The 55,597-nt window shown below is 63.9% G+C and carries 53 protein-coding genes and 1 pseudogene (1 of these 54 cut by a window edge); 29 read left to right on the forward strand and 25 right to left on the reverse strand.

Translation table 11 applies throughout. The features are described from left to right. Nucleotides 1–331: 331 nt before the first annotated feature. The gene (locus FHS82_RS18355; protein WP_166955640.1) at nucleotides 332–586 is read left to right on the forward strand and encodes a type II toxin-antitoxin system Phd/YefM family antitoxin; all 255 of its coding nucleotides are present in this window, start codon (nucleotides 332–334) and stop codon (nucleotides 584–586) included. Nucleotides 587–1,002: 416 nt separating this feature from the next. On the opposite strand, the gene FHS82_RS18360 is transcribed toward FHS82_RS18355, so the two are convergent. Then, nucleotides 1,003–1,614 carry a TetR/AcrR family transcriptional regulator gene (locus FHS82_RS18360; protein WP_208394332.1) on the reverse strand — a complete coding sequence of 204 codons (612 nt, stop codon included), beginning with the start codon at nucleotides 1,612–1,614 and terminating at the stop codon, nucleotides 1,003–1,005. 82 nt (nucleotides 1,615–1,696) lie between these two features. Between FHS82_RS18360 and FHS82_RS18365 the strand changes: the two genes are divergently transcribed. The 6 genes and pseudogenes from FHS82_RS18365 to FHS82_RS18390 all read left to right on the forward strand — a co-directional run bounded on the left by FHS82_RS18365 (nucleotide 1,697) and on the right by FHS82_RS18390 (nucleotide 6,422). Continuing rightward, the gene (locus FHS82_RS18365) at nucleotides 1,697–2,167 is read left to right on the forward strand and encodes a cupin domain-containing protein (RefSeq protein ID WP_208394333.1); all 471 of its coding nucleotides are present in this window, start codon (nucleotides 1,697–1,699) and stop codon (nucleotides 2,165–2,167) included. 86 nt (nucleotides 2,168–2,253) lie between these two features. Then, nucleotides 2,254–2,415 (forward strand): hypothetical protein, encoded by a 162-nt coding sequence (locus FHS82_RS18370; RefSeq protein ID WP_166955644.1) that lies wholly within the window; start codon nucleotides 2,254–2,256, stop codon nucleotides 2,413–2,415. A 35-nt stretch (nucleotides 2,416–2,450) separates the two neighbouring features. After that, nucleotides 2,451–3,115, forward strand: a pseudogene (locus FHS82_RS18375) (zinc-binding dehydrogenase); the annotation flags it as partial. A 500-nt stretch (nucleotides 3,116–3,615) separates the two neighbouring features. Next, entirely contained in the window at nucleotides 3,616–4,242 is a 627-nt protein-coding gene (locus tag FHS82_RS18380; RefSeq protein ID WP_377700252.1) for an ankyrin repeat domain-containing protein, read from the forward strand. Nucleotides 4,243–4,463: 221 nt separating this feature from the next. After that, on the forward strand, nucleotides 4,464–5,120 hold the full coding sequence (locus FHS82_RS18385; protein ID WP_166955650.1) for a response regulator: 657 nt from the start codon (nucleotides 4,464–4,466) through the stop codon (nucleotides 5,118–5,120). 3 nt (nucleotides 5,121–5,123) lie between these two features. After that, a complete protein-coding gene (locus tag FHS82_RS18390) occupies nucleotides 5,124–6,422 on the forward strand; it encodes an ATP-binding protein (protein ID WP_166955652.1) in 1,299 nt (432 codons plus the stop codon). A 137-nt stretch (nucleotides 6,423–6,559) separates the two neighbouring features. Here FHS82_RS18390 and FHS82_RS18395 read toward each other — a convergent pair whose 3' ends face one another. Genes FHS82_RS18395 through FHS82_RS18405 form a run of 3 tightly spaced genes read right to left on the reverse strand, consistent with a single transcriptional unit; the run spans nucleotide 6,560 to nucleotide 8,889 of the window. Continuing rightward, nucleotides 6,560–7,930, reverse strand: coding sequence for a sensor histidine kinase (locus tag FHS82_RS18395; RefSeq protein WP_166955654.1), 1,371 nt, complete (start codon nucleotides 7,928–7,930; stop codon nucleotides 6,560–6,562). Between the two features lie 9 nt (nucleotides 7,931–7,939). Beyond that, the gene (locus FHS82_RS18400) at nucleotides 7,940–8,596 is read right to left on the reverse strand and encodes a response regulator transcription factor (RefSeq protein WP_166955656.1); all 657 of its coding nucleotides are present in this window, start codon (nucleotides 8,594–8,596) and stop codon (nucleotides 7,940–7,942) included. A 2-nt stretch (nucleotides 8,597–8,598) separates the two neighbouring features. Beyond that, the gene (locus FHS82_RS18405; RefSeq protein ID WP_166955658.1) at nucleotides 8,599–8,889 is read right to left on the reverse strand and encodes a PepSY domain-containing protein; all 291 of its coding nucleotides are present in this window, start codon (nucleotides 8,887–8,889) and stop codon (nucleotides 8,599–8,601) included. 122 nt (nucleotides 8,890–9,011) lie between these two features. On the opposite strand from FHS82_RS18405, the gene FHS82_RS18410 reads away from it, so the two are divergent. From FHS82_RS18410 to FHS82_RS18420, 3 genes are all read left to right on the forward strand, one after another. After that, nucleotides 9,012–9,359, forward strand: coding sequence for a PepSY domain-containing protein (locus FHS82_RS18410; RefSeq protein ID WP_166955660.1), 348 nt, complete (start codon nucleotides 9,012–9,014; stop codon nucleotides 9,357–9,359). A 357-nt stretch (nucleotides 9,360–9,716) separates the two neighbouring features. Further along, on the forward strand, nucleotides 9,717–9,980 hold the full coding sequence (locus tag FHS82_RS18415; protein ID WP_166955662.1) for a hypothetical protein: 264 nt from the start codon (nucleotides 9,717–9,719) through the stop codon (nucleotides 9,978–9,980). 10 nt (nucleotides 9,981–9,990) lie between these two features. Next, nucleotides 9,991–10,800, forward strand: a complete 810-nt coding sequence (locus tag FHS82_RS18420) for a COG4705 family protein (RefSeq protein WP_343042622.1) — start codon at nucleotides 9,991–9,993, stop codon at nucleotides 10,798–10,800. A 321-nt stretch (nucleotides 10,801–11,121) separates the two neighbouring features. Here FHS82_RS18420 and FHS82_RS20950 read toward each other — a convergent pair whose 3' ends face one another. Continuing rightward, entirely contained in the window at nucleotides 11,122–11,448 is a 327-nt protein-coding gene (locus FHS82_RS20950) for a hypothetical protein (protein WP_208394334.1), read from the reverse strand. 87 nt (nucleotides 11,449–11,535) lie between these two features. On the opposite strand from FHS82_RS20950, the gene FHS82_RS18425 reads away from it, so the two are divergent. Beyond that, the gene (locus FHS82_RS18425) at nucleotides 11,536–14,511 is read left to right on the forward strand and encodes an HAD-IC family P-type ATPase (protein WP_208394336.1); all 2,976 of its coding nucleotides are present in this window, start codon (nucleotides 11,536–11,538) and stop codon (nucleotides 14,509–14,511) included. Between the two features lie 99 nt (nucleotides 14,512–14,610). On the opposite strand, the gene FHS82_RS18430 is transcribed toward FHS82_RS18425, so the two are convergent. Then, nucleotides 14,611–15,186: a hypothetical protein gene (locus tag FHS82_RS18430; RefSeq protein ID WP_166955684.1), complete on the reverse strand. Its 576-nt coding sequence runs from the start codon at nucleotides 15,184–15,186 to the stop codon at nucleotides 14,611–14,613. A 530-nt stretch (nucleotides 15,187–15,716) separates the two neighbouring features. Here FHS82_RS18430 and FHS82_RS18435 point away from each other — a divergent pair. The 4 genes from FHS82_RS18435 to FHS82_RS18450 all read left to right on the forward strand — a co-directional run bounded on the left by FHS82_RS18435 (nucleotide 15,717) and on the right by FHS82_RS18450 (nucleotide 19,069). Continuing rightward, entirely contained in the window at nucleotides 15,717–16,367 is a 651-nt protein-coding gene (locus tag FHS82_RS18435) for an ATP-binding cassette domain-containing protein (RefSeq protein ID WP_208394338.1), read from the forward strand. Next, nucleotides 16,364–17,164 (forward strand): ABC transporter permease, encoded by an 801-nt coding sequence (locus FHS82_RS18440; RefSeq protein ID WP_166955688.1) that lies wholly within the window; start codon nucleotides 16,364–16,366, stop codon nucleotides 17,162–17,164. The genes FHS82_RS18435 and FHS82_RS18440 overlap by 4 nt, the downstream gene beginning before the upstream one ends. A 91-nt stretch (nucleotides 17,165–17,255) precedes the next feature. Continuing rightward, nucleotides 17,256–18,137, forward strand: coding sequence for a phosphatase PAP2 family protein (locus FHS82_RS18445; protein ID WP_166955690.1), 882 nt, complete (start codon nucleotides 17,256–17,258; stop codon nucleotides 18,135–18,137). 29 nt (nucleotides 18,138–18,166) lie between these two features. Beyond that, the gene (locus tag FHS82_RS18450) at nucleotides 18,167–19,069 is read left to right on the forward strand and encodes a diacylglycerol/lipid kinase family protein (protein WP_166955692.1); all 903 of its coding nucleotides are present in this window, start codon (nucleotides 18,167–18,169) and stop codon (nucleotides 19,067–19,069) included. Nucleotides 19,070–19,427: 358 nt separating this feature from the next. On the opposite strand, the gene aldA is transcribed toward FHS82_RS18450, so the two are convergent. From aldA to FHS82_RS18495, 8 genes are all read right to left on the reverse strand, one after another. After that, nucleotides 19,428–20,912 carry an aldehyde dehydrogenase gene (gene aldA / locus FHS82_RS18460; protein ID WP_166955695.1) on the reverse strand — a complete coding sequence of 495 codons (1,485 nt, stop codon included), beginning with the start codon at nucleotides 20,910–20,912 and terminating at the stop codon, nucleotides 19,428–19,430. Between the two features lie 109 nt (nucleotides 20,913–21,021). Then, a complete protein-coding gene (locus FHS82_RS18465) occupies nucleotides 21,022–21,450 on the reverse strand; it encodes a Rid family hydrolase (protein WP_166955697.1) in 429 nt (142 codons plus the stop codon). Between the two features lie 71 nt (nucleotides 21,451–21,521). Beyond that, nucleotides 21,522–22,226 carry an SDR family NAD(P)-dependent oxidoreductase gene (locus FHS82_RS18470; RefSeq protein ID WP_166955698.1) on the reverse strand — a complete coding sequence of 235 codons (705 nt, stop codon included), beginning with the start codon at nucleotides 22,224–22,226 and terminating at the stop codon, nucleotides 21,522–21,524. Between the two features lie 15 nt (nucleotides 22,227–22,241). Continuing rightward, nucleotides 22,242–23,549 carry an NAD(P)/FAD-dependent oxidoreductase gene (locus FHS82_RS18475; protein WP_166955914.1) on the reverse strand — a complete coding sequence of 436 codons (1,308 nt, stop codon included), beginning with the start codon at nucleotides 23,547–23,549 and terminating at the stop codon, nucleotides 22,242–22,244. A gap of 8 nt (nucleotides 23,550–23,557) precedes the next feature. After that, nucleotides 23,558–25,444 carry an ABC transporter ATP-binding protein gene (locus tag FHS82_RS18480; RefSeq protein WP_166955700.1) on the reverse strand — a complete coding sequence of 629 codons (1,887 nt, stop codon included), beginning with the start codon at nucleotides 25,442–25,444 and terminating at the stop codon, nucleotides 23,558–23,560. A gap of 13 nt (nucleotides 25,445–25,457) precedes the next feature. Then, nucleotides 25,458–26,273 carry an ABC transporter permease gene (locus tag FHS82_RS18485; protein WP_166955701.1) on the reverse strand — a complete coding sequence of 272 codons (816 nt, stop codon included), beginning with the start codon at nucleotides 26,271–26,273 and terminating at the stop codon, nucleotides 25,458–25,460. Beyond that, nucleotides 26,270–27,217 carry an ABC transporter permease gene (locus tag FHS82_RS18490; protein WP_166955703.1) on the reverse strand — a complete coding sequence of 316 codons (948 nt, stop codon included), beginning with the start codon at nucleotides 27,215–27,217 and terminating at the stop codon, nucleotides 26,270–26,272. Before FHS82_RS18490 ends, FHS82_RS18485 begins: the two co-directional genes overlap by 4 nt. A gap of 198 nt (nucleotides 27,218–27,415) precedes the next feature. After that, nucleotides 27,416–28,945 carry an ABC transporter substrate-binding protein gene (locus tag FHS82_RS18495; protein WP_246225434.1) on the reverse strand — a complete coding sequence of 510 codons (1,530 nt, stop codon included), beginning with the start codon at nucleotides 28,943–28,945 and terminating at the stop codon, nucleotides 27,416–27,418. 410 nt (nucleotides 28,946–29,355) lie between these two features. Here FHS82_RS18495 and FHS82_RS18500 point away from each other — a divergent pair, with 410 nt between their 5' ends. The 3 genes from FHS82_RS18500 to FHS82_RS18510 all read left to right on the forward strand — a co-directional run bounded on the left by FHS82_RS18500 (nucleotide 29,356) and on the right by FHS82_RS18510 (nucleotide 33,932). Beyond that, entirely contained in the window at nucleotides 29,356–31,407 is a 2,052-nt protein-coding gene (locus FHS82_RS18500) for a hydantoinase/oxoprolinase family protein (RefSeq protein WP_166955706.1), read from the forward strand. Continuing rightward, a complete protein-coding gene (locus tag FHS82_RS18505; RefSeq protein ID WP_166955707.1) occupies nucleotides 31,407–33,035 on the forward strand; it encodes a hydantoinase B/oxoprolinase family protein in 1,629 nt (542 codons plus the stop codon). Before FHS82_RS18500 ends, FHS82_RS18505 begins: the two co-directional genes overlap by 1 nt. Nucleotides 33,036–33,164: 129 nt before the next feature. Continuing rightward, nucleotides 33,165–33,932, forward strand: coding sequence for an IclR family transcriptional regulator (locus FHS82_RS18510; RefSeq protein WP_166955708.1), 768 nt, complete (start codon nucleotides 33,165–33,167; stop codon nucleotides 33,930–33,932). Between the two features lie 80 nt (nucleotides 33,933–34,012). Here FHS82_RS18510 and FHS82_RS18515 read toward each other — a convergent pair whose 3' ends face one another. Both FHS82_RS18515 and FHS82_RS18520 read right to left on the reverse strand, forming a co-directional pair. Next, nucleotides 34,013–34,480 (reverse strand): hypothetical protein, encoded by a 468-nt coding sequence (locus FHS82_RS18515; protein WP_166955709.1) that lies wholly within the window; start codon nucleotides 34,478–34,480, stop codon nucleotides 34,013–34,015. Next, nucleotides 34,477–34,812 carry an efflux RND transporter permease subunit gene (locus FHS82_RS18520; protein ID WP_246225435.1) on the reverse strand — a complete coding sequence of 112 codons (336 nt, stop codon included), beginning with the start codon at nucleotides 34,810–34,812 and terminating at the stop codon, nucleotides 34,477–34,479. The genes FHS82_RS18515 and FHS82_RS18520 overlap by 4 nt, the downstream gene beginning before the upstream one ends. A gap of 252 nt (nucleotides 34,813–35,064) precedes the next feature. Here FHS82_RS18520 and FHS82_RS18525 point away from each other — a divergent pair, with 252 nt between their 5' ends. Next, nucleotides 35,065–35,679, forward strand: coding sequence for an acetate uptake transporter (locus tag FHS82_RS18525; protein WP_166955711.1), 615 nt, complete (start codon nucleotides 35,065–35,067; stop codon nucleotides 35,677–35,679). A 146-nt stretch (nucleotides 35,680–35,825) separates the two neighbouring features. On the opposite strand, the gene FHS82_RS18530 is transcribed toward FHS82_RS18525, so the two are convergent. Then, nucleotides 35,826–36,221 carry a barstar family protein gene (locus FHS82_RS18530; protein ID WP_166955712.1) on the reverse strand — a complete coding sequence of 132 codons (396 nt, stop codon included), beginning with the start codon at nucleotides 36,219–36,221 and terminating at the stop codon, nucleotides 35,826–35,828. A gap of 155 nt (nucleotides 36,222–36,376) precedes the next feature. Between FHS82_RS18530 and FHS82_RS18535 the strand changes: the two genes are divergently transcribed. Then, nucleotides 36,377–36,778 (forward strand): lysozyme inhibitor LprI family protein, encoded by a 402-nt coding sequence (locus FHS82_RS18535; protein WP_343042624.1) that lies wholly within the window; start codon nucleotides 36,377–36,379, stop codon nucleotides 36,776–36,778. 19 nt (nucleotides 36,779–36,797) lie between these two features. Here the strand turns inward: FHS82_RS18535 and FHS82_RS18540 are convergent, their stop codons facing one another. Next, on the reverse strand, nucleotides 36,798–37,466 hold the full coding sequence (locus FHS82_RS18540; protein ID WP_166955713.1) for a DUF1345 domain-containing protein: 669 nt from the start codon (nucleotides 37,464–37,466) through the stop codon (nucleotides 36,798–36,800). A 217-nt stretch (nucleotides 37,467–37,683) separates the two neighbouring features. On the opposite strand from FHS82_RS18540, the gene FHS82_RS18545 reads away from it, so the two are divergent. The 3 genes from FHS82_RS18545 (at nucleotide 37,684) to FHS82_RS18555 (ending at nucleotide 40,364) form a co-directional block, all read left to right on the forward strand. Then, nucleotides 37,684–38,634, forward strand: coding sequence for a DMT family transporter (locus tag FHS82_RS18545; protein WP_166955715.1), 951 nt, complete (start codon nucleotides 37,684–37,686; stop codon nucleotides 38,632–38,634). Nucleotides 38,635–38,853: 219 nt separating this feature from the next. After that, nucleotides 38,854–39,291 (forward strand): universal stress protein, encoded by a 438-nt coding sequence (locus FHS82_RS18550; RefSeq protein WP_166955716.1) that lies wholly within the window; start codon nucleotides 38,854–38,856, stop codon nucleotides 39,289–39,291. 38 nt (nucleotides 39,292–39,329) lie between these two features. Next, nucleotides 39,330–40,364: a ribose-phosphate diphosphokinase gene (locus FHS82_RS18555; RefSeq protein WP_166955718.1), complete on the forward strand. Its 1,035-nt coding sequence runs from the start codon at nucleotides 39,330–39,332 to the stop codon at nucleotides 40,362–40,364. A 235-nt stretch (nucleotides 40,365–40,599) separates the two neighbouring features. On the opposite strand, the gene FHS82_RS18560 is transcribed toward FHS82_RS18555, so the two are convergent. From FHS82_RS18560 to FHS82_RS18570, 3 genes are all read right to left on the reverse strand, one after another. Beyond that, a complete protein-coding gene (locus FHS82_RS18560) occupies nucleotides 40,600–41,349 on the reverse strand; it encodes an SDR family oxidoreductase (RefSeq protein WP_166955719.1) in 750 nt (249 codons plus the stop codon). A gap of 123 nt (nucleotides 41,350–41,472) precedes the next feature. Further along, complete coding sequence (locus tag FHS82_RS18565; protein WP_166955721.1) at nucleotides 41,473–42,576, reverse strand: hypothetical protein; 1,104 nt, start codon at nucleotides 42,574–42,576, stop codon at nucleotides 41,473–41,475. Nucleotides 42,577–42,612: 36 nt separating this feature from the next. Continuing rightward, on the reverse strand, nucleotides 42,613–43,074 hold the full coding sequence (locus FHS82_RS18570; protein ID WP_166955723.1) for a DUF3775 domain-containing protein: 462 nt from the start codon (nucleotides 43,072–43,074) through the stop codon (nucleotides 42,613–42,615). 253 nt (nucleotides 43,075–43,327) lie between these two features. Between FHS82_RS18570 and FHS82_RS18575 the strand changes: the two genes are divergently transcribed. From FHS82_RS18575 to FHS82_RS18600, 6 genes are all read left to right on the forward strand, one after another. Then, complete coding sequence (locus tag FHS82_RS18575; protein ID WP_166955724.1) at nucleotides 43,328–44,410, forward strand: MerR family transcriptional regulator; 1,083 nt, start codon at nucleotides 43,328–43,330, stop codon at nucleotides 44,408–44,410. A 252-nt stretch (nucleotides 44,411–44,662) separates the two neighbouring features. After that, on the forward strand, nucleotides 44,663–47,392 hold the full coding sequence (gyrA, locus tag FHS82_RS18580; RefSeq protein WP_246225443.1) for a DNA gyrase subunit A: 2,730 nt from the start codon (nucleotides 44,663–44,665) through the stop codon (nucleotides 47,390–47,392). Then, complete coding sequence (gene coaD / locus FHS82_RS18585) at nucleotides 47,393–47,893, forward strand: pantetheine-phosphate adenylyltransferase (protein ID WP_166955726.1); 501 nt, start codon at nucleotides 47,393–47,395, stop codon at nucleotides 47,891–47,893. It begins immediately after the preceding gene. Nucleotides 47,894–48,001: 108 nt separating this feature from the next. Beyond that, nucleotides 48,002–49,072, forward strand: a complete 1,071-nt coding sequence (locus tag FHS82_RS18590; RefSeq protein WP_166955728.1) for an HlyD family secretion protein — start codon at nucleotides 48,002–48,004, stop codon at nucleotides 49,070–49,072. Next, nucleotides 49,072–51,888, forward strand: coding sequence for a ribosome-associated ATPase/putative transporter RbbA (rbbA, locus tag FHS82_RS18595; RefSeq protein WP_166955920.1), 2,817 nt, complete (start codon nucleotides 49,072–49,074; stop codon nucleotides 51,886–51,888). The genes FHS82_RS18590 and rbbA overlap by 1 nt, the downstream gene beginning before the upstream one ends. After that, complete coding sequence (locus FHS82_RS18600) at nucleotides 51,888–53,000, forward strand: ABC transporter permease (protein ID WP_166955730.1); 1,113 nt, start codon at nucleotides 51,888–51,890, stop codon at nucleotides 52,998–53,000. Before rbbA ends, FHS82_RS18600 begins: the two co-directional genes overlap by 1 nt. Before the next feature lie 50 nt (nucleotides 53,001–53,050). Here the strand turns inward: FHS82_RS18600 and FHS82_RS18605 are convergent, their stop codons facing one another. From FHS82_RS18605 to cysE, 4 genes are all read right to left on the reverse strand, one after another. Then, entirely contained in the window at nucleotides 53,051–53,578 is a 528-nt protein-coding gene (locus FHS82_RS18605; RefSeq protein ID WP_166955732.1) for a gamma carbonic anhydrase family protein, read from the reverse strand. Between the two features lie 157 nt (nucleotides 53,579–53,735). Continuing rightward, entirely contained in the window at nucleotides 53,736–54,041 is a 306-nt protein-coding gene (locus FHS82_RS21505; RefSeq protein ID WP_377594282.1) for a DUF6949 family protein, read from the reverse strand. 206 nt (nucleotides 54,042–54,247) lie between these two features. Then, the gene (locus FHS82_RS18610; RefSeq protein WP_166955734.1) at nucleotides 54,248–54,466 is read right to left on the reverse strand and encodes a DUF3126 family protein; all 219 of its coding nucleotides are present in this window, start codon (nucleotides 54,464–54,466) and stop codon (nucleotides 54,248–54,250) included. A gap of 330 nt (nucleotides 54,467–54,796) precedes the next feature. Continuing rightward, nucleotides 54,797–55,597, reverse strand: the 3' portion of a protein-coding gene (cysE, locus tag FHS82_RS18615; RefSeq protein ID WP_166955736.1) for a serine O-acetyltransferase. The gene runs 36 nt beyond the window's last position; only the last 801 of its 837 coding nucleotides appear in the window; its start codon lies off the right edge, out of view; its stop codon occupies nucleotides 54,797–54,799.

Genomic DNA, 55,597 nt, shown 5'->3' on the forward strand with positions numbered 1-55,597 from the left:
CGGCATCGCAAACCTCCTGCCTTCCCACAACTGAATCAGACCCAAGCTGATTTGGGAAGACACAGAGAGTCGCGATCTCCGAGACTTGGTATTAGCTATCGGTCGAGAAACACCTATTTTCCGCACAGTGCGCCCCCTGGCCGCTCTCAGTCGGCCGCAGGTGGCGAAGAAATATGCGGAGATGTACGTTGGATTGATTTATTGCGCGGCAATACGCGATTCGGGTTTTCCGTAGTAGCTTGGCCGGCATGAGTTCTCGCCGCTGCACTGTCTAGTCCGGTGTTGACTATTGAATTTTTGCGTAAATTGCGCAAAATGATAGGGGGCGTTCATGCCACAGGCCCGGGCTGTTCCGGAGAGCGATTTTTCGCGGAATTTCGGAAAGTATCAAGACGAGGCAATCAAGGCCGGCGTCATCAACATCACCAGCCACGGCCGCGTCGTCGGGGCCTATCTCTCGGTCGTGGAGCTGGAGCACTTCGAGCGTCTCAAGCGTCGGGAGCGCGAGGTTTTGAAGCTCGGCGAGCTCGATCACGAAACGCTCGCAGCAATCGAGGCTGCCGAGTATGGCGCCGAGCCCAGGTGAGTATCCCGACACCAAAGCCTGGTCTCGTCATTCGTTACAGCTTCCTCTAGAGCTCGGAGCACGATCAGGGTGTTGTCGAAGGGGTGAAGGACCGCCCTTGTGCAATTGTCATTGTCGAAGCGCAGAAAGCTCGGCGCGGGCGCGTCGTTCAACGAGACGACTGACAAGGGGGAAAGATAGATTAATCAATTAAATCAAATCGTTAAATTCCACAAGATGCCTTGAGAGACTCGACATATGGCAGGTGGTCATCCTTCCCGGCAATCACGATGTAGCTTACAAGAAGGTGCTGGCAAGCACCTCTATCCACGCGACACCCGTAAGATGGCGTTCGACGCTCACGATCGGGTTTGCCTCCTTCAAGAGCCCCCTCACTCGCGGCATCTACGGCGACATGAACCGTAGACATGGGCTGGTTATTCCGCCGAGATGATGGCGCATCGGAGGAGCCTCGTGGCAAGGAGTCGTCGCTCCGAGTCATCGCACTTTATTCGTTGCATCGAACCCCAAACCGGGAAATCCGTCAGCGCAAGCACAAGCTGAAGCGCAGTGCCCGACATGGCCTCGTCCTTCAACGCCTCGCGGACCAGGGCCGCAACGCCCGCTTCCACGGCTCGCAGAAATTGGTCCAGTTCCGGGATGAGATGCCGATCGGCATACGCCTTTTTGAGGCGGAGCGCACCGCGCCGATAAAACCCGTCCAGTTCATCGACAAGGCGTTGCAGGCGATCCTCCAAACGATCGAGACCCTCGAATATCACCGGCGCCCGTTCGGGTATCGGCGGTGCCATCTCCTGCCAGACATGGGCGCCGCAGGCCGCGACCAATGACCCCAAATTGGGAAAATGCCTATAGACCGTTGCCGCACCGATGCCAGCCCGCTTGGCGACGTCGACGAAAGACGTTGCGGCAACGCCTTGTTCGTCGTGCAGCAGCATCGTCGCGGCAATGATGCGCTCGCGGGTTTCATCCTGGGTCTTTGCGCGCTCCTTCATGCGATAAGCGCGGCGGTTTGTTCGATCTTCCATATTGACGATAACACTATTCCGTGGAATTTATATTCCGGTAAATTGCCTCATATCGAGGCAATTGTCCATCGAGGATCGCGCCATGAACCTGACTGCACCCATTGCCACGAACATGCCATCGCGTGTCGAGGAACGCCGGTTTCTCGGCCTGCCGACCTGGATCAAGGCTGGCCGGGAACTGACCGGCGGTCAATTCAGCCTGATCGAGCAGATCATCCCGGCTGGCTTCGAGTCACCGTGGCATATGCATCATTCCGAAGACGAGTCGTTCTACGTCATCGAGGGACAGATGTCGGTGATCATGGAGGGTGGCAGAACCTTGCTTCAGGCCGGGGACTTCGCCTTCGGTCCGCGCGGTATTCCGCACGGATTTCGTATAGAAGGAGAGGGCCCGGCGAGAATCCTGCTGATGACGACGGGAAGCGATTTTGCTGACTTCATCGCCGAGACGAGCGTGCCTAGCGACACTCCGCCGGCCGCCCCCGATATGGCGTTCCTGGTGGCGGCGGCCGAACGGCACAACCTGGCTATCCTTGGGCCACTACCGAAATAGGGCGGCGGATTTGGTGTTGGCAGCAGAACGCCGCCAACACAACAGCGCGGGATCACTGGTCTGATGTGCTGCACACGGAGGCTGAAATGCGCGACATTTTGGAAAGATCGGTTCTGCCCGCTGATCGTCTTCGCATCGGCTCAACTCTGGTGGCGTTGAGCCGCGAGGCTGGGTTGACCAATGCCGATTTCGAGGCGCTGGAGCAGATCAGTGACCAGCAATCCACCACGCCCATGGACTTTGAATGAAAATAGCCAGCCAGCAGGAGGACAGCCCTCAGACTTCCCGCAAGCCGCAAAACATCAACCACCTGGAGGCCGCCAGCCTGACGCTGGTTGGGGGGACGGTCTGGGAAGCTTTGGTGAGCCGCGCCCAGCTTGCCGTTCACGAGACCATTCTGATCCATGGTGGTGCCGGCGGTGTGGGCACGGTGGCGATCCAGCTTGCCAAGGCGATAGGTGCGCGGGTCATCACGACGGCGCGCCGTAGCAATCATGAAGTCGTGCGTTCGCTCGGAGCGGACGAGGTAATCGACCACACCTCCGAAGACTACGTCTCAGCCGTGGCGGAACTGACGCATGGGCAAGTGGTGAACGTCGTATTCGACACCATTGGCGGCGACACTCTGACGAAAAGCGCGCTCGCCCTCGCAGATGCCGGACGGCTGGTCAGCATCGTCGACATCGCGCAGCCGCAGAACCTGATCGAGGCTTGGGGAAAGAACGCCGCCTACCATTTCGTGTTCACCCGTCAGAACCGAGGCAAGCTCAACGCGCTGACAAACCTTGTCGAACGTGGCCTGATCAAGCCTGTCATCGGCGCAGTGCTTCCTCTGGTTCGCACAGGCAAAGCGCATGAACTGCTCGAAGGCGGAAGCTCCGTGGGCTTCGGGCTAAGGTGGCGATCGATGTCGTGGGCCAGACTGTCGAGCTTCCCGCGCTGCGATAGATACATCGATAAGACAGCAATATATTCCCACAATACCATCCTTTTTGAGAACCCCCGCACGCACTGCGCGACAGCGGCTATCGCCTCGCGCTTTCCGAAAGCGGCCAGTCGCCTAGAATCTGTCCTGTTTCAACGTAAACAGGACAGATTCTAGTTTCTTTATTTTGAGCGAACTCTGATCGGAACGCGCTCTAACAGCCCCCACTCGGTCATTCGCTCGCATAGCAGCGAAAGGCCGCTCTCCGTCCTGCGCGTCGCGCCGATGGTCAGGCAACTCCGTGCATTTTCTGCTCGTCGGTGGTTTCTGCGCCGGTGCGGCATCGGCGTGATGTCGGCTTTGCAATCAGGTCGTCTGATCGGTACTCTTCCGGGAGAGGTGCCGTCGGCGCCCGTCAGCATGCGTTGCCGGCCAGATGCGCGATATGAGGAGGAACAAGACCATGCTTCGCCGTGCGTTCGTCCTTGGCGCTGCGCTGTTGGCGCTGACGTCCGCTCCTTTCATGGCTGCGGGGGAAACGATGAGCGAGACGCCCTTGCACGCGACACCATTGCACACGGCGGCGAAACGAAACGATGTCGCGCGGATCGAAGCACTTCTGGCTGATGGCGCGGATATCGAGGCGCGCGACGACAGCGGCGCCACCGCCCTGCTGGTAGCAACCCATGAAAACAACGTCGCCGCCGCACGGTTGCTGATAGCAGCCGGCGCGGACGTCAATGCGAAGGATAAGATCAGCGACAGCCCGTATCTCTATGCCGGCGCGCGGGGCCACCTGGACATTCTGAAGCTGACGCTGACGCATGGCGCCGACCTGAAAAGCACCAACCGCTTCGGCGGCACGGCCCTCATCCCCGCGTCGGAACGCGGTCATGTCGAGACCGTGCGTACGCTGATCGCGGCCGGAGTCGACGTCGATCATGTGAACAACCTCGGTTGGACGGCGCTCCTGGAGGCCGTCATCCTCGGCAACGGCGGCGAACGCCACCGACAGATCGTCGACGTGCTCATCAAGGCAGGCGCGGACATCAACCTTGCTGACCGCGAGGGCGTCTCGCCGCTTCAACACGCACGCGGCCATGGTTACGACGAGATCGAACAACTGCTCGTTGCCGCAGGGGCGCGATGAAGATGGATCTTGTTCGATTGCGGGCTCGTCCATGCCGCTGCCGCGCTTCAGCACCTGACAGACAAGCCGGCGCTGGCGGGGTTCGGGGAAGCGCTTGTCGCTCGTCGCTTGAAGGTGATAGGTTGGCGGGTGAGGGCAGCATCCACGCGGGACCTCCTTAACTTTAATCCAGGCAGAATGCATGTGATGTTGGCGCTGTCGGGCGTCGGGGAAGTCTTTCTATGCGCATCCTACTCGTCGAGGACGACGACATGATCGCCAGAGCGCTTACGACGGCTCTTGGCAGCGAGGGCTTTTCCGTTGATCATGTTGCCTCAGGCGAACTTGCTCTCGAAGCGCTGCAGAGTGGCGGCCATGGTGTGGCGCTGCTTGACCTCGGCTTGCCAGAGATTGACGGGCTCGATGTGCTCGCGCGGGCTCGCCGCAGCGGGGTCGAAACGCCGATCATCGTCGTGACCGCCAGAGATGCTCTCGAAAGCCGCATTCACGGCCTTGACATCGGGGCGGACGATTACATCGTGAAGCCCTTCGAGGTTTCGGAGCTTTCCGCGCGAATCCGCGCTGTTTTGCGCCGCCACGCCGGCAAGGCAGTTTCCCGGCTGGATGCCGGGGAGGTCTCGCTCGATCTTGCCAGCCACACAGTTTTCTACCGGGGTTTGGAAGCGATGCTGCCGAGCCGCGAGTTCGCGCTCGTTCAGGCGCTGGTCGAACGGCCGGGCATGATTTTCTCGCGCGACGTCCTTGAAGAGAAACTCTATGGATGGGGAGAGGAGGTCGAGAGCAACGCCATCGACGTGTTGATCTACTATGTCCGTAAAAAATTCGACAAGGACATTATCCGCAACGTCCGGGGAGCCGGCTGGATGATCCCACGGTAAGCCATGCCCCTGCGCGTATCTTTGATCATCGCTTTCTCCGTCGTCTTCACGATTCTCGGCGTCGCTTCCGCTGTCTACGGCCACGTCAGCGCGCGCCGTGAGGTCTGGGACGTTCTCGATCTCCAGCAACGCCAGATTGCCCAGTTGATTGGTGACGGGAGCGGGGTCTTCTCAGATCATTCCGGCAGCACAGACCTTTCCAATGAGGACGGCTATGCCGTCGAAGTTCGATTTGCCGACGGACGTGCCTCCCGCGTGTCGCGGGCGGACGTCGATTTTCCGGAGACGATCGTTCCGGGGTTCTCGACGTTCGACACGCCCTCCGGGGAATGGCGCGTATTCACCCTGATCGGCGAACAGCGCGTTGTGCGCGTTGCGCAAATGCTCGCGGAGCGTCAGGAACTGGCCGAGAACGCTGCCTGGAATGCGGCGCTCCCCATCCTTGTCGCGATACCGCTGTCGTGGGGCGTCGTCTGGGCGCTGGTCGGCGCCATTCTCGGCCGGCTACGCCCTCTGATCGAGCAGGTCGAACGGAGGACCGCCGAGGAAACCGAGCCGGTCGAGCTCGGCGACGGGCCTGCGGAGCTGCGCCCGCTCGTCGATGCCATGAACCTGGCTTTCGCCCGCCAGCGCGCTGCAGCCGAACAACAGAAGCAATTCGTTTCAGATGCCGCGCACGAGCTTCGGACCCCGCTGACCGCGCTGTCTCTTCAAATCGAGAACCTGCGTCATGCGAACCGGGATCCGGCACTTGATGGCCCGCTAACGGATGCCACTTCGGGAATCCGTCGGGCGTCGGCGCTGACCTCGCGTTTGCTGCAGCTCGCCCGGCAAGAGGCACGCGCGACCGTAGCCGCCCCGGCCGAGGTTCGGCTTGACGATATCGCTGTGCGGGTGATCGGCAGTTTCTTTGCCTCGGCCCAAGCGAAGAATATCGACCTCGGGACGAAAGCGAGCGAACCGACAATCGTGCGCGGAGATGAGGCCGATCTCGTCGCGCTCGTGGAGATTCTTGTCGACAACGCGGTGCGCTATACACCTGCGGGTGGAACGATAGACTTGACGATTCGGAAGGAGAGGGAGCTTCCACTTCTGATTGTTGAAGACACAGGCCCGGGAATTCCTGAGGATGCCATCGAGCTGGTTTTCGAACGCTTCTATCGGGTCGACGAGGCGCAGGGCGAGGGCGCCGGTCTCGGGCTGGCGATAGCGCGCGTGATCTCCGCCCGTCATGGTGCGACCATCGCGCTTGAGAACAGACGGGACCAGACCGGGCTCAGGGCCACCGTCCACTTTCCGTGACTGACGGCCGATGCGGGAAAGTTCCGTCAGGCTCCCCGGTATGCTGAAGGAAGCTGTGCCGCCTTGCGCGACAGGGGCCGACATTCGCTCCCGCTCCGGCAAATCATGGAGTGTCGGGAGCCGCGAATGGCGACTGGCTATCGGCGTGCGGCGTGCGTCAGCGGGATCCATATTTCGGCCGCAAGCCCTCCCGGTTCAGCCGAACCAAGTTTCAGTTCCGCATTGTAGGCATTGGCAATGTCTTGAACGATAGCCAGTCCGAGGCCGGCGCCCGGACCGTTGATATCGAGCTTGACGCCCCGCAGTGCCGCTGTGGCTCTTTCGGGATCCTGAAGGCCGGGGCCGTCGTCCTCGACGGAGATCGACTGTGCGTCCTTCCCTGTCGCTGCCGAGATGCGTACCCGCGATTGCGCGTGCCGGGCGGCGTTCTCCATCAGATTGCCCAGCATCTCGTTGAGATCCTGCGGGTCGATGGTCACCTTCATCTCGGTAGGCACGGTGTTTTCGAACCGCACCCGCTCACCATCAGGCGTGCGTTCCAGCGTACGGATGAGATCATCTACCGTCCGTGCAAGCGGTGTCGCGGCGCCGGGCCCGCCATGGCGGATACGCGCGCGGGCGAGTTCACGGTCTACATGGCGGCTCATGCTTTGTACGATTTCGCTGATATCGCGCGCTATGCTGACTTCGCCCCGGTCGTGCAGGCGTCGCACATCGCCCGCCAGCGCCGTCAACGGCGTGCGCAAGCCGTGAGCCAGATCGGCGGCGCGGTCGCGGGCGCGGCCTAGTTCTCGCTCTTGCGCGGCAAGCAGCGCATTGATTTCCTCAACAAGAGGCGCGACCTCCTCCGGCACGTCGGTTGCGAGGCGGGTCGCCGCGCCGGATCGGATATCGCCGAGGGCGTTGCGCACGGTGTATAGCGGCTTCAGCCCCGCCCTGATCTGAATGGCAAAGCCGGCTAACAGAACCGTGCTGAGAATGCCAAGCGCCACTACGAGATCGCGCGCGAAGCCGGCGAGGAGCGGCTCGATTTCCGCTCGATCGATCGCCACGCTGACGCGGATAAGCCGGTCGACGCCTTGCACGGCTATGACGATGGCGCGCTCGTGGACGATGAGTATCGAGTTGCGGGGGCCGGTGATACGGCTTACTTCCACGCCACCCTGCGGACTGGGTTCGACGGGGAGGGCGAGCATCTCGTTCCAGAGCGATCGCGAGGCGATGAACTGGTCGTCGGTGCGGTCCTCAACCTGCCAGTAGAGCCCGCCCAGCACGCGCATGAAACGAGGGTCGGCGGGCTCCCGCATAAGCGACATCCGTCCCTCGGCGTCGAAGCGCACCGCGCCGATGAGCTGCCGCAGATGGGTGTCAAGCTCCTGACCGACGCGCCGTTCGAGGTGGCGGGTGAAGAGCGCGGTGAGGCCAAGTCCGGTCAAGACCATGGTGGCGGCCAAGACGACGACCGCGAAGGCGAGAAGACGCAGACGGAGGGATCGGGCTATCTGCATGGGTGGCCGTCACTCGGCTATCATGTAGCCGAAGCCGCGCCGGGTCTCGATCAGTGCATCCGGAAGCTTGCGTCGGACTCTGCCTACCAGTACCTCGATCGCGTTCGAAGCGCGCTCGAAATGCACCGACTGCAGATGCTCTGCAAGCTCCTGCTGAGGCACGACGCGGCCCTTGTTCAGCATCAGATAGGCGATCAGTCTGTACTCCTGTGGCGAAAGCGGCACCGGCACGCCGCGCACCGTCACCCGCATCTGCCGTGTGTCGAGAACGGTGTCGCCCACGGCGATGGTCGCCGCCGCATGCCCGGCCGAGCGGCGGATGATGGCACGCAGCCTCGCAATCAGTTCGTCCATCTGGAAGGGCTTGGGCAGATAGTCATCAGCGCCGGCGTTGATGCCTTCGACGCGCTCGGTCCACGAGCCGCGCGCGGTCAGTATTAGAACCGGCAGGTCGCGGCCTGCGTTGCGCCAACGCTTGATTACCGCAAGGCCGTCCATATGAGGCAGGCCGAGATCCAGTATGGCGGCGGCGTAAGTCTCGTTCTCGCCCATGTACCAACCTACTTCGCCGTCGGTTTCCGTATCGACGACGAAGCCGGCGGCTTCCAGGGCGGTGCCCACATCACGGCGAATGCGAGAATCGTCTTCGATCAACAGTACCCGCAAGATCAGTCGTCCGTTTCACGTTTCAGCACGCGGCCGGTCCTTGCATCGACCTTAAGCTCGGTGCGCCGGCCGGAGGCATCGACATGATAGACCTCGTAGGCTGGCCGCCCCGACTTGTCTCTGCCATCGAACTGGATTTCCACGATCTCTCCACCAAGTTGCGCTTCAAGCAGTCCAATCAACTCGCTGGCCGACATGATCCCCGGGGGCAACCGCTCGCGTTCCCCCGCCTGGGGCGCCGCAACGACCGCCACCATCACGGTAAAAAGGAGGAAGAAGGCCAGAATGCGCATGGGTTCTTATCTGCCTCTCCAGATGACAGGAAGCTGACAGGAGCGGACGGCTGGCTGTCACTCCAGGGCCAGCATAGTGACGGCGATCGAATCACGATCAGCAAGCAAGAGGATATTATTTCATGCACAAGCTTCTTGGAACCACTGCTGCCACCGGGCTCGTTGCCGCTCTTCTCTACGCAGCTTCCGCGCAGGCGCAGACTGTGCCGACCGTGCAGGCGGAGCATGTAGAGAAGACGGAGTCGACGGAGAACGAGCGTTCCAAGTGCGGCTCTCACCCCAGGGATCAGTGGCTGAGCGTCATCGCGATTACAGAGAAGGCCACTGCGCTTGGCTACAACGTGCAGGGTGTTGATGCTGACGACGGTTGCTATGACGTGAGTTCGCGTGACTCCTCCGGCAACAAGATCGACGTCAAGTTCAATCCCGTGACCGGCGAAGTCGTCAAGGTCGAAACCGAGTCGGATTGATCCGGGAACGAAAATCTCTATGGAGACTGTGAAGAAAAGTCGTGCGTAGTCACAGTCTCCACCATCTCCGCCGGCGGGCGGCTGAAGAAGCGGGCCAATTGGCCCGCTTTTTTTGTTCCAGCGGGGTGATGGCTGTGCGTCATGTCCTGCGCGGCGGCAACTTCCGTCTCCCGCCGCGTTTCCTCTTCCTGGCGATGCAGCGAGCATGGATTGTGATCGGTGCATTGCAGGATGACCGGTGTTTCCGGCCATGATCAATCGAGAGCGATAATTGGGGTGTTCTAAGTCGCCGCTCATTTTAAGCAGGCAATGTCTTCCGGCCGCAGGATGATGCGGCTTCCAATAAAGGAAGACAAGATGAACATTCGTATCTCCACTGCCATCGCGGCTGCTGTGCTTGCCTGCGGCATCGCCTCCACCGGTCCCGTTTTCGCTGCCGCCCGTCCTTGCGAGGACGTACTCAAGGAATTCAGGGACGCCAAGGCGACGGCCAAGCCCGACGCGGCCACCTTGAAAAAGGTCGAAGACCTTGAGGCCAAGGGCGTCGAGCGCTGCAATGCCGATGACGACAAGCGCGCGGACGCTTTTTTTGCCGATGCCATGAAGCTTCTTGGGAAGTGAGGTAACGACCGTGACTTCCGCCACACTTCACGTTGCAAACGAGCCGACCGGAAATGCCAAGCTGCGGCCAAACCGCGTGCCGGAGGTCACGGTGGACTTCTGGTTGATCAAGCTCATGGCGGTGACCATGGGCGAGACTGCCGCGGATTATCTCGCCGTCAATCTCGGCCTCGGTCTGACGGCGACCTCGCTCATCATGAGCGCCGTTTTCGCCGCCATACTTGCTTATCAGTTCAGGCAGCAGCGCTACGTACCATGGGTGTATTGGGCGACGGTGGTGCTCATCAGCATTGTGGGCACCCTCGTCACCGATAACCTGGTCGATAACTTTGGCGTCAGCCTGCCAACCACCACCATCGCATTCTCCGCGGCACTCGCCGCCACGTTCGCAATCTGGTATGCGATCGAGGGCACGCTCTCGATTCACACGATCTATAGTTTCCGTCGAGAGGCTTTTTACTGGCTGGCAATTCTCTTCACTTTCGCACTTGGAACATCGGTTGGCGATCTGGTTGCCGAGCAATTCGCCATCGGATATCTCACGACGGGCCTGCTGTTTGGCGCGATCATCGCGGCGATTGCCGTGATCTGGTATGTTCTGCGGACGAACAGCATTCTTGCGTTCTGGCTTGCCTATATCCTGACACGCCCACTCGGAGCATCCTTCGGAGACCTGCTTTCGCAGCCGATCGAGTACGGAGGTCTTGGCTTCGGCACGGTTATCACGAGCCTGATCTTCCTCATCTGCATTGTCGCAATCGTCGCCTACGCAACACTCCGGCAATCCCGTAGCGAGGCGAGAACAAGGGCAGCGGCCTGATCGCTCCCGACTCTGGCGTGCAATTCAGGCAGGCCGCACAGGCCTGCCTGTTTGTCGACAATCAGTGTCCGATGGAAGCTGTGGGGAGTTCGTCCCGATACATTCGCCCGGACGGACGAGGTGTCTGCCGGTCCGATCTCGTTGAGCAGCTCGTTGCAGATGGCTTCCTGACATTGTCATAATTCCATCGGAGAAAGTGTAATATTTCTTTAAAATAGACACCGAGCCGATAGCGGTCACGAGCAAAGGCGACTATGTTAAATAGTTCCGACAGCACGGACATAGACATTGAATCCAGAAAATCAAAATCCGTCGATCCTGTCACAGATCGAAAAATGGTTCTTCGTGGAAATTGAAGAACCCTATAGCACTATCGAAACAAATCTGATTTTGATTTGTGTCGCGGTTATACTTTTCATTATTGTTGCAGTTTTTAATTGGATGGCGACGCATCAGGATCGGGTTCGGCGTTTCGCGGTCGGGCTTCGGCAGCGTTCGCGCGTCCGGCAGGCCGAGCGGAATCTGCGGGCGGGCCTCGCGTTTCTGTTGCGCCGTTTCGATGTCGCCGGTGCTTATGGATTGTCCTTTTCCATCACGCTCAGCGCCTTGTTCCTTGGCATCTGGTTCTTCGGCAATGTCCTTGAGCACCTGTTGTCATATGATCAGGTAGCTTTTTTCGACATGCCTGTCGCCGGCTTCATTGCCGGTCATCGGATCCCCTGGCTGACAAGCCTGATGCAGGCGGCAGTCCTGCCGGCAACGGGCATCGGCATGGCGATCGCGGCGCTCGGCATGGTCGTTTTCCTGCGCCGCCGCCGCGGTAGTCCGCGTGTGCAATTCTTCCTGCTTGCGGTTCTGGCGGGCGCGGCGATGTTGGATATGGTCGCCGAGCGGTTGACCGGCATGCCGCCGCAGCCGGAGTCGGCAATGGCTGTTCCGGCGGTCCTGAACAACCTGCTTCTCGGCCACACCCTGGTCTGCGTCTTCTACGGCGCTGTCGCGTACCTGATTACCCGGACGCAGAGTGCCTGGGAAGACAAGGTGCTGGTATGGTCGGCCGCCGGCCTCGTCGCGGTTCTGACCGGTGTCGCGCGCGTCTACCTCGGTGCCGACTGGCCAACCGAGATCATCAGTCGCTGGGCGCTGGCGCTCACGTGGCTTTCGGCCGCGCTCGTCGTCGCGGCAATCATCGAGCAGTCCGTAGCTGACAGGGACGCGCCGGAAAAAGTACTCGATCTCGACGGCCAGGGTGCCGACGCGCTTCCGACGCCGCCTTCCGTCGTGGATCTGGGCCGGCCCGAGGTTTCGATCAACGGGCTCAGCCGGTCTGCCGTAGCGGAGCGGCAGAAGAGAGGGGAAGTGAACATCTTGATCGAACGGTCGAGCCGCTCCATCAAGGACATCCTTACCGCCAATGTCTTTACCCGTCTGAATGCTCTGCTCGTGGGCCTTTTCATACTGATACTTCTCGTTGGCGGCACGCAGGACGCGGTTTTCGGGCTGGTCGTTGTCGCCAACACGGTAATCGGCGTGGTTCAGGAACTGCGCGCCAAGCGCACGCTCGACCGACTGAGCGTTCTGGTGGCGCCTCGCGCCCGTGTCGTCAGGGATGGCGAAGTTCACGAACTGCCAACGGATCAGATCGTCATCGACGATGTGGTCGAGTGCCGCCCGGGCGATCAAATCCCCGTCGACGGCATCCTGCTGGCCGCCGAGGATCTGGAGGTCAATGAATCGCTGCTCACCGGCGAGGCGGACCCGATTGCCAGGGCTCGCGGCGAACTGGTGCTGTCCGGCAGTTTCGTTGTCAGCGGAAGCGGGCGGTTGCAGGCGGTTCAGATCGGCGAAGCGTCGTACGCGCGCCGCCTTGCCCGGGTCGCCCGCAAGTTTTCGCTGTCGCAATCGCAGCTCCGTGACGGCGTCAACGACATCCTGCGCTACTCCATCTGGGCTCTCGTTCCGACAACGGTTGTGCTTTACGCAAGCCAGTTGCTCTATGGTCCCGCTGGCGCGCAGGGCGCGGCTGTAAGTTCCGTGGCGGTGATCGTTGGCATGATCCCGGAGGGCCTCGTGCTGCTGATGAGCACCATCATGGCCGTAGCCATCGTTCGGCTCAGCGGCCAGGGAGCTTTGATCCAGGAACTCGCCGCCGTGGAGTTGCTGGCGCGCGTCGATGTGATTTGCGCGGATAAAACCGGCACACTTACGGAGGGACAGTCGACGCTGGAGGAGATCGTTCCCGCAGGAGCGGTGGCGGACGGCGCCGCGCCCGTGCTTCCCGAGGAGGTAAGGGATGTTCTGGGCGTCTTCGCACACGACGACGCGAGCCCGACAGCAAGCTCGCTCGCCTTGCGCGAGGCGTGCGCGCGTCCCGATGCCGCGATCTGGTCCGTGGCGGGATCGGTGCCATTTTCATCTTCTCGCAAATGGAGCGCTTTCGCGTTCGCCCGTCAGGGAACATGGCTTCTCGGGGCGCCCGAGGTGGTTCTCGCTGGCGTGGAAGGCGCCGGTGCGCTTCTGGCACGTGTCCAGGCGCTCGCCGGGAGCGGCAAGCGGGTGTTGGCGCTCGTTTCCAGCAGCGAGCCCATCGCGCTGGCCGGCAAAACGCATACCTTGCCGAGCATCCGGCAGCCGCGGGCATTGATCGTTCTCGGCGAGAAGATTCGCACCGATGTCGCGCGGACGGTGCGCTATTTCGAGGAGCAGGGCGTTTCAGTGAAGATCGTTTCAGGCGATCACCCGGAAACGATCCGCGCCATAGCATCGCAGGTGGGCCTGCATCCCGGACAACAGGCTTTTGATGCAAGAAAGCTGCCGGACGATCCTGCCGCCTTCAGCGAGATCGTGGAGGGCTGCGACCTCTTCGGGCGCGTGACGCCGCTGCAGAAACGGCGGATGGTGGAATGCCTGCGCGCTGACGGCCACGTCGTCGCGATGATCGGAGACGGGATCAATGACGTCCTGGCGATCAAGGAGGCCGATTTCGGGATCGCGCTCGGCTCCGGCACCGCGGCCAGCCGAGCCGTGGCTCAGCTGACACTGCTCAGGGACGATTTCGCCGCACTGCCCGCCGTGATCGCGGAGGGAAGGCGGGTAATAGGGAACGTCGAGCGCACGGCCAATCTGTTCATCACCAAGACCGCCTACGTCTTCGCGATGGCCCTTGCGATCGGTATCGCGCAGGCGCCATTCCCGTTTTTGCCGCGGCATTTGACGCTGATCAGCTTCATCACGATCGGCATTCCGGGGATATTCCTGTCCTTCGCGAACGGCGGTTCGTTGGTTCGGCCGGGATTTGTTGGCCGCGTCTTGCGTTTTTCGCTGCCGGCCGGGGCGATCGCCGCCGCCGCGACGCTTCTGGCCTACACGGCCGCGCGGGCGCTTGCGCCAGACTATGCCGGTTTGGCGCAAACCGCGGCGACGATAGCCCTCGCAGGCAATGGCCTCGTTGTCCTGTGGCTGCTCGCCCGGCCGCAACACCTCCGGCATAGGCTCTTCATGGCTGTGTTGCCTTCAATCTTGTTGCTTGTGCTTGCATTCCGGCCTCTGCGCGATTTCTTCGCGCTGCAGTTGCCGAACCTGCCGGTATGGCTCACCATCATCGCTATCAATATCGTCGCCGGGTGGATACTTCTGAAAACCCGACGCTTCAGCGCCGCAAAATCTGGTCCGGCTCGTCCGCATCGTCCAGAGCGTGCCCCTGACGAATGACTGGTGTTCTCATGGGCGAAACCTCGCGCGTGAGCAACAAAACCGGAGCACGCGACGAGGCGGAACCGTCAGGCATCGCGGTTATGCATACCGCTTTATTCATCGGCCTAACAATTTGCGCGTCCGCTTGGACAGCCATGCCGCGTCAGTATCCATTCTGAGGTGAAGACCGAGATGTTCAAGCCAGAGTTCGATCTGCGTAGCAGTGGAGTGTCCGATACCCGGCTCCTCTAGCAGTTCCGCCATCGTGTAGGCCGCGGCGATCTTTGGAAGAGCGCGGGCACGGGCCTCATCCGTGCTCCCGCCGAGCGCGGAGTGCCGCCCTCGGAGAAGAGTCTTGATGGCACGGTTGGTCAGCTTCGTCCGCTCGTCCGCGACCTCCTCGACGCGGTTGACGCTGAGGATTTCCTTCGACGGCTTCGGGCAAAAGGCGCGGACGTCGCGCGGGGAAATACCAAGAGTGTGTGCAATCGCCGAGATGGAATAGCCAGCGTCGTGCAGTTTGATGACCTGCTTGCGCAAATTGATCAACATACGGCGACGGACCAGGCGTACCCGGTGCGACACGGCGAAGGCAGCTTGCTCTTGCCTGGCAGATTCAGCGGTCGAACGTATGCCGTCTTCCTGATCGCTGGTCGAGCCGGATGATGTATCCCGGCGGCGTGCAACAACCATCAGGCGGCACCGCGATCATTCGCGGCGCCGCTTTGCCGGAGATGGTGGGGATGAGGCGGAAACTCGCGGCAACCAGTGCCAGTGAACGCTGCCGACACAGGTGCCTGCCTGGCAGTCAACGTTCCGACGAGGGTTTGCCCCGGCCTCATATGATCCCTTCTCCGGCTTGCTTTCAACGTTATGGCGCATCTGTGCGTAGTCGGGAGAACAGCATCACGGGCGAATGTAGCAGTAAAGCAGTCTGCGTTGAGCTAACGGGAAATGTTCCGCAGATTGTATATGTCTACCTTTTCCGTCATCTACGTGAGAATACTGTGGCATCGGGGGGAAGTTTTCGCCGACTGTGGCTCTGGCCGGGCACAGACAGGCAAGCACATAGCCAACACACCATGGCGATTTGCATTCCATGAAAACTGTTCGTCTTTACCAGCAAGCTCTCCTTATCGGGGACGTCATCTACCGCTTGTGTCGTCCGAGGCCATCTGGTAGCGTTCACTGCATTTCAGGCGCTTGATAAGAAAATGCTACATGTGGTGGACCGAAAAGTCGCGTATTCGCCGGTAGATATCGCTGCGGCGGAATCTCTGGTCGTCGAGAATCTGTCGCGCGGCAACGACCATCCCGCGTTCAGCCTGACCGTTGTGGCAGGGAGTTGCGTTGCAATCTCCGGTCCATCGGGCAGCGGCAAGAGCACGCTGCTCAGGTTGATAGCGGACCTCGATCCCGGGACGGGAACAGCCCGCGTCGGCGATCTGAAGCGGGAAACGATTCCGGCGAACCAATGGCGGCGGCTTGTGACCTATGTCGCCGCCGATTCCGGATGGTGGACGTCCCCTGTTTCTGCTCACATGTCGGATCCCGATGCCGCGCAGCACCTGCTGGCCGAACTCGGCATGTCGGAAACCCTGATGAAAGCCACACCGGAGAATATTTCGAGCGGCGAGCGTCAGCGGCTGGCGCTCGTGCGGGCACTCGTCCAGCGACCACGTTTCCTGCTCCTTGACGAGCCAACATCGGCGCTCGATCCGGAATCCACGCTCAAGGTCGAAAAGCTGCTGATGCGCGTGAAGCGGGAAGGCACGGGATTGCTCGTCGTTTCCCACGATCCGGCGCAGATCGCGCGCATCGCGGATCGCCGTTATATGCTCTCGCATGCAGGACTGGCCGAGGTTACCCCGTGACGCCGATCAACCTCTCCGTCATAGACCTGCTGCTCGCCGCCTTGAGTCTGGTGATCGCCTCGGGGCTCTCGATTCTCCTGACGCTGAACATCCATCGTTCGCTGGCGATCGCTGCCCTGCGGATGGTTGCCCAACTGCTCCTCGTGGGGCTGATGCTGCGTTATGTCTTCACGATTTCATCGCCGGCGGTAACGCTTCTCGTTCTTGCCGCGATGATCGTCGCAGCGACTTATGAAGTCTACTCGCGGCAGCAATTCCGCTTTGGCGGCTGGAAGCGTTTCGGGCTTGGCGGCCTGCCGATCACCATCGCAACCGTATTCGTCACCGGCCTTGCGCTCACGACAGCGCTGCGGGAGGCGGCCTGGCTCGATCCACAGCACACAATCCCGCTTCTGGGCATTATACTCGGCAATGTCATGAATGGCACGAGCCTTGCCCTGAACGCGATGCTGACATCCGTGCAGCGGGAGAAACGTGCCATCGAGGCGCGTCTGTCACTGGGCGATGATCGCTATCTGGCTCTTGGAGGGATCCGCGTTTCGGCCACGCACAATGGCCTGATTCCGGTCATCAATCAGATGGCCGGCGCCGGCATCATCGTGCTGCCCGGTATCATGACGGGTCAGATTCTGGCGGGCATGGACCCGCTGGATGCCGCCAGATACCAGATCCTGCTCATGCTTCTTCTGGCCGGCGCGGGCACCATCGGCGTCATTGCCGCCACCCAGCTCTGCGTCGTCGCGATCACAGACGAGCGGCACCGGCTGCGCCTCGACCGTCTGACCGCGAGAAACTAGAGCATGTCACCATGACGGACTTCCCCCATTCCTCATCGATATCCATGGCGAGCATTCGATGCCCACACACGTTTCTGCTTCGGGGCCGGCCATGATCGTTCTGACAATCATCCTCGCCTTGATTGCCATCGTGGTTCTTCGCGCACTGACACGCAGGGCCGCATTTTTCATCGTAGGCATGACGCCTGACGTGGCACCCGCTCTGGCCGGCTCGCAAGCATTGACGAGGCTGCGGTCGCTTCTCTCACGATTTGCCGGACGTTATCCGGCGCTCTTCGCATTGATCGCGCGGCGCGTCGATCCCCATCGGCCGACAGGACTGCCTTTGACCCTGATGGTGCTTGCCGCGCTTTATCTCTTCGCGCTGTTCAGCGGGTTGGCGGAGGACGTTCTTGAGGCGCAGGGGACCATCCGCAGCGACAACATGATCAATGCCGCGCTGAATCCGTGGCGGGTTGAGCCGCTCGTTTCCATTTTTCTCTGGATCACCAACCTTGGCAGCACCCCGGCCGTCGTCGCGACGGTTATCATCGCGACAGGCTTTCTCTGGCCGCAAAGAAGCACTTACATCATCGTCTCCCTTTGGGTGTCGTGTCTCGGTGCCGTGTCCACGACGACGATTGGCAAGTTTCTCATCGGACGCCACCGCCCCGAGATGATGCTGGACGTGAACGCGACCGGCTGGTCGTTTCCAAGCGGGCACGCAACGGCGGCGATGGCCGTCTATGGCTTCATCGCCTATGCCATTGCCCGCGCCATGCCGGATTTCCGCGAAAGGTTCGAGGTTGTCTATTGCACAGCCGTTCTGATCGTGCTGATTGGCTTTAGCCGGATGTTTCTCGGCGTCCACTATCTAACTGATGTAGTGGGGGGATTTTTGGTCGGTGGTTTCTGGCTGCTGATCGGCTTCGGCATCACCGAAGGGAACAAACGTCAATTGCCGTCGAAACCGTCGGCCGGCAAGCACGACTAACCCTCCGATAACAACACGTCTGGAATGCATTGCGCACGCGATTCTGCATCATCCACAACCCCAACGCCGGGTCGGAGACACGCCGCCTCTACGACGCCGTCTTGTCCCGCCTCAGGCGCTCTGGCAGCCACATCGAGGTCATCGAGACGGCGCGTCACGGCGAAGGCATGACAGCGGCGGAAGCAGCGGCGAAAAGCGGGCGCTTTCATGCGATCGTGGCAGCCGGAGGCGACGGCACCGTGCACGATGTGGCCGAGGGTATTCTGGGCCAGAGCACACCGCTAGGCATCATTCCCGTCGGCACGGCCAACGTCTTTTCCCGCGAAATCGGTCTGCCGCGCTCTCCGGAGGCGTTGGCCAGCACACTCTTTGAAGGTTCCGAACGGACGATCCCGGTTGGAGAAGTCAACGGGCGGCCATTTCTCTTCGTCGTGGGCGTCGGGTTCGATGCCGAGGCCGTGCGGCAGTTCGAATCGAAAGGCACGCGCAGCTTTGGGCGGACGGGACTGGTGGGGCCGGTGCTACGTGCGCTTGCGTCCCATCGCGACAGGCTGCTGCGGATGGAAACCGACCGCGGGGTGACGGAGGCGCGCTGGATCATCGTTACCAGAACGAAGCGCTATGCGGCGAACCTGATGCTGGCGCCCGAGGCCGATCTTGGTGAAGCGCAATTCCAGGTATTGTGCATGAAAGGCAGCGGCCCCCTGATGCGGCTAGCCCAACTCTCCACGCTTGCTATCGGCCGCCTGCGTTTTGGTCCGGGCGTTACTCTGGAAACCGCTGCCTGGGTAAAGATTTGCGGAGAACGGGACGTGCCCGTTCAAATCGACGGCGAAATACTTGGAGAACTACCCCTGGATATCAGGACCCACTCCAGAAAGCTCACACTTATTCTGCCGCATGTACCTTCGGGATGCAAAGGATCGGATTGAGCCCTGCAGGCGCTTCTTGCCTGCTTTCGTCGATTGGGGCGCCTGCTGGTCGCTGACGCATCGATCGTGCCGAAGCTCACTTCGGGCAACGCCAATTCGCCCACGATCATGATCGCGGAGCAGTCCGCCGACGGGATGGCGGAATAGAATCTGTCCTGTTTACGTTGAAACAGGACAGATTCCAGGTTCCTTATTTTGAGCGAATTTTGATTGGAACGCGCTCTGAAGTGTTTCTGTATTTGATAGAAACACTTCAGCATTTGTCAGCGGCAGAAAGAGCTTTGCTTTTTCAACGCTCAAACGCCGCGCGGGCTCAAGAGTTTTTCAGCCCTTTGCTTCAATCAAAATGATAAAAATTCTAGTGTCCCTGGATATAGACCACGTGCGTCTCGGTGAACTCGTAAAGGCCGTGTTTGCCGTCGGCGCCACCGATGCCGGACTTGCGGCGTCCCGCGTGGAAGCCTTGCATGGCCTCGAAATTCTCCCGGTTGATGTAGGTCTCGCCGAACTTCAGCTCCCTGCTCGCCCGAAGCGCGGAGTTGATGTTGCTCGTGTAAATGGACGAGGTGAGGCCGTACTCGGAGTCGTTCGCCAGGGCGATCGCCTCGTCGAGGCTGTCGACGGCCTGAATGGGCAGCACGGGGCCGAAGGTTTCGCGCCGCATGATGTCCATGTCGGCGCGGGCGCCGATGATGAGCGTAGGCTCATAGTGGAAGCCGGTGGGCCTGTCGGCAACCTTGCCGCCGGTGACGACCGTCGCGCCGTCGCTGCGTGCCTGCTCCACCGCGCGGCTGACCTTGTCGAGGCCCGCCCGGTTGATCAGCGGTCCCATATGGAGATCTTCCTCCAACGACGGGTCGCCATAGCGGGTGGCGTCGAAAAGCACCCTGAGCTTTTCCACCAGCGCGTCATGAACCGGGCGCTCGACATACACGCGCTCGGCGCAATTGCAGACCTGTCCCGTGTTGATGACGCGGGAATCGTAGATGGCCTTCGCGGCGAGATCGAGGTCCGCATCGGCGAGCACGATGGCCGGCGCTTTGCCGCCCAGCTCCAGATTGACGCGGGTCAGGTTCTTGCCCGCGGCCTGCATGATGTGCGAGCCGGTGCCCACGCTGCCGGTGAAAGTGACGAGATCGATGCCCGGATGCGTGACCAGTGCCTCGCCCGATGTCGCTCCCTGTCCGCCGATGAGGTTGAAGACGCCGCGCGGCAGATCGGTTTCAGCCACGAGTTCCGCGAACACGAAGGCGTTGATCGGCGTTTCCTCGCTCGGCTTGATGACGATGGTATTGCCCGTCACGAGGGCTGGCGCGAGCTTGCGGGCGATAAGGAAGAAGGGGAAATTCCAGGGCAGGATGCCGGCCACCGTGCCGATGGGCTTGCGGAGCAGGAAGATGGTCTCGTTCGGCCGGTCGCTGGTCAGCACCTCTCCCTCAAGGCGCCGGGCCCATTCGGCCATGTAGTCGATGTAGTCGGCCGTGAAGTCGACCTCGACCTGCGCGAGACCCCTGACCTTGCCCTGTTCCTTCACGATGACGTCGGCGAGTTCCAGCCGGTGCTCGCGGATTTTGCTCGAAATCTGCCGCAGATAGCCGGCGCGCTGGATCGCGGGCAACTTCTCCCACGCGGGCTGGGCCTTGCGGGCGGCAGTCACGGCGGCGTCCACGACGTCCGGGCTGCTCTCGGGGATGCGGCCGAGCAGGGCGCCCGTGGCAGGATTGGTGACTTCGATAAGGCCTGAAGCGCCGTCGACGAACGCGCCGTCGACGTAGTTGCGATAGTCCACGGGCGTGCCGGAGAAGTTAGCGGTGTGCGGACGCAGGGGGCGGGGTGACGTCATGCTGGTTTCCTCCTTTGAGCGGGAACGGCTCAGGACATGGCCCTTGTCCGTCTCCCGGTTTGTCTTGCGCTGTTTCAGGCGCGCGGATGTCCGCGCGCCTCTCTCGCCGTCAGAGCGTGACCTTCAGACGCTGCTGGGCGGCGGCTCCCGCGCCGCGATACGCGGTGATGTCGATTTCCACCTTGAAGTCCGCGAGCGACAGCGGCGCGCAGGTGAGCACGTTGGCAGGGTCGATGCCCCGGAACGCTTCCGCCACGACGGGCAGCACGACGGGAATGTCCTCACGCGAGGGAATGATGATGTTGGCGCGCACCACGTCCGCGAGGCTGGAGCCGACGGCTTCGAGCGCGCCCTTGATGTTGGCAATGCACTGCCGGGCCTGTTCGGCCGGGTCGGACGACAGCTCGCGCGTCTGGTAGTTGCGGCCCGCGGTCAGGGAGCCGAAGATCCAGTTATCCACCACCACGAGGCGGGAATAGCTGTCGCGGGTCTCCATGGGGCTGCCGGAATTGAGCTTGATGATCTGCGGGGTCGTCATGAAAACATCCTTTCAGCTTGTGGCTTGCAAACTTTGCTTGGGGAACCCTTCAGGGAACCTTTCCGGTGAACTCAGAAACACTCCTCCACCGTCCAGTGGACCGGTATCTCGGCGATGCTTGCCGTCGGCGGCAGTTCCAGCACGGCCTGCACGATCCGCGCGAGATCTTCGGGCTGGGTGAGATGGCTCGCGTCCTGCTGCGTCAGCGCGCTGCTCATGTCGGTGGCAACGAAGCTCGGGCAGATGGCCGTGGTGCGCACGCGATTGTCGCGCCCGCTCTGGCGCAGCGCATGCGCAAACCCCATCAGCGCGAACTTCGACATGCCGTAGAGGCCGGACTTCTCCGACTTGATGCGCTTGCCGGACAGCGAGGCGATGAGCACGATCCGCCCGGGCTCGTCGCGGGCCAGATGGGGCCAGGCGAGCGCCGTCAGGCGCATGGGCGAACGGACATTGACGGCGAAGATGCGGTCGAACTCCGCGTCAGTCGCCTCCAGCACCGGCGTCGGCAGCATGATGCCCGCGTTATGCACCAGGCCGTCCAGACGGCCGAAACGCTCCAGCGTCTGCGCGACCCAGGCTGCTTCCGTGGCGGGCTCCTCGGCGTCGAAACGGCTGACGAGGACGGCTTCGCCAGAGACCGGGCAGCGGTCCGGGTTGCGCAATCCCAGGCTCACCGCCCAGCCGGCGTCAGCCAGGCGTTGCGCAATGGCCGCGCCGATGCCGCGTGATGCGCCGCTGATCATCGCCACACGGCGCGTGACATTCTCCGTCATGGCCCGTCTCCCGGATTACTTGAGCTTGGGGCGCATCCGCGCGATGCTGAAAGGCTTGGGGTCGACGATGGGCGTCGTCCCCATCACGAGGTCGGCCGCGAGCTGCCCGGCTGCGGGGGCAATGCCGAAACCGTGGCCGGAGAAGCCCGAGGCGATATAGAAGCCGGGCAGGGTGCCGATGGCGCTGATGACCGGCACGGCGTCCGGTGTCACATCGATCACGCCGCCCCATTCCTGCACAACGTGCCCACGGGCGAAGGCCGGATAGGCGCGGGAGAGGTTCGCGAGCGCCGTGCGGGTGAAGGCGTGGTTGGGCGGGGGATCGAGGGTGCGCACCTCCTCGAATATGGTGCGCGCGTCGTTGGACCAGCTGCGCTTGACGGCCAGCTCCCTGAAGAAGCTCGCCCCGAACCGCAGCTTCAGCTCGCGCCAGGTCTGCAGGAGCGACGGCAGGTATTCGAAGGCGAGCCGGAAATTGTCCGGCAGGATCGGGGCGATGTTGGCGTTGCGCAGCGCCACCGTGTAGTCGCCGTCGAGCCGCTTCCGGTAGGCGAAGTTGCCGGCGCCGACCGGCATCTCCGCGATGCCCTCCACTCCCGTCACGCGCGCGACGGTGCCGATGACCTTGAGCTGCGGGAAGTCGATGCCGAGGTTGCCCGCGAACAGGCGCGACCAGGCGCCGCCCGCCAGCACGGCGGCGCCGCAGCGCACCGTGCCGCGCTCCGTGACGACGGCGGAGAGCCGCCCGGCGGCGGTCTCGATGCCACGCACCGCGCAATCGGTGAGGATTCGCGCGCCCTTGCGTCGCGCCGCCTCTGCGATGGCGGGAGCGGCGATCCACGGCTCGGCCCTGCCGTCGGTGGGCGTATGCAGGCCGGCGAGCAGGCCCCCGGCGGAGCCGGGCAGCAGTTCCGTCACCTCTTGAGCTGACAGCATGCGCGACTCCATGCCGTATTGCTTGCCCTTCTCGTGCCATCCGCCCCAGTTGGCGAGGTCGGTCTTATTGTAGCACAGATAGGTGATGCCGGTGCGGCGAAAGCCGGTCTCGGCGCCGATGCGCTCGTTGAGCTGACCCCAGAGCCGCAGGCTTGCCATCGTCAGCGGCAACTCGGCCACGTCGCGGCCCATCTGCCGCACCCAGCCCCAGTTGCGCCCCGACTGCTCGCCCGCGATCTGTCCCTTCTCGAACACGGCCACGGATACGCCGCGCTCCGCCAGGGTGAGCGCGGTCATGACGCCGATGATGCCGCCCCCGATGACTGCGACATCGACTTTTTCAGGCAAGGAGGGATCGCCCTCGAACGGTGCGACGGGGATGGACATTGCCATGATCAACCTCGGGACTCATCGGCCCACTCCGGGCCGGGAACCTGGACGAAATGCCCAGGATTGATTTCCTTGTATTCGCGTACCGGCGGCACGTAGTCGCGCGGCCGGATAGGGCTCGCCAGCTCCCGGGCGGCGGTGGCGCGCCGGCTGTAGCGCCGCGCCGGATCGGGAATGGGCACGGCGTCGAGCAGGCGGCGCGTGTAGGGGTGGCCCGGATTGCCGAACACGTCGGCGCGGGAGCCGGTCTCCACCACCTCGCCGAGATACATGACGGCGACGCGGTGGCTGATGCGCTCCACCACTGCCATGTCGTGCGAGATGAACACGAGGCCGAGCTTCAGCTCCTCCTGCAGCTCCAGGAGCAGGTTGACGACCTGCGCCTTCACCGATACGTCGAGCGCGGACACCGCCTCGTCGGCCACGATCATGCCGGGCTTGAGGGCGAGGGCGCGCGCGATGCAGATGCGCTGGCGCTGACCGCCCGAGAACTCATGCGGGTAACGCCGCGCGACGTCCGGCGACAGGCCGACACGCCGCAGCAGGTTCGCGACGATCTCCTCCTGCTCGCGCCCGCCCGCAAGTCCGTGCACCTGGATGGGTTCCGCCACCGCCTTGCCCACGGTGAGGCGCGGATTGAGGCTGGCGAACGGATCCTGGAACACCATCTGGACATGCCGGCTGATATAGCGCTGCGAGCGGCCGGCGATGTTCTCGCCGTTCAGCGCGATCCTGCCGGCAACGGGCTTCTGCAGGCCCGCGATCAGGCGTCCGGTCGTGGACTTGCCGCATCCCGATTCACCCACGATCGCAAGGGTCTCCCCCCGCGCCAGCTGAAGGGAGACGTTCTCCACCGCGTGCACCCGCGCCGCGGCCCGGCGCAGCAGGGACTTGCCGACGTTGAAGCGCGCGACGAGGTTCCGCGCGTCGAGCAGGAGCGGGGCGTCCAGCTGGCGGGTGTCGGGGAAGTCCCGCACCGTGGCATCCGCCTCGCCGGTGGTGCTGTCGTAGATCGCGAAGGGCTGCGGCAACGGCGACCCCTGTATGGAACCGAGCGCGGGCACCGCGGACAGCAGCGCCCGCGTATAAGGCTGGGCAGGCCGCGCGAAGATGTCCTCCGTCGCGCCGGTCTCGATCTGGTCGCCGCGATACATCACCAGGGTGCGGTCCGCGATCTCCGCGACGACGCCCATGTCGTGCGTGACGAACAGCACGCCCATGCCGGACTCGTCCTGCAGTTCCTTGATCAGCGCGAGCACCTGGGCCTGGATCGTGACATCGAGCGCCGTCGTGGGCTCATCCGCGATCAGGAGCCTGGGCTTGCAAGCCAGGGCGATGGCGATCATCACCCGCTGGCGCATGCCGCCCGAGAACTGATAGGGATAATCGTCGTACCGGCGGCGGGCATCCGGAATGCGCACCCGGTCCATCAGCTTCAGCGCCTCCGCCTTGGCGGCCGCGCGGTTGAGTTCGCGGTGGAACCGGATCGACTCGGCGATCTGTTCGCCGATGGACAGCACCGGGTTGAGCGACGTCATCGGCTCCTGGAAGATCATGGCCATCTCGCTGCCGCGGATGCGCACCATGTCGGCCGCCGAAAGCCCCAGCAGCTCGCGGCCGGACAGCTTGATGGAGCCCTCGACACGGCTGATGCCCTGCGGCAGCAGCTGCATGATCGACAGCGAGGTCACGCTTTTGCCGGAGCCGGACTCGCCGACGATGGCCAGCGTTTCGCCGGCGTCGATGCGGAAATTCATGTCCCGCACCACGGCGTTCCACGTCGCTCCGCGGCGAAGCGACACGTTCAGACCCTCGACAGCCAGCACCGGGGATTGCGGAGAGCCGGAGGCGGACCGGTTTTTCGGCGTCGGGGTTTCGGAAGTATATGTCATTGATGCCCCCGGTTCAGTTGCTGCCGCTGGCGCTGCGCGGGTCGAAGTGGTCGCGCAGCCTGTCGCAGAAGGCGTTGAGCACGAGAATGAGCAGCGTCAGCAACAGGCAGGGCCACACCAGAAGCATGGGCGCCTGTGCGAGCGTCGCGCGTCCCGCGCCGATCATCAGACCGAGTGACGGGGCGGGCGGCAGCACGCCGAGCCCCAGGAACGACAGGCCGGATTCGAGCACAACCGTCATTGCCATCACGAAGCTGAACTGGACGATCAGCGGGCCCACGATGTTGGGCAGGATGGTGTGCAGCATGATCCGCCCTGCGCCCATCCCCATGCCGCGCGCGGCCTCGACATATTCATGCGAGCGCACCGTCAGCACGCTGGCATGGGCCACGCGGGTGAAGGAGGGCACGAAGACGAGCCCCAGCACGGGGATGAGGGTGACCGGCCCGGGGCCGTAGAGCGTGACGGCCAGCATCGCCAGCAGCAGCGGCGGAAAGCACAGGATGACGTCCATGCCGCGCATGGTGAAGATTTCCGTCAGGCCGCGCACATAGCCGCCGATCACCCCCAGCGCGGTGCCGACGACGCTGGCCAGGAAGGCGGAACTCGCGGCGATGAAAACGGCGCTGCGCAGCGCCCAGACGAGGCGCGACATCAGGTCCCGGCCGTATTCGTCCCGGCCGAGCGGGTGGGCGAACGACGGACCGGCGAAGCGCTCGGCGACGCTGACCGCGACGGGATCGTGCAGCGGCAGCACCGGCGCCAGCAGGCAGAGCAGAACGAGAAGGGCGAGCAGCACCGCCGGCGTGTTGCGAAAAGCTGAAATCATTTGCGCACCCTCGGGTCCACGATGCCGTAGAGGATGTCCACGATCAGATTGAGGAGGATGAACAGCGCGGAGACCACGAGAATGACGCCCGTCACCATCGGATAGTCGCGCGCGTTCACCGCTCCGACCAGCATTCCCGAAAGGCCGGGCCAGTTGAAGACGTATTCCACGAGGACCGTGCCGCCCAGCAGGCCGCCGAGTTGCAGCGCGAAAATCGTGATCACCGGCATCAGCGCGTTGCGCAGCACGTGGCGGCGCACGACATGCCACTCCGGCAGGCCCTTGGCGCGGGCGGTGCGCACGAAATCGAGCGGCAGCACATCCTTCATCGAGGCGCGGGTGATGCGGAAAACCACGGCGGAAAGCCCGATGGCGATGGCGGATGCCGGCATCAGCAGGAAGCGCAGGTGAGCGGCCGGATCGCGCTCGAAGGCGACGTAGCCGCCCGCCGGCATCCATCCCAGCAGCTGCGAGAATATGAGGATCATCAGCGTGCCCACGACGAACACCGGCACGCCCTGCGCGAAACCGCTGGCATAGGAGCCGGCGCGGTCGAACAGCCCGCCGGGATGCAACGCCGCGTAGATGCCCGCGGGAATGCCGATCAGCAGGCTGAGCACGGCCGCGGCGGCGATCAGCTCCAGCGTGCGCGGCAGGCGCCGGCCGATACCCTGGGCGATCGAGCTGTCGTCCACGATGGAGCGGCCCAGGTCGAACCGCGCGATACCGGCGATCTTGTCAGCGTATTGAACGTATACCGGCCGATCCAGCCCCAGATCCTTGCGGATCATCTCGACAGTGGCCCTGTCGGGCGTGCCGCCGTCCTGGGAGAGCAGAAGCTCTACCGGATCACCCGGCACCATGTGGATCGACAGGAAAACCAGCGTCGTCACGACCCAGAGCAGCACAAGGCTGAGCAGGAAACGGTGCAGGAACCATGCCATCGATTTTGAACCTCGCTAGAGCATCCTCGCTGTTCCGCGAAAGCGCGCGGACGGCTCTATTTATTGTCCCGCCGCTGCCTCGGAAGGAGTAGGCGGCGTCCGCCCCGGGGAGGACGCGAGCAATGCATCCCGCGCGGCGGCTTCTTGTGGGAGGAGGCGGACGACGGCGTATCCCGCACCGGATACGCCGCCGGGGCATCAGGACAGCGTCAGCCTGTCGAACAGGTTTGCGGAGAACGGAGAGAGCTGGTCGGGCAGCAGTTCGAGACCGCCGACCTTGTCGCTGCGCGCGAAGCCGGTGGCACGGTACGAGACGCCGCAGAAGCTGGCGTGTTCACACGCGAGCCGATCCGCCGCCGCGTAGATGGCGACGCGCTTCGCCTCGTCGAATTCCGAACGTCCGCGCGCCAGCAGGGCCGACAGGCCGGGCACCTCGAAGCCGCGGCTGTAATTGTAATGGGCCGCGCGCGTAGGGTCCACGAGGGAACTCGTCGCGTCGGGATCGAGGCTGTCCATGCCGACGCCCTGGACCGCGAAGTCGCCTTGCCCGCGCATGCCCATCGTCACGCGCGTCGCCCAGTCGGGCAGGATCAGGTCGACGGTGATGCCGATCTCCGCGAGCTGGCTTTGTACGAGGACCGCGATATCCCGATGCATCGTGTACTGGGAGGTCGAGAGAAGCGAGACCTTCAGGCCGCTCTCGCGGCCCGCTTCCTTCAGCAGCGCCTTCGCCTTGTCCGGATCATAGGTCCAGAAGTTCGCCAGTTCCTTGTTGAAGAAGGGCGAGACCGACGGCCTCGGAACGCCCGCGAGCGGCGCGCCGTGGCCGAAGAACACCGCCTGTACGAATTCCTCGCGCCGCAGGGCGAAGGACACCGCCTGCCGCAGCTTCGGGTCGCCGAAGGCGCCCGAGCCGTTGAAGCTCAGGTACATGAACGCACCGGCGGCCTGCGTGTCAAGCTTGAGGCCGGGCGTGGCGGCGATGTCGTTCATCGCGTTCCAGGGCACGTAGTCGATGAGGTCCACGTCGCCCGCCCGCAGGGCAGCCACGCGCAGGTTCTCGTCGGCGTAAGGCGTGATGTGGATTTCCTTGAGCGTCGGCAGCCCGTTCCTGAAATAGTGCTCGGACGCCGTGAGCAGAATCTCGACTCCCTTTTCCGCCGAGGTGAGCACGTAGGGGCCGGCGCCGATGCCCTGGTCCTGCTCGCTGGTGGAGCCTGCGGCGACGATGCCGAGGAACGGGTAGGCCATGAGGGCGGGAATCGTCGCTGAGGGCTCCTTGGTCGCCACCTTGAAAACGCGGTCGTCGACGATCTCGATGCTGTCGATCTGCAGGGCCTGCTCACGCATGTGGGCACCAGATCCCTCCGCAGCGATCTTCTCCAGCGTCCACTTCACATCCGCCGAGGTCACGGGCTGGCCGTTGTTGAACTTCGCGTCATCGAGCGTGAAGCGCCAGACGAGGTCGCTCTCCCGCTCCCAGCTCTTCGCAAGCTCGCCGACCAATACGCCGTTGGTGTCGTAAGCCAGCAGGCCGCGGTTCAGCAGGGCCGACACGAGATGTCCGGCATAGCCGACATTGACCCACGCACGGAAATGGGCGGGATAGGTCGACAGACCGATACGCAATCTCTTGCCGGCGCCCTGGGCGAGCAGCCGGCCGGACGACATGGGCGCCATGGCGGCGGCAGCCATGAGCGATTGCAGAAGTGTACGGCGATTCAGCATCATCGGATTCCCCTGTGGTGTTGTGTTTGAACCTGATCTTCCTACACGCGTTTTACGCCGCGCTGACGCCACGGAAATTCCGTGCGGGGCACAGCCCTTCCTTCGGGACCGAGGTCCCGCGCATCACGCCGAAAAGAGTAAGTACGATTTTGCGAAGCGTCAAATCAATTCTGATTATCTGTTTTCATTTTTAATTAAATTCCAAATATAGGAATATACGACATCTCCCTGTGCCTCAAAAAACGGCAGAAGGAGACTTTTTCATCTCATATATTCCGATAAAAGGAATTAAAAAAAGTTTTTAATATGATTATCGGAACTAAATTGACAACTCCTGTCTCTTCGACTTAGCTGGTGACCAGTTCGGGAAGGGTCCCGGGAAGGGTCCCGATCAGTGAAGGAGCTGTTTCATGGCATGGCGCATCGGTGTTGATTCCGGAGGAACGTTCACCGACGTCTGCGTGTTCAACGACGCGACGGGCGAGGTAGTGATCTGGAAAGTGTCCTCGACACCTGACGATCCGTCGCGCGGAATCACACAGGGCGTCGAGGAGGGGCTGCAGCGCGTCGAGGGTGCGGCCGCCGACGTTTCGTTCCTCGGTCACGGCACGACCGTCGCAACCAACGCGCTCATTCAGGGCAGGGGCGTGCGAACCGGCCTGATCACGACGGAGGGTTTCCGCGACCTGCTGGAGATCGGCCGCCAGAAGCGGCCGGACCTCTACGACCTGCAGGCCGACAAGCCCGAAACGCTGGTGACGCGCGACCTGCGCATCGGCGTGTCCGAGCGCGTCCTCGCCGACGGACGGGTGGAGACCGCGCTGGACGAGGCGGCCTTCCGCGCCGCCGTCGCCCGCCTCAAGGATGAAGGCGTGCGTTCGGTCGCCGTCTGCTTCCTGTATTCCTTCCTCAACGCGGCTCATGAGGAAGCGGCGGCGCGCATCCTGGCGGAGGAGTTCCCGGAGGCTTTTGCTGCCGTCTCGCACCGCATCGCTCCCGAGTTCCGTGAGTTCGAGCGGCTTTCCACCACGGTCGTGAACGCCTATCTCGGCCCGGTGATGCATGTTTACGTGCAGGCGCTCAAGCGCAAGATCGCCGGTCTGGGCATCGCCGTCGCGCCGCAGCTGACGCAATCGAACGGCGGCGTGATCGGCTTCGACACGGCGGCGGAGCTGCCCGTGCGCACGGTGCTCTCCGGCCCCTCCACGGGTGTCGTGGCAGCCCAGGCGCTCGGGCGCATGACCGGCATCAACAACCTGATCACCTTCGACATGGGCGGCACGTCCTCCGACGTGGCGCTGCTCACCGATGGCCGCTGCCGGGTGGTGAACGAGGCCGTGGTGCACGGTTACCCGCTGAAGACGCCCATGCTGGACATCCACACCGTGGGTGCGGGTGGCGGCTCCATCGCCTATGTCGACAGCGGCGGCCATCTGAAGGTCGGCCCCCGCAGCGCCGGCGCCAATCCGGGCCCGGCCTGCTACGGCCTCGGCAATGAAGAGCCGACGGTGACGGACGCCAACGTGCTGTTGCAGACGCAAAACCCCGAATATCTGCTCAACGGCCGCATGAAGATCGACCAGTCGCTGTCGCGTGCCGCTGTCGCGCGGCTTGCGGACAAGCTCGGCATGGGCGTGCTGGAGACGGCGAGCGGCATTCTCGACATCGTGACCGCCAACATGGCCAAGGCCATCCGCGTCATCTCGGTGCAGCGCGGCTACGACCCGCGCGACTACGCCCTCGTCGCCTTCGGCGGCGCCGGCCCGGTGCATGCCGCGCGCCTGGCGCGCGAACTCGGCATGAAGCGCATCCTCATTCCCCGCACGCCGGGCGTGTTGTGCGCGCTGGGTCTGCTGATGACCGATCTGCGCACCGATTTCTCGGCCACGCAGATGATCCGCCACGACGACGCCACCCCCGCATCGGTGGGGGAGACCTATGCCGCGCTGGCCGCCCAGGCCGACGCCTGGTTTGCCCAGGAAGGAATCGCGCCCGAAGCGCGTCGCATCGAGCGCAGCGTGGACGTGCGTTACGCCGGCCAGAACTATGAGATCCCTGTCACGCTTCCCGAGGGGCCGGTGGCGCAGGCCAGCCTCGATGCACTGCATCAGGGCTTCCTCGACGCCCACCGCCAGCTGTACGGCTTCATCGCCGAGAATGAGCCGGTTCAGTTCGTCACCTTCCGCCTTTCCGCGATCGGGCTCGTCGACAAGGCCACGTTCCCGCCGCAGGAGGACGCAGGCCCGGACGCCGGCGCCGCCGTCACCGGCAAGCGGGATGTCTGGATGGTGGAAGCCGGCGGCTTCATCCCCGCCACGCTCTACAACCGCGACCTGCTGCGCCCCGGCAACCGGATCGAGGGCCCGGCCATCATCGACCAGATGGACACCACGACCGTCCTGCCCCCGGGGCTCGTCGCCACCGTCGATCCTTATCTGAACCTCATTCTGGAGTCCCGGTAATGCAACAGTCCTTGCCGCACGCCGAGGCCGCCCCTGCAAGCCGCCTCAACCCGATCACCATCGAGGTGATCGGTTCGGCCTTCGCCTCGATCGTGGAAGAAATGGGCGAGGCACTGGTGCGTGCCAGCTACTCGACCAACATCAAGGAACGGCGCGATTGTTCGACCGCGCTGTTCGACGCGCATGGTCTGATGCTGTGCCAGGCCGAACACATCCCCATGCATCTCGGCAGCTTCATCGACTTCATTCCCCACGTGCTGAAGCATTACGGGCTGGAGAACATCGCGCCGGGCGATATCTTCATGGGCAACGACGCCTATGAGGGCGGCGGCACCCACCTGCCGGATATCGTGGTGGCGGAGCCCATCTTCGCGGAGGGCAGGCTGGTCGCCTGGGCCATCAACACCGCCCATCATTCCGACTTCGCCGACCGCGGACACGCGCACATCTATCAGGAGGGCCTGCGCATTCCGCCGGTCCGCCTCTGCAACAAGGGCGTGCTGCAGGAGGACGTGCAGCGCCTGTTCCTGCTGAACTGCCAGGTGCCGGCGGAGCGCATCTCGGACCTGCGGGCGCAGACGGCGGCCAACCGCCTCGGCGTCACCCGCATGACCGAACTGTGCGCGAAGTACGGCACCGACACCGTGCTGGCGGCGGGCGCCGAGCTGATGGACTACGCCGAGCGCAAGATGCGCGCCGGCATCAGCGCGATTCCCGACGGCACCTACCGCTTCAGCGATACTTTCGACAGCGAATCGCTGGCCACCCCGCTGGCGTTTTCCGTGACGATCGAGGTCAAGGGCGATGAGGTCCATCTCGACTTCGTCAGCCCGCCGCAGGTGCGCGCCGGCCTCAACGTCGTGTACACGGCGCTGCTCGCCACCGTATACTACGCGGTCAAGACGGTGGTCGATCCCACCGTTCTGCCGAATGCCGGGCTGGCGCGGCCCATCCACGTCACGGCCGAGGAAGGCACGATCCTGCGTTGTGCGCATCCGGCGGCGGTCGATGGCCGCATCACCGCCTGCCAGCGCGTCGTCGACCTGATCCACGGCGCGTTCGCGCAGGTCGTTCCCAACCGGGTGACGGCAGCGGCAAACGGCTCGGTCGCGGTCGCGAGCTTCGACGGGCGCCGCCCGGACAAAGCGCTCTGGGTCTACCTGGAGACGATCGGCGGTGGCAACGGCGCGCGTTTCAACAAGGATGGCCTCGACGGCGTTCATGTCCACATGACGAACACCTCGAACCTGCCTGTCGAGGCGATGGAGACCGAGTACCCGATTACTCTCATGCGCTACGAGCTGGTGGACGGCTCCGGCGGCGAGGGCACCTTCGTCGGCGGTCTCGGCCTGCGGCGCGTCTACAGGGCCGAGGCGGAGTGCCGTGTCCAGGTGATGGGCTCGCGCCTCGTGTCGCGCCCGTGGGGGCTCGACGGCGGCGGTGCCGGCGCTTCCGGCTACTTCACGCTCAACGGCGACCGCGACGCCTTCGAGAATGGCTCGGCGGATCTGAAGCCCGGCGACCTGCTCGAAATCGTCACGCCGGGGGCGGGTGGATACGGCCCGGCCAGCCGGCGGAATCCGGAAGCGCATCAGCGCGACGTCCGCGAGGGCCGCTTCTCCGCGTAGCGCCGGCGTCTTCCCCGTGCCGCGATTGACACGCGCCGCCGAACACGCCACATGAGAAAAAAGGGGCGGTCTTCCGCCCCTTTTTTCAAAGACTTGTCCGTAGCGACTGTATCGCGGGTCCGTGCTGTCATGAACAAGAAGGCATCATCCAATGTTCAGCGCGCCGCTGAGATCCTGATCACCCTCGGCGGCGCGGGCACGGCAGGCATGAGCCTCGCCAGCCTCGCGGAAGCGACGGGTGACGCCAAGTCCGCCGTGCACCGCGCGCTTGTCTCCCTGGCGGAATACGGCCTCGTAGACCAGACCGGCCGGCGCGGCAATTACCGGCTCGGCCCGGCCATCTACGCGCTCGCTCATCGCACGCCGTCCATCAACGATCTGGTGACCGTTTTCCGGCCCGCCCTGATGTCGATCACCGCCGAAACGGGGCTCTCAAGCTTCCTGATGGTGCGGGCGGGGCTCGATACCGTCTGTCTCGACTTCCAGACGGGCGTGATCACGGCGCAATCCCTCATCCAGGGCGTCGGCGGGCGTCTGCCGCTCGGCGTCGGCCTCGCCGGCGTGGTGTTTCTGGCCATGATGCCGTCGGAAGCCTGCGAGCGCGCCCTGAAGATCAACGAGCCGCGCTATGGGGTCTGGAGCGTGGACCCCGCCGTGATCCGGGCAGAGATAGCGCAGTTCCGCCGGGACGGTTTCGTCTACGGCCGACGCGACTCCATGGACATCGCCAACCTGACGCTCTCCGTGCCGGCGTATTCAGAACAGCTGTTCAACTGCGAGGCAGCCGTATCCGTGCTGGCCCCCATCGGCGGTCTCAGGGACGATGCCGCAAGCGACATCGCCCGCATCATGCGCCAGCATCTCGACCAGCCTGTCGCTCAGCTGAACGGGCTCTAGAATCTGTCCTGTTTGCGTTGAAAGAGGACAGATTCCTGATTCCTTACTTTGAGCGAATTCTGACCGTAAGAGTTCGCCGATCAGCTATCGCCCGCGCCCCAGAACATGAACGCGCCGACATCGCCGGGCAGATCGTTACGGTAGTCCAGAATCTCGATGCGCAGGCCATAGCCCAGCGGCTTCAGGTGCTCTCGCCAGAGGTTATACATGACCAATGGCTGTCCGCGCAGAGAGTCCGGCCAGTCCGCGTCGCCGGCGATGATCGCCCTGCCGCGATCCGCGAGTACTTCGCTCGGGAAGCGGTAAACGAGAGTCTCGATCAGGCCTCGTTCGCTGGCAGAGCGGATCAGGATCGCGACATGCCGCACGGCTTCGTCGACCTTGAAGTCGTCCGGCAACAGAAGAGATTCGACGAGTTCCGCGCGGGCGACTGAAATATCGCCGCTTGCCCGAAACCGGCGCAGGCGCTCCTGTTCGGCCTCGCGTTTTTGCCGTGCGTTTTGCGCGGTCTCTGTCGCTGTAGGGAATATTAGGTCTCGTGATGTCATAACATATCTCCTACGCTCTCCTCGGCTGTCTGGATCAGGATGACGGCGTTGCGGATGATCATGCCCGAAAGCGCGATGATGCCGCGTTGCGCCACAAATCCCATGGGCGCGCCTGTCGGCTGCAGCGCGGCCACGATGCCGACGACGCCGAAGCGGGTCATCAGGATGGCAAGTCCCATGCGGCTGAGGCTCTGAAGCTGCATCATGAGCAGGGTGATAATGACGATCAGCTTGACCGGGATGGCCGCGAAAACCGAGGAACTTCCCTTTTCCGATTTCTCCACGGCGCTGCCCGTCTCGATCGAATGCCCCATTGGCAGCGTCGCGCGCATCCCGCCGGGCTTTTCATTTACCCGCGGCATGACGCACAGGCGCGTGCCATCAATGAACATGTTTATTGAACGTGTTTATTGACTTGTCAAGCCCTCTTCCCCGGGGACATGGCGCAACAGGCTCTCCCCACCAGCCGGCGGCCGCGATACGTGACTCCCCAAAATTAAACCGTCACCACCACCCGGTATAAGTCCCGAACTGGAACCGCCGCTTTTTCCGAAGCCACTCAATTCCAGGGACGTCCGATGAATATGACCCTCGCTTCACAGTCTCCCCCAATTGCAGCCGCGCCTGTCGCCACGCCCGAAGTGACCAGGCACGGCAACCCGGCTGTCGTCGGCCTGGCAGGCTTCGGCATGGCCACGCTGCTTCTGCAATTCCACAATGTCGGGTGGGTCTCGCTTGGTCCGGTGATCTGGCTTGGCATCGTGTTCGGCGGTCTGGCGCAGCTCATCGCCGGTTTGCAGGAAGCGAAGACCGGCAACAATTTCGGCTACAGCGCCTTCACCTCCTATGGCTCCTTCTGGATCGCGCTCAGCCTTATCCAGATCGCCAGCGCGATGGATCTCTTTCCGGTCAGCGCCTCGGACCTGGGCTGGTTCCTCGTCGTCTGGACGATCTATACGGCGATCATGACGATAGGCGCCATGCGCATCAGCGCCGGGCTCGGACTCGTCTTCATTACGCTGCTGATCGGCTTCATCCTGCTGGTCATCGGGCATTTCGGCGCGCCCGTCTTCAATGTCATCGCCGGTTACGAGCTGATGATCTGCTCGGCTCTCGCGCTCTATGTCATGGCGCATACGATCTTCATCGATGTTTTCGGCTATGACGTCCTGCCGGTCGGAAAGCCGCTGCTCCGCTGACGCAAACTGCCCTGGCGGCGTCGACACTGCGGATGTCCGCCACGGCATACCCGCGCATCGCGCGCGGGCGGTCTGCCGGTGTCATCTCATGTGGAGACCATGCATCGGAACGGACACCAAAGGTAATCGCTGAATGCGGACAATCCCTAACGGGCAAGCAGTTCGATACGGGGATGGCCGGCGATGATCTGCAGCACGATTTCGAAGTATGTCGGGCCGGCGCCCCTTTCCAGTGCGTCGAGGTCTCTGCTTATCCGTTCGAGATCGAAGATTTCGGGGCGCCTCAGCTTCTCGCGATAGAATTCCCGTGTCGCCTCGAATCCCAGGTCGGCCCTGTTCTTGTCCATGTTCTGCCAGATCAGAACGACGGGCTCGTCGCCTTTGGCGGCGCCATAATCTCCGTAGAGCATGTCGTCCAGCGCATCCAGGCTCGGGCCGAGTTTCCAGTCTTCCCCGGCCATGAATACACGATTGATCTCCTCGTAGAGCGAGGGAATGTCGCTGATGGCGTTGCCATCGATGGTCAGGATCTTCTTCGACATCCGGTCCCGCACAGCCTCACCGGGCCGTCTGCACAAAAAGGGAAGAGATACCCCGCGCCGGCCTCGCCCGACTATAGCATACTGCGGTCAGAATTTCCGGCCGGAAGCCACGCGGACCCCGGCGGGGTTTCCAACGTACATTCAGGAGACACAACGTGAAACGATTTTCCGGACTGGCGCTTTCAGCCATCGCATTTCTGGTTGCCGCGAGCGGATCGGCGCTGGCCGATGCCGCGTATGACCAGTGCATCGCCAAGGCGGACGGGACGAATACCGCGTGGGCGCAATGCGGCGGCGATTGGGTCGCGCGCGAGGATGCGAAGTTGAACAAGGTATGGCACCAGGTTTACGGCCAGACGGACGGCCAGACCAAGACCGATCTGCTGGCGGAGCAGCGTCTGTGGAACGCCTACAAGGAATCGTCCTGTAACTTCTATGCCAACGGCGATTGGGGGCGGGAAGGGCAGGTGCTGAACTTCAGCGAGTGCCGCGCGAAGGTCATCGCTGCCCGAACCGGCGAATTGCAGGAATACGGCAGGTTCTTCTCGCCGAAATGAGGCGGACGCGCCCGCCGCGTCATCCTCCTCCGCCGCCCAGCACGTTGATGCTGAAGGCGATGATGCCCAGGTTGAAGATGAAGGCCGCGATGCAGTGCACCGTCACGGCCATGCGCAGGCGGGAGTCGGTGACCGCGACGTCCGAGGTCTGGAAGGCCATGCCGAGGCAGAAGGCGAAGTACACGAAGTCGACGTAATTGGGCTCGGGTGTTCCGGGGAAAGACAGTCCGCCCCGGTCCTTGCCCTCGTCGCCGGAGGTGTAGAACAGGTGCGCGTAGTGCAGCGTGTAGATGGCGTTGCTGAACGCCCACGCCAGCATGAGCGTCGCGACGATCAGTGCGATGGTGAGCGGGTCGCGGGCGCCGCCCTGCGTCAGGATGCTGGCCACGGCGGCGAGGATGACGAGGGTGACGAGGCTGGTCAGCGCGAGCAGGCCGGCCCGGTTGGCGTCGTTGAACTTGGCCGCCGTGCGCATCTCGCTCGGCTCGTTGTCGAGCAGCGGCCAGCACGATGCGAGGAAGAGCAGCGCGGCGGCATCGAAACCGGCCATGAAGCCGAGCCGCCAGCCGAGGACCGGGATCGCCACTGCGCCCGCTACCAGCAGAATGATGGTGAACGCGATGAACCGGGGTGGCGCGATGATGTTCCCCACCCGCCGACGGCTTGCCGCCGCGTTACGGTTAGACATGGATACGACTCCGCCAGCAAACAGGTCTTGTCGGTTTATCCCGGAAAGCCGGCCGTCCCGCAATGGGCTCCGGCGGGGAAGGGCGAATTTCCGGCGCCGATGATACCGGCGGTTGATGACGGCAATCCGGATGCATAATAAGAACTCCTGACAAAGGTTCTTAACAAGCCCACGGCACGGTTCCGGTTTTCGGCCCGCCGCCCGGGCGGAGATGCAGATGTCGGACGGAAAAAGGACGTTGGCGGGAATCGCGTGCGGCATGGCCGCTGGTGCGCTGTGGGGGCTGGTGTTCCTCGCGCCGGAGCTTGTGCGCGACTTCGGCCCGCTTCATCTCGCCGCGGGTCGCTATCTCTTTTACGGCCTGATCTCCGCCATCCTGATCGCGCCGCGCTGGCGCAGGCTCGCGCAGAATCTGACGCGGCGGGAATGGCTGGCGCTGGCGTGGCTCGCCCTGGCCGGCAACACGCTCTACTATATCCTGCTGGTGAGCGCGGTGCAGACGGGCGGCATCGCCATGACGTCCCTCGTCATCGGCTTCCTGCCGGTCGCGGTGACGATCGTCGGGAGCCGGGACCGGGATGCCGTGCCGCTGCGGCGGCTCGTGCCGTCGCTCCTGCTGTGCGTCGCCGGCGTCGTCTGCATCGGCTGGCAGGCGCTGGCGGTGCCGGTATCCGGCTCCCTCGGCGCGCAGGTTGCGGGGCTGCTGTGCGCCATCGGCGCCCTCGTGTCGTGGACTGCCTTCGCCGTCGGCAACAGTCGCTGGCTGGCGCGCCTCGACAACGTCTCGGGCCATGACTGGAACCTGCTCACGGGCGTGGTGACGGGCGTGCAGGCGCTCGTTCTCGTTCCGCTGGCCTTCGCTTTCGGCAGCGGCGGCCACTCCCCGGCGGCGTGGGCGCAGCTTGCCGCGATATGCGCGGGCGTGGCGCTGCTCGCGTCCATTGTCGGCAACGTGTTCTGGAACCGGATGAGCCGGCTGCTGCCGCTGACGCTCGTCGGCCAGATGATCCTGTTCGAGACGCTGTTCGCGCTGGTCTACGGTTTCCTGTGGGAGCAGCGCCTGCCGACCCCCTTTGAGAGCGCGGCCTTCGCGCTGGTCGTCCTGAGCGTCGTCTCCTGCATTTCGGCGCACAGGAAGCCTGCGGCCGTGTCGGCAAGCGCGGCGTGATGCAGGAAGCCGCGGTATCGGCTTCACGGGTCTGCGGCGAAGTCCGCGCAACGCAGGAATGATTCCTGTTGATCGACGTCAATTAGCTGGCGTCGGCTTTGTGAGATCGTACAGGGGGGAAAAGTAAATCGGAAGACAGCACTGTAAACTCCCCATGCGATGACGGTGGGCCGGTGTGCTTGGCCGCCGATGCTCCGGATCAATGTTACGGAGACGATGATGTTCAGCCATATTCTGATTCCCGACGACGGCTCGCCACTGTCCACCACGGCGATGCAGGCAGCGCTGGAATTCGCCCGGGACGCGGGCGCGAAGGTGACGGTGCTGACGGTGATCGAGCCTTACAGCATCTTCACGGCCTCGCCGGAGCAGCTTGAATCGACGCGCGCGGAGTATGAGAGGCTGTCACGCACGCAGGCGGGGAACATCCTCGCGGCGGCGGAACGCGAGGCCAAGCGGCTCGGCGTGCCGTGCGAGGCGGTGCAGACCGAGAGCGACGATCCCTATCTCGCCATCATCGAGACGGCCGCGCAGCGCGGGTGCGATCTCATCGCCATGGCCTCGCATGGCAGGCGCGGGATCAGCGCTCTGGTGCTTGGCAGCGTTGCGCAGAAGGTGCTGACGTATTCGACCGTTCCCGTTCTCGTCTACAGGTGAGGGCGCCCGCGCGGGGGGCATTCGGGAGGTGAGGGACAATGCAGGCTTGCGCTTCCCGGGCTCCGGCGCCCGCCGTCTTTCCGTCCGCCGCGCCGGGGCGGCTGCTGTTTTTCGCGCTGGCGGGGAGCGACGGGTTCGGCCGGTCGGTCGCGCAGGTGCTCGGCGTGGATGTCGCGGCCCATGAGGAGCGCGAATTCGAGGACGGGGAGCACAAGATCAGGCCGCTGGTGCCGGTCGCCGGCGCTGATGTCTACGTCCTGCACAGTCTCCACGGCGGGCCGCTCGCCAGCGCCAACGACAAGCTCTGCCGGCTGCTGTTCTTCATCGCGGCGCTGAAGGACGCAGGCGCGGCGCGCGTCACCGCCGTGGTGCCCTATCTGTGCTATGCGCGCAAGGACCGCCGGACCAAGCCGTCCGATCCGGTGACGACGCGCTATGTCGCCGCCCTGTTCGAGGCCGTGGGTGCCGACGCCGTGGTCACGCTGGAAGTCCACAACGAAACGGCGTTCGAGAACGCCTTCCGCTGCCGGGCGGTGGCGCTGACGTCGGCGCCCGTCCTCATCGCGCAGGTCCGGCAGCTCGTCGGTGCGGAGCCGCTTGCCGTCGTCTCTCCCGATCTCGGCGGCGCCAAGCGCGCCGACCTCTTCCGCGAGGCTCTGGAACGCGCGATCGGCCGGCCGGTCGGCAAGGCATTCGTGGAGAAGCACCGCAGCGGCGGTGTCGTCTCCGGCGATCTTTTCGCCGGGAACGTGCGCGATGCCACGTGCATCGTCGTCGATGATCTCGTCAGCACCGGCGGCACGCTGGTGCGTGCAGCGCACGCCGCGCTGCACGGCGGTGCCGGCTGCGTGATCGCCTGCGTGGCGCACGGTCTGTTCATGGAAGGGGCGTCCGAGGCCCTTGCCGATCCGGCGATCCGGCGCATCATCACGACGGACACGGTTCCCCCGTTCCGCCTGCCGGCAGGCGCCGTCCGCGACAAGCTCGACGTGGCAAGCGCCGCGCCGCTGTTCGCCGAGGCGATCCGCAGGCTGCACGGCAACGAACCGCTGACGGAACTCAACGTTTTCTAGAGCGCGTTCCGATCCGATGGAATCATCTGATCGATCAGAATTCGCTCAAAATAAGAAATCTAGAATCTGTCCTGTTTCAACATAAACAGGACAGATTCTAGAGCGCGTTCCGATCCGATGGAATCATCTGATCGGAACGCGCTCTAAAACAGGCGGATAGGGCGGCGGTGCGTTTCGGCCTGAATGTCCGGCGCTCCGGCTTCCCGCAGCAGCCTCGTGGAGCCCCTTCCTTCCGTTACTTGACGGCGGCGTTGCCGCCGTCGGCGAACAGGGCTGAGCCGGCGACAAAGCTCGACATGGGGCTTGCAAGGAACAATGCGGCCCGGGCGATCTCTTCCGGCTGCGCGATCCGCTTCATGGCATGCAGACCGGCGGCCCATTCCTTCTGGGCCTGATCGCCCGCCATGGCCGTGTCGACGCCGCCGGGCAGGAGTGCGTTGGCCCTGATGCCTTTTTCTGCATAGTCCGCGGTGATTCCCTTCACCAGTCCCATGAGCCCCGCTTTCGCGGCCGCGTAAACCGCCATGCCGGGTAGCCCGACGCTTGTGCCGACGAAGCTCGATGTAAAGATGATCGAACCGCTTCCCCGTGCGAGCATCGCTGGAATCTGGCAGCGGCTGGCGAGGAAGGCAGCCGTCAGATTGGCGGCAAGCGTCTCCTGCCATTCCGACACTGCGACATCCGCGAGGAGCCGCACGGGGCCGGTGGTTCCTGCGTTGTTGAATGCGATGTCGAGGCCGCCGAAGGCCGCCGTGGCTTCGGCAACCAGCTCCCGGTGCGTTTCCGGCAGGCTGACATCGCCGGCCACGATACGCGCTTTTCCGCCCCGGGCGCGAATGGTCTCCGCTACTTCATTGAGGCCCTTTTCGCCTCTGGCATTCAGGATGACGGCTGCTCCCTCGGCGCTGAACAGCAGCGCGGCGGCGCGGCCGATCCCCGACGATGCGCCCGTGACGACGGCGACCTTGTTCTGCAACATGCCCATGATTGACCTCCAATGAACGGGAGGCCGGACTTTCGCGATAGCCGGGCGCAACGCCAACCCGTTTCTTGCGGTCGAATCTGGCCTGTTGTTTCAGGCAAGCGGTGTTTTTGGCCAAGGGTTGTTTCAGGCAAGCGCGGAGACCGGCCGGGCTCTCACCCGGACTGTTGCGTTGCGCAGTCTTTCGAGATGCCCGGCATCCCCCGCCGCCAGTTTCAGATAGGCGCGCGCCTGCCGCGGCCATTTCTCCGGCGTTCGCGGCCTGGCATCCAGCAGATGCGCGATGGACAACCTCGCCCGCAGCATGGCCCGCTGGCTGCGGTAGAACTGGAACAGGCCGGGGGCGCGGTCTTCGCCCAGCATGGGCGCGAGACGCCGGCGGATGCGCTCGCCCGCCCAGCGGGCGCCGAGCCGTTCGCATTCCAGATGCAGAAAGGCTACTTCGTCCAGCGGGTCCAGTGCGCGCAGGTGGGGATCGAATTCGAGGCAGTCGATGATCGTCACCGGGCGCGTCAGCCAGATATGCTCGGGGCGCAGGTCGCCGTGGGCGTCTACGATGCGCCCGGCCAGCACCCGCGCCGCCAGCAGCCCGGCGCGCTCGCGCAGGAAGCGGCGCTGGACGGCGGCGATACGGTCGATGAGGCCCGTGTGCAGGCCGAAACGCGGGTTGCAGAGGATGTGCCGGTTGAGGCGCGTCGCCGTGCGCCAGTCCGCGAGGCAGCGTTCCGGCGTGACGGGCACGTGGCTGGCGTGGCGGTAGAAGCGTTTCAGCGTGGCGGCGATGCGCTCCGCGTGCACCGGCTGCAACTGCCCCGCCAGCAGCACCGCTTCCAGACAGGCTCCGGCGTCGAGCCGGCGCATGACGACGAGCCAGTCCACCACCTCGCCGTCGCCATCGATGGCGAGGCCGGCGTGAGAGGCGGCGAGCGGCACGACGGCGAGATACACGTCCGGCGCCAGCCGCAGGTTAAGCCTGTGCTCGGCGCGGCAGGCCGCCGCGCGCCGCCCGAGCGTCGAGAAATCGAGATAGGGAAAGCGCACCGGCTTCTTGAGCTTGTAGACACGTTCGTCCGTCAGGAAGACCCATGACATATGGGTTTCACGCGCCTCGACCGCGCGCGTGCCCTCCGCATAACTGCGCGGGTCGCGGAGAAACGCAACCTTCTCATCAAGCCGGACCTCCGGCCGGGAGGGCTGTGCGGTGCGGAGATGTCCGGGCGTCTCGGCCATGTGCGCACTCTTCGGATCGGCCCGCCTCAGCGCCGCCTACAGCCGGGAGGTTTCGAATTCCTCGCAGGAGTAGCCGAGTATGGCCAGCCCCTCTTCGAGGAAGTCGCCGACGAGCGGCGTGCCGAGCAGATATTCGGCCGTGCGCTTGTTGTGCGCGCCGGCGGCCTCCTCGCGCACGCCCGGCCAGTCCTCCGCCGAGTAGTCGTCGCGGCCGAGCCAGGTGAGGGCCACGAGATCGACCTGCTCGTCCTCCGACAGCGCGCGGATGAACGCGGTCAGCTCCTGCGCGACCGGGTCGTCCCCGTGGCTCTCCAGAATCGCGACGCCCATGTCGTCGGCGGGGTTCGAGCCGGGATCGGGTTCCGTCACCTCGTCCTTGGCGTCGAACTCCCGCGCCTTGATGATGATGAAGCAGACCTTCTCCGGGGAGATCGTGAGCACCGTGCCGTCGTCGCCTTCGCCTTCGGTGTCTTCCGTCTGTGTCGATTTCGCCTGCATGATTCATTCCTCCATGAGGGGAACTGGCCGCCCGGCCCACCTGTATCGTCGCCGATTCCCCCGGGTCGGTACAGGCTCCGCGCTTCATTCTTGAGCGGTTTCGCGACGCCCCGCCGGAAAACGCTCCGGTCATGCTAGGCGAGGACGCGGCGCGCCGTCGTTGATGCAGGTCAAGCCGGATTCTTTTCTGGAAATAGCCTCTTGAGCCGTACCCAAGGTCATACCGTACAACGCGAAGAGTGAGGAGGCCACGATGACGAAGCGCAGGGAAGATGTCTTGCTGACAGCCGCGGAATGCGCGGAACGCATGGGGCTGACGGTGCGCGCCCTTCGCGTCTACGAGCGTCAGGGCCTCGTCGCGCCGCGGAGAACGCAGAAGAACTGGCGGCTCTACGGCCCCGCCGAAATCGCGCGGCTCGCCGAGATCGTCGCCCTCAAGCGGCTGGGGCTCAGCCTGTCCGGGATCGCGCGGTTGCTGTCGGGGCAGGGAGCCGACCTCGACGGCCTGCTGGCGATGCAGCAGCAGACTCTGCAAGACCTGCGCGAGCGTGCGGAACGCGGGCTTCGCCTCGTCGGCTCCCTGCGGGCGAAGATCGCGGCCGGCGCGCTCCTCTCTACCGATGAACTCTTGACACTCGCAAAGGAGACCAACATGACCGACACATCGCAGGACGCCATCGCCTGGCATCGTTACGAACAGGCGAGGCCGCGGACCGAAATCCGGCTCGATCCCGTGCTCTACGCCGATTACGCCGGCCACTACCTCCTCGCCGACGGCATCGGCCTCGTCGTCACGCGCAAGGAGGACCGCCTGTTCGTCCGCGTGACGGGCCAGCCCGAGGTGGAGGCTTTTCCGGAGGCGCAGGATGCGTTCTTTCTCAAGGTGGTGCCGGCCCAGATCGTCTTCACGCGGGGGGCGGGCGGCGTCGTGTCCGGCCTCGTCCTGCACCAGAACGGCTATGAGCAGCCGGCCGCCCGCGTCGGCGAGGAGATCACCCGCAACATCGAGGAGGCGCTCGCCGCGCGGGTGAAAAACGGGACGCCGCTGCCGGACGGCGAGGCGCTGCTGCGCAGTGTCATCGCGGAGCACCGGCTCGGCGAGCCGGACTATGACGGCATGACGCCGCCGCTCGCCGCCCTCGCGCGCGAGCAGGCCGGCGCGATCCGGGACGAGCTTGAGCGGCTGGGGCAGCTGCAGGGCCTCTCTTTCAAGGGCGTCAGCCCGATGGGCTGGGACGTCTACGACGTGCGCTTCGAGAACGGCGGGCAGGAGTGGGGCTTCACGCTGGCGGCCGACGGCCGCTTCGCCGGCCTCTACGCCGGCCCGTCGCTCTGAGGCCACCGCGGCCGCCGGATCGGCCCCGCCAAGGCAACCCCCTCGGGCGATTGCGGTTCTTCCACGCGATAGTCCGGCCTTTCGTCCTGCCGTGGTGGTAATTTTCCGCCGGATGGTTTAGACGGGAGTCGCTCCAGTCACAGGTGGTATTCCGGAAGGCTTTCCTTGGCAGACGATTTGGCAGACGACAACGACAATCCCGGCGCGGGCGCGCCGGGGGGGGATATCAAGCCGGTCTCGATCATCGACGAGATGAAGCGCAGCTACCTCGATTACGCCATGAGCGTGATCGTCAGCCGCGCCCTTCCGGACCTGCGTGACGGCCTGAAGCCGGTGCACCGGCGCATCCTCTATTCGATGCACGAGAACGGCTACACGCCGGACAAGAAATACGTCAAGTCGGCGCGCATCGTCGGCGACGTCATGGGTCAATATCACCCCCATGGCGACGCCTCGATCTATGACGCGCTGGTGCGCATGGCGCAGGACTTCTCCATGCGCCTGCCACTCGTGGACGGGCAGGGCAACTTCGGCTCCGTCGACGGCGATCCGGCGGCGGCCATGCGCTACACCGAGTCGCGCCTCGCCCGGCCGGCGATGGCCATCATCGAGGATATCGACAAGGACACGGTCGACTTCCGCCCCAACTACGACGAGTCGAAGCTGGAGCCGGTCGTGCTGCCGGCGCGCTTTCCCAACCTGCTCGTCAATGGCGCCGGCGGCATCGCCGTGGGCATGGCGACCAACATCCCGCCGCACAATCTCGGCGAGGTGGTGGACGCCTGCATCGCCTATATCGCCGATCCCGAAATCACGCTGGAGCAGCTCGTCGAGATCGTGCCGGGGCCGGACTTTCCCACCGGCGCGGCGATCCTCGGCCGTGCCGGCATCCGCTCCGCGTACGCCACCGGGCGTGGCTCCATCATCATGCGGGCGAAGAGCCGCATCGAGGAAATCCGCAAGGACCGCGAAGCCATCATCGTCACCGAAATTCCCTATCAGGTGAACAAGGCGACGCTCGTGGAGCGCATTGGCGAGCTGGTGCGCGAGAAGAAGGTGGAGGGCATCGCGGAACTGCGCGACGAGTCGGACCGCGAGGGCATGCGCATCGTCATCGAGCTGAAGCGCGACGCCGTGGGCGACGTGGTGCTGAACCAGCTCTACCGCTTCACGGCCCTGCAGTCGAGTTTCGGCGCCAACATGGTGGCGCTCAACGGCGGCCGGCCGGAGCTGCTGACGCTGCGCGACATGATCTCCGCCTTCGTCGACTTCCGCGAGGACGTGGTGGCGCGGCGCACGCGCTTCCTGCTCAACAAGGCGCGCGATCGCGCCCATGTGCTGGTTGGCCTCGCGATCGCGGTCGCCAATATCGACGAGGTCATCCGCCTCATCCGCACCTCGCCCGATCCCAACACCGCGCGCGAGGCGCTGATGACGCGCGACTGGCCGGCGCGGGACGTGGAGGCGCTCATCGTGCTCATCGCCGATCCGCGTCATTTCGTGCAGGCGGACGGTACCTACAAGCTGTCGGAAACGCAGGCGCGCGCCATTCTCGACCTGCGCCTGCAGCGCCTCACCGCGCTCGGCCGCGACGAAATCTCGGACGAACTGAACAAGCTCGCCGCCGAGATCGCCGATTATCTCGATATCCTGCGCTCGCGGGAGCGGATTCTCGGCATTGTGCGCGATGAACTCATCGCCGTGCGCGACGCTTTCGCCACCCCGCGCCGCACCGAGATTGTGGAATGGGATTCCGATGTCGACGACGAGGACCTGATCCAGCGCGAGGATATGGTGGTCACCGTCTCGCACGCCGGCTACATCAAGCGCGTGCCGCTCTCCACCTATCGCGCGCAGCGGCGCGGCGGCAAGGGGCGCGCGGCCATGCAGACGCGCGACGAGGATTTCGTCACGCGGCTCTTCGTCGCCAACACGCACACGCCGGTGCTTTTCTTCTCCTCGCGCGGGCAGGTCTACAAGGAAAAGGTCTGGCGGATGCCGCTCTCCGCGCCCAACGCGCGCGGCAAGGCGCTGGTGAACATCCTGCCGCTCACGGAGGGCGAGCGGATCACCACCATCATGCCGCTGCCGGAGGACGAGGCCGGCTGGGATGCGCTCGATGTGATGTTCGCCACCGCGTCCGGCGGCGTGCGGCGCAACAAGCTCTCCGATTTCGTGCAGGTGAACCGCGCCGGCAAGATCGCCATGAAGCTCGACGAGGGCGATCAGATCGTCGACGTGCAGATCAGCACCGAGGCCGACGACGTGCTGCTGACCACGGCGCTGGGGCAGGCGATCCGCTTCCCCACGTCGGATGTGCGGGTGTTCAAGGGCCGTGACTCCACCGGGGTGCGCGGTATAGCGCTGGCGGCGGACGACCGGGTGATATCCATGTCCATCCTGCGCCACGTCGAGGCGAGCGCCGAGGAGCGCGTTGCCTATCTCAGGCTCGCCAACGCCGCGCGCCGCGCGGCCACCGGCGAGGCGGACGACGGCACGGAAGCCGGCGAGGCCGTTCAGGAGGATATCGGGCCTGACGAGGCTCAGGAGGAAGGTACCCGGGAGGAGGGCGCGTTCGAGGGGCGCTTGCAGGACTTCGCCCTCGGGCAGGAGCGCTACGCGGCGCTTGGCGCGGCGGAGCAGTTCGTGCTCACCATTTCGCAGAACGGCTATGGCAAGCGCACGTCCGCCTACGAGTACCGGACGACCGGGCGCGGCGGCAAGGGCATCGTCGCCATGGCGGTGAACGGGCGAAACGGCCCTCTGGTGGCTTCCTTCCCGGTGGAGACGTCGGACCAGATCATGCTCGTCACCGACGGCGGGCAGCTGATCCGCGTGCCGGTGGACGGCATCAGGCTCACCGGCCGCTCCGCGCAGGGCGTGATCGTGTTCAACACTTCCGCAGACGAGCGCGTGGTTTCGGTCGAGCGCGTCTCGGAGGACGGGGAAGAAGGCGAAAGCGACGGCGAGGGAGACATCTGAATGGCAGGCGTGGCGATCTATGCAGGGTCGTTCGATCCGGTGACGAACGGCCACATCGACGTGATGCGCGGCGCTGTGCTGGTTGCCGACAAGGTGGTGATCGCCATCGGCATCCACCCCGGCAAGACGCCGCTGTTCACCGCGCAGGAGCGCGCCGTCATGCTGCACGAGGAATGCGCGCCGATCGCGGCGGCGGCGGGCGTGGCGTTCGAGGTGACGACTTTCGACGACCTCGTGGTGTCCGCCGCCCGCCGTCTCGGCGCGTCGCTGCTCATTCGCGGCGTGCGCGACGGCACGGACCTCGACTACGAAATGCAGATGGCGGGCATGAACGACGCCATGGCGCCGGATATCCAGACGGTGTTCCTGCCCGCGTCGTCCCGCACCCGCCACATCACGGCGACGCTCGTGCGCCAGATCGCCAGGATGGGCGGCGACGTGTCGCAGTTCGTGCCCGGGCGCGTCGCGCAGCGGCTGCGGGAACGGATCGCGGCCGGTTGAGCCTTTCCGGGGGTTGCCCCGGATCATTTCTCTGTCATCCGGCTGCGTGATAGGTTGCGCGCCGGCACTATCCGGCGTCACGGTGGCGTCGCGGAACAAGGGGGCGACATGAGCGAGGGATCGCGCAAGTGGTTGACGGTGGGCATTGTGCTCGTGCTGGCTGCCGCCGCCTATTTTGGCTGGAAGAAGTTGCAGCCGGCCCCGCTGCCGGACGGCATCGCCAGCGGCAACGGCCGCATCGAAGCCACCGAGATCGACGTCGCCAGCAAGGCGGCGGGCCGGGTGAAGGAAGTTCTCGTGCGCGAGGGCGACTTCGTCACCGCCGGCCAGATCCTTGCCCGCATGGACACGGACCAGTTGCAGGCCCAGAAGCGTCAGGCCGAGGCGCAGTTGCAGCAGGCGATCATCGCCGTCCAGACCGCGAAGAATCAGGTCGCGCAGCGCCGGGCGGAACAGGCGGCGGCGGTTGCTGTCGTCGCGCAGCGCGACGCGGAGCTTGACGCCGCCAACAAAAAACTTGCCCGCTCCGAGCAACTCATCGTCCGCGACAACATTTCCCAGCAGACGCTGGACGACGACCGCGCACGGGCGCTTGGCGCGAAGGCCGCGCTGGAGGCGGCGAAGGCGCAGCTTGCCGCTGCCGAGGCTGCCATTCTGGCCGCAGAATCGCAGGTGGTCGGCGCGGAGGCCGCCGTGGATGCCGCACGGGCGACCATCGAGAAGATCGAGGCTGATATCGCCGACAGCGTGCTGACCTCGCCACGCGACGGGCGAGTGCAGTTTCTGGTCGCCCAGGTCGGCGAGGTGCTGGCGGCCGGCGGGCGGGTGCTCAATCTTGTCGACCTCAGCGACGTCTATATGACCTTCTTCCTGCCCACCGATCAGGCGGGCCTGCTCGCGCTCGGCGCGGAGGCGCGCATCGTGCTCGATGCCGCGCCGCAATATGTCCTGCCCGCCAAGATTTCCTTCGTCGCCGACGTCGCTCAGTTCACCCCCAAGACCGTCGAGACGGCGGTCGAGCGGGAGAAGCTGATGTTCCGCATCCGGGCGCAGATTTCGCCTGACCTGCTGCGCAAGTACATCGAGCAGGTCAAGACGGGCTTGCCGGGCCTCGCCTACGTCAAGCTGCGGCCGGATGCCCAGTGGCCCGAGGCGTTGCAGAAGACGGTCAGCCCGTGATGACGCGCGAGAGCCCGGTCCCGGCCGAGGCGTTCCCCGCCACGCCGCCTGTCGCCTCGCTCGTCAACGTCGGGCTGCGTTACGGCAAGACGCTGGCGCTCGACAACATCACCCTCGATATCCCCGCGGGCTGCATGGTGGGCCTGATCGGGCCTGACGGCGTCGGCAAGTCCAGCCTGCTGTCGCTTGTGGCGGGCGCGCGCGTGGTGCAGCAGGGGCAGATCGAGGTGCTTGGCGGCGACATCGCGAGCGCCCGCCACCGCAGCCGGGTTTGTCCGCAAATCGCCTATATGCCGCAGGGCCTTGGCAAAAATCTTTATCCTAATCTCTCGGTGTTCGAGAACATCGATTTTTTCGGCCGGCTGTTCGGTCACGACCGGCGCGAGCGTGAGGAACGCATCGCGCGGCTGCTCGGCCGCACCGGGCTTGCGCCCTTTGCGAGCCGTCCCGCCGGCAAGCTGTCGGGCGGTATGAAGCAGAAGCTCGGCCTGTGCTGCGCGCTCATCCACGATCCCGATCTGCTCATTCTCGACGAGCCCACCACCGGCGTCGATCCGCTGTCGCGCCGCCAGTTCTGGGATCTGATCGACGATATCCGCCGCGAGCGGCCGGGCATGAGCGTCATCGTCGCCACCGCCTACATGGAGGAGGCCGCGCGCTTCGACTGGCTCGCCGCGATGAATGCCGGCCGCGTCCTCGCTGTCGGCGCGCCCGGCGATCTGCTGCGCCGCACCGGTGCCGGAACGCTCGACGAAGCCTTCATCGCCCTGCTGCCGGAGGAGAGCCGCGCCACATACCACAAGGTCGAGTTGCGTCCGCGCACGCATCGCCCCGACGAGACGCTCGCCATCGAGGCCGAGGGGCTGACCATGCGCTTCGGCGATTTCACCGCCGTCGACAACGTCAGCTTCAGCATTCCGCAGGGCGAGATTTTCGGCTTCCTCGGCTCCAACGGCTGCGGCAAGACGACGACCATGAAAATGCTCACCGGTCTGCTGCCGGCGACCGAGGGTATCGCGAAGCTGTTCGGACAGCAGGTGGACCCGCACGACATGGCGGTGCGCAAGCGCGTCGGCTACATGTCGCAAGCATTTTCGCTCTACGTCGAACTGACCGTGCGCCAAAACCTCGATCTGCACGCGCGTCTGTTCCACCTGCCCCTCGCCGCCATTCCCGGCCGCATCCAGGAGATGGCGAGGCGCTTCGATCTGGAGGACGTCATGGACGTCCTGCCCGATGCGCTGCCGCTCGGTATCCGCCAGCGGCTGTCGTTGGCGGTAGCGCTCATCCATGGTCCGGAAATCCTCATTCTGGACGAGCCGACCTCGGGCGTCGACCCGGTGGCCCGCGACGCGCTCTGGCAGGAGCTGATCGACCTGTCGCGCAACGACAACGTGACGATTTTCATCTCGACCCATTTCATGAACGAGGCCGAGCGCTGCGACCGCATCTCCCTCATGCATGCGGGCAAGGTGCTCGTCAGCGACACCCCGGCGGCCATTGTCGAAAAACGCGGCGCGGCGACGCTGGAGGATGCGTTCATCGCCTATCTGGAGGAGGCGGGAGCGGGGACGGCGGCCGATGCGCCTGTGCCCCCCGTCATGGCTGAAAATATCCCGGAAGCGGACCCTCCGTCGGCCCCGGCGGTAACGCAACAGACTGATCCAAAACGGGATTCCGGTGCGAGCCTGTTCGACTTCCGGCGCATGTTCAGCTACGCGCGGCTTGAGGGGCTGGAGCTTCGCCGTGATCCGATCCGTGCCACGCTCGCCCTGGTCGGCAGTGTGCTGCTGATGTTCATCATCGGCTATGGCATCAGCATGGACGTCGAGAATCTCACCTTCGCCGTCCTCGATCATGATCAGACGACCATCAGCCGCAGCTACAGCCTTGATATTGCTGGCTCCCGCTATTTCGTCGAGCGGCCGCCGATCACCGACTACGCCGATCTCGACCGTCGGATGCGGGCGGGGGAGATCGCGCTCGCCATCGAAATTCCGCCCGGTTTCGGCCGCGACGTCCTGCGTGGCAGGCAGGTTTCGATCGGCGTCTGGTACGACGGCGCCATGCCCCAGCGGGCCGAGACGGTCCGGGGGTACATCCAGGGTATGCACCAGCGCTGGCTGCAGGAGAGGGCGAGCCGTGCGGCGGGTGCGCAGACGTCCGCCGCGTTATTCAACATCGAGATACGCTACCGCTACAACCCTGATGTAGAAAGCCTTCCGGCGATCGTGCCGGCCGTCATCCCGCTTCTGCTGCTCATGATACCGGCGATGCTGACCGCCCTCAGCGTTGTGCGCGAGAAGGAACTCGGCTCCATCGTCAACCTTTACGTGACGCCGACAACCCGGCTCGAATTCCTGCTCGGCAAGCAACTCCCTTACGTGCTGCTGGCGATGTTCAACTTTATCCTTCTGGTATCGCTGGCAATTTTCTTCTTCGGCGTTCCCCTGAAGGGTTCGTTCGCGGCGCTGACGCTGGGCGCCTTTCTCTACGTCATCACCGCAACCGGCATGGGCCTGCTGATCTCGACTTTCATGAACAGCCAGATCGCCGCCATCTTCGGCACGTCAATCCTGACGCTCGTGCCGGCCGTGCAGTTCTCGGGCCTGACGGAACCCGTATCGTCGCTCGAAGGGGGAGGCGCTTTCATCGGGCATATCTATCCCACAACCCATTTCATCACCATCGCGCGCGGCACCTTCTCGAAGGCGCTCGGCTTCGCCGATCTCTCGCATGCCTTCTGGCCGCTGCTGATCGCAATCCCTGTCCTCCTCGGCCTTGGCGCCGTTCTGTTGAAGAAGCAGGCGAGTTGATGAGTTTATCCAACATCATCCAGCTCGGAATCAAGGAATTGCGCGGCCTTGCGCGCGACCCGGTGCTGCTGGTACTGATCGTCTATTCCTTCACGCTATCGGTCTACACGGCCGCCACCGCAATGCCGGAGACGCTGAACAGGGCGCCGATCGCCATCGTCGACGAGGACCGCTCGCCGCTCTCGACACGAATCGTCAGCGCCTTTTATCCGCCATTGTTCACCCCGCCGGAGCTGATTACGCGGTCGGAGATGGACCGGCGCATGGACGCCGGCAGCGACACTTTCGCCCTCAATATCCCGCCTGACTTTCAACGCGATCTGCTGGCCGGACGCCAGCCCGTCATCCAGTTGAACGTCGACGCGACCCGTATGTCGCAAGCCTTTTCGGGCAGCGGCTACGTGCAGACCATCGTCACGGCGGAGGTCAACGAGTTCGCCGCCCGTTACCGCGCCACGGGCGAGCAGCCGGTCGATCTCGCCATGCGCGCGCGGTTCAATCCGGAACTGAACAAGATCTGGTTCGGATCTGTGGTGCAAATCATCAACAACGTAACCATGCTTTCCATCGTTCTCACCGGCACGGCGCTTATCCGTGAGCGGGAGCACGGCACAGTGGAGCATCTGCTGGTGATGCCGATCACGCCGTTCGAGATCATGGTCGGCAAAGTGTGGTCCATGGCGCTGGTGGTGCTCGTCGCGGCGGCGGCCTCGCTGGCGCTGGTCGTGCAGGGCTTTCTGGCTGTGCCGATCGAGGGATCGGTGCCGCTGTTTCTCGCAGGAGCGGCGCTGCATCTCTTCGCTACCACGTCGCTCGGCATCTTCCTCGCGACGTTAGCGGGCTCCATGCCCCAGTTCGGGCTGCTGCTGATCCTGACACTGCTGCCGCTCAACATTCTCTCTGGAGGCACAACGCCGCGCGAGAGTATGCCGGAGGAAGTGCAGTTCATCATGCAGGCCGCGCCGACGACCCATTTCGTTTCGCTGGCGCAAGCCATTCTGTACCGCGGCGCGACGTTAGATATCGTATGGCCGCAGTTTATGGCGCTGATACTGATCGGTTTGGTGCTGTTCAGCTTCTCGCTCGGCCGCTTCCGGAAGTCGCTGAAGTAACCGCGGCCCGGAGGCCGGCCGACACCCGGTTATATCATCGGCCTCCGGTGCTATACCCGCACGAGGCTCGCGGAGAAGCGCTTCCAGTTTTCGATATAGTGACGTGCGGAGGCGTGCAGCCCCTCTATAGCCGCCTCATCGAGGCCCCTGACGGCACGGGCCGGCGCGCCGACGATGAGTGAACCGGGCGGGAACTCCCTGCCTTCCGTAATGAGCGCGTTGGCGCCGATCAGCGAATTATCACCGATCCGCGCGCCGTTCAGCACCGTCGCCCCCATCCCGATCAGGCAATTGTTGCCGATCGTGCAGCCGTGAACGATGGCGCTGTGGCCGATCGTGCAGCCGTCGCCAATCGTGAGCGGACTGCCGTGGTCCGAATGCAGAACGGCATTATCCTGAATATTCGTGCCGGTCCCGATGGTCATGGGTTCGTTGTCACCACGCAAGACTGCTCCGAACCAGATGCCGACATCCAAGCCGAGCGTCACGTTTCCGATGACGGAAGCGGTCGGCGCGATCCAGAAATGACCCTCTTTCGGCAACGTCGGCGTTGCGTCTCCCAAACTGTAGGCCGGCATTTTCTTCTCCCCCGAGCGGGGAGCCTGCCCACTGCCCACGCCCCCCGATCCTGCGAAGTTGCGCATATTTCCGCCGGTCACGCAAGGGTTTCAGCGCAATCGTGACGGGACGGAAGACCGTTGCAGGGTACGAAAAAGGCCGCAGGAAAGGAGAAGCTCAGACCGTTGGCAGAACGAGGAGCACGATGCGTCCGCATACGATACTCCAGACAACGGCGGTTATACAGACGAGTATCAGTGAACTGGGCCGCACCTGCAGGTTGTGAAAAGCCCGATATGCATTGCGTATCAGGATATAGGGAGCGGAAAATACCAGAAGCGGAAAATAGAAGGCCAGTAGCATTCCCCGGGCAAACATGAGCCCGAAGTTGGCCGGCCGACCTGTCATATATTCAAAACAACTGCAAATCAGTCCGGAAAACGAAAGGCCTAGAGCGAAAGCTTGAAAGATAATTTCTGACATATGTGCCACCCAGCTTGAATAAGGGCGGATTAATAACGTCAGCCAATAACTACATCAACAGCTACAGAGAGCGGGAGAACATTGCATTTAAAGCGTGATCAAAAAACATCACCACCATAGGGTGTTTGGGAGAGTGAAAGATTCTTTACTCTTTTTGTCACCCTATGATAACAAGTGAACATCGACAGGTTCAATATACGTGGTTTCTATTCCTCGTCGTCCAGATCTGTGTCGAGGATAGCCATCTGAAAACTATACGACTTGTCACCGTCCTCGTCGTCGACAAACAGAACGCCAATAAACTCTTCACCGATATAGACTTCAGCGGAATCCTTCTTTCTCGGCCGGGCAACGACACGTATGGAGTGGTTCGAGAAGGTCCGGCGCAGGAACTGCTCTACTTTCTGAATTTCTTGCTTGTCCATGATTGGCTGGTCTCTTGTGTATGATGTCTGGTTGATGCCTGAAGGTCCTCCGCCAGGCGATCGCCCCCATGACGGGCGTCGCCGGGTGGAAAATCCCGCGTTTGATAGATCGGGCAGGCTCGCGCCGCAACCCTGAGGAAAAGTCAATTCACGATGGCGCTGGGTTTGATCCTCGAAAAGCGGCCCGGCCTGCGCTCTGCTGGCCTTCCGGCAGGGAGACGAACAAGCGGCAGGCGACGGAAATCGGACGGGCGCCGCCTTGCCGTTCCATCCATTTGTTCAGGAGGTCGATGTCTCCGGGAAACGGCATTCGCCTCCGGCTCGACGTTTTCAGTCGTCCGGCAGATCCCTCAGAATCTGGTCCATGCTGCGTGCCGGTTCCGGGCAGCGTGCCGTTTCGATGACCTTCGCCGGAACGCCCGCAACCGTGGCGTTGGCGGGCACCGGATGAAGAACGACGGACCCAGCGGCGATTCGTGCGCCCGGGCCGATCTCGATATTGCCGAGAATCTTGGCCCCGGCGCCGATCAGGACGCCGTCGCGGACCTTCGGATGGCGGTCGCCGCTTTCCTTGCCCGTTCCGCCAAGCGTTACTTCCTGCAGGATGGACACGTTGTCGCCGATCGCCGCCGTCGCGCCGACGACGAAGCCGGTGGCGTGATCAAGGAAGATGCCGCGGCCAAAGCGTGCGGCGGGGTTGATATCCGTCTGGAACACCTCCGAGGAACGGCTCTGCAGATGCAGGGCAAAGTCCGTCCGGCCCTTCTGCCAGAGCCAGTGGGCGAGGCGATGGGTGACGAGCGCGTGGAAGCCCTTGAAATACAGGACGGGCTCGATGACCCGCGTGCAGACGGGATCGCGGTCCAGCACGGCGAGGACGTCGGCGCGGATTGTCGTGCTGAGATCCGGATCATCCGCCACGGCGGCCAGAAAACCCTGGGTGATCAGCTCTCCCGGCAGGGTGGGGTGGTTGAGGCGCTGGCCAATCTTGAACGCCAACACGGATTCGAAGGAGGCATGGTTGAGGATGGAGCCTGCGATGACGCCGCCCAGATACGGCTCCCGCCGGACAACGGCCTCCGCCTCCCGGCGCAGCCGCAGCCACACGGGATCGGCGATGGTCAGCGCGAT

Origin of the sequence: Pseudochelatococcus lubricantis (assembly GCF_011762225.1) — a bacterium.
GTDB lineage: Bacteria > Pseudomonadota > Alphaproteobacteria > Rhizobiales > Beijerinckiaceae > Pseudochelatococcus > Pseudochelatococcus lubricantis.

Excerpts from the sequence above, each read along its gene's own strand:
- FHS82_RS18355 (WP_166955640.1), top strand. The coding sequence starts at position 332 with ATGCCACAGGCCCGGGCTGTTCCGGAGAGCGATTTTTCGCGGAATTTC.
- FHS82_RS18360 (WP_208394332.1), bottom strand. The coding sequence starts at position 1,614 with ATGGAAGATCGAACAAACCGCCGCGCTTATCGCATGAAGGAGCGCGCA.
- FHS82_RS18365 (WP_208394333.1), top strand. The coding sequence starts at position 1,697 with ATGAACCTGACTGCACCCATTGCCACGAACATGCCATCGCGTGTCGAG.
- FHS82_RS18370 (WP_166955644.1), top strand. The coding sequence starts at position 2,254 with ATGCGCGACATTTTGGAAAGATCGGTTCTGCCCGCTGATCGTCTTCGC.
- FHS82_RS18380 (WP_377700252.1), top strand. The coding sequence starts at position 3,616 with ATGGCTGCGGGGGAAACGATGAGCGAGACGCCCTTGCACGCGACACCA.
- FHS82_RS18385 (WP_166955650.1), top strand. The coding sequence starts at position 4,464 with ATGCGCATCCTACTCGTCGAGGACGACGACATGATCGCCAGAGCGCTT.
- FHS82_RS18390 (WP_166955652.1), top strand. The coding sequence starts at position 5,124 with ATGCCCCTGCGCGTATCTTTGATCATCGCTTTCTCCGTCGTCTTCACG.
- FHS82_RS18395 (WP_166955654.1), bottom strand. The coding sequence starts at position 7,930 with ATGCAGATAGCCCGATCCCTCCGTCTGCGTCTTCTCGCCTTCGCGGTC.
- FHS82_RS18405 (WP_166955658.1), bottom strand. The coding sequence starts at position 8,889 with ATGCGCATTCTGGCCTTCTTCCTCCTTTTTACCGTGATGGTGGCGGTC.
- FHS82_RS18410 (WP_166955660.1), top strand. The coding sequence starts at position 9,012 with ATGCACAAGCTTCTTGGAACCACTGCTGCCACCGGGCTCGTTGCCGCT.
- FHS82_RS18415 (WP_166955662.1), top strand. The coding sequence starts at position 9,717 with ATGAACATTCGTATCTCCACTGCCATCGCGGCTGCTGTGCTTGCCTGC.
- FHS82_RS18425 (WP_208394336.1), top strand. The coding sequence starts at position 11,536 with ATGCAGGCGGCAGTCCTGCCGGCAACGGGCATCGGCATGGCGATCGCG.
- FHS82_RS18430 (WP_166955684.1), bottom strand. The coding sequence starts at position 15,186 with ATGGTTGTTGCACGCCGCCGGGATACATCATCCGGCTCGACCAGCGAT.
- FHS82_RS18445 (WP_166955690.1), top strand. The coding sequence starts at position 17,256 with ATGATCGTTCTGACAATCATCCTCGCCTTGATTGCCATCGTGGTTCTT.
- aldA (WP_166955695.1), bottom strand. The coding sequence starts at position 20,912 with ATGACGTCACCCCGCCCCCTGCGTCCGCACACCGCTAACTTCTCCGGC.
- FHS82_RS18465 (WP_166955697.1), bottom strand. The coding sequence starts at position 21,450 with ATGACGACCCCGCAGATCATCAAGCTCAATTCCGGCAGCCCCATGGAG.
- FHS82_RS18470 (WP_166955698.1), bottom strand. The coding sequence starts at position 22,226 with ATGACGGAGAATGTCACGCGCCGTGTGGCGATGATCAGCGGCGCATCA.
- FHS82_RS18475 (WP_166955914.1), bottom strand. The coding sequence starts at position 23,549 with ATGTCCATCCCCGTCGCACCGTTCGAGGGCGATCCCTCCTTGCCTGAA.
- FHS82_RS18480 (WP_166955700.1), bottom strand. The coding sequence starts at position 25,444 with ATGACATATACTTCCGAAACCCCGACGCCGAAAAACCGGTCCGCCTCC.
- FHS82_RS18485 (WP_166955701.1), bottom strand. The coding sequence starts at position 26,273 with ATGATTTCAGCTTTTCGCAACACGCCGGCGGTGCTGCTCGCCCTTCTC.
- FHS82_RS18490 (WP_166955703.1), bottom strand. The coding sequence starts at position 27,217 with ATGGCATGGTTCCTGCACCGTTTCCTGCTCAGCCTTGTGCTGCTCTGG.
- FHS82_RS18495 (WP_246225434.1), bottom strand. The coding sequence starts at position 28,945 with ATGCTGAATCGCCGTACACTTCTGCAATCGCTCATGGCTGCCGCCGCC.
- FHS82_RS18500 (WP_166955706.1), top strand. The coding sequence starts at position 29,356 with ATGGCATGGCGCATCGGTGTTGATTCCGGAGGAACGTTCACCGACGTC.
- FHS82_RS18505 (WP_166955707.1), top strand. The coding sequence starts at position 31,407 with ATGCAACAGTCCTTGCCGCACGCCGAGGCCGCCCCTGCAAGCCGCCTC.
- FHS82_RS18510 (WP_166955708.1), top strand. The coding sequence starts at position 33,165 with ATGAACAAGAAGGCATCATCCAATGTTCAGCGCGCCGCTGAGATCCTG.
- FHS82_RS18515 (WP_166955709.1), bottom strand. The coding sequence starts at position 34,480 with ATGACATCACGAGACCTAATATTCCCTACAGCGACAGAGACCGCGCAA.
- FHS82_RS18520 (WP_246225435.1), bottom strand. The coding sequence starts at position 34,812 with ATGCGCGCGACGCTGCCAATGGGGCATTCGATCGAGACGGGCAGCGCC.
- FHS82_RS18525 (WP_166955711.1), top strand. The coding sequence starts at position 35,065 with ATGACCCTCGCTTCACAGTCTCCCCCAATTGCAGCCGCGCCTGTCGCC.
- FHS82_RS18530 (WP_166955712.1), bottom strand. The coding sequence starts at position 36,221 with ATGTCGAAGAAGATCCTGACCATCGATGGCAACGCCATCAGCGACATT.
- FHS82_RS18540 (WP_166955713.1), bottom strand. The coding sequence starts at position 37,466 with ATGTCTAACCGTAACGCGGCGGCAAGCCGTCGGCGGGTGGGGAACATC.
- FHS82_RS18545 (WP_166955715.1), top strand. The coding sequence starts at position 37,684 with ATGTCGGACGGAAAAAGGACGTTGGCGGGAATCGCGTGCGGCATGGCC.
- FHS82_RS18550 (WP_166955716.1), top strand. The coding sequence starts at position 38,854 with ATGTTCAGCCATATTCTGATTCCCGACGACGGCTCGCCACTGTCCACC.
- FHS82_RS18555 (WP_166955718.1), top strand. The coding sequence starts at position 39,330 with ATGCAGGCTTGCGCTTCCCGGGCTCCGGCGCCCGCCGTCTTTCCGTCC.
- FHS82_RS18560 (WP_166955719.1), bottom strand. The coding sequence starts at position 41,349 with ATGGGCATGTTGCAGAACAAGGTCGCCGTCGTCACGGGCGCATCGTCG.
- FHS82_RS18565 (WP_166955721.1), bottom strand. The coding sequence starts at position 42,576 with ATGGCCGAGACGCCCGGACATCTCCGCACCGCACAGCCCTCCCGGCCG.
- FHS82_RS18570 (WP_166955723.1), bottom strand. The coding sequence starts at position 43,074 with ATGCAGGCGAAATCGACACAGACGGAAGACACCGAAGGCGAAGGCGAC.
- FHS82_RS18575 (WP_166955724.1), top strand. The coding sequence starts at position 43,328 with ATGACGAAGCGCAGGGAAGATGTCTTGCTGACAGCCGCGGAATGCGCG.
- gyrA (WP_246225443.1), top strand. The coding sequence starts at position 44,663 with ATGAAGCGCAGCTACCTCGATTACGCCATGAGCGTGATCGTCAGCCGC.
- coaD (WP_166955726.1), top strand. The coding sequence starts at position 47,393 with ATGGCAGGCGTGGCGATCTATGCAGGGTCGTTCGATCCGGTGACGAAC.
- FHS82_RS18590 (WP_166955728.1), top strand. The coding sequence starts at position 48,002 with ATGAGCGAGGGATCGCGCAAGTGGTTGACGGTGGGCATTGTGCTCGTG.
- rbbA (WP_166955920.1), top strand. The coding sequence starts at position 49,072 with ATGACGCGCGAGAGCCCGGTCCCGGCCGAGGCGTTCCCCGCCACGCCG.
- FHS82_RS18600 (WP_166955730.1), top strand. The coding sequence starts at position 51,888 with ATGAGTTTATCCAACATCATCCAGCTCGGAATCAAGGAATTGCGCGGC.
- FHS82_RS18605 (WP_166955732.1), bottom strand. The coding sequence starts at position 53,578 with ATGCCGGCCTACAGTTTGGGAGACGCAACGCCGACGTTGCCGAAAGAG.
- FHS82_RS21505 (WP_377594282.1), bottom strand. The coding sequence starts at position 54,041 with ATGTCAGAAATTATCTTTCAAGCTTTCGCTCTAGGCCTTTCGTTTTCC.
- FHS82_RS18610 (WP_166955734.1), bottom strand. The coding sequence starts at position 54,466 with ATGGACAAGCAAGAAATTCAGAAAGTAGAGCAGTTCCTGCGCCGGACC.